The sequence below is a fragment of the Bradyrhizobium sp. WSM4874 genome (assembly GCF_055811835.1).
This window is the reverse complement of record NZ_JBVVPR010000051.1, coordinates 1-51,715: the sequence shown is the minus strand read 5'-3', so window position 1 is coordinate 51,715 and position 51,715 is coordinate 1. Positions and strand designations below refer to the sequence as shown.

The 51,715-nt window shown below is 62.6% G+C and carries 49 protein-coding genes and 1 pseudogene; 28 read left to right on the top strand and 22 right to left on the bottom strand.

Going from position 1 to position 51,715, the window contains the following annotated elements; all coding sequences use genetic code 11:
- Positions 1-128: 128 nt before the first annotated feature.
- The 6 genes from AC0L3P_RS33965 to AC0L3P_RS33940 form a co-directional block, all read right to left on the bottom strand.
- A complete protein-coding gene (locus tag AC0L3P_RS33965) occupies positions 129-1,247 on the bottom strand; it encodes a cobalamin-independent methionine synthase II family protein (RefSeq protein WP_275169917.1) in 1,119 nt (372 codons plus the stop codon).
- Positions 1,248-1,266: 19 nt separating this feature from the next.
- A complete protein-coding gene (locus tag AC0L3P_RS33960; RefSeq protein ID WP_354254809.1) occupies positions 1,267-1,983 on the bottom strand; it encodes an ABC transporter ATP-binding protein in 717 nt (238 codons plus the stop codon).
- Positions 1,976-2,731, bottom strand: a complete 756-nt coding sequence (locus AC0L3P_RS33955; RefSeq protein WP_473308632.1) for an ABC transporter ATP-binding protein — start codon at positions 2,729-2,731, stop codon at positions 1,976-1,978. Before AC0L3P_RS33955 ends, AC0L3P_RS33960 begins: the two co-directional genes overlap by 8 nt.
- Complete coding sequence (locus AC0L3P_RS33950; RefSeq protein ID WP_473308631.1) at positions 2,728-3,756, bottom strand: branched-chain amino acid ABC transporter permease; 1,029 nt, start codon at positions 3,754-3,756, stop codon at positions 2,728-2,730. The genes AC0L3P_RS33955 and AC0L3P_RS33950 overlap by 4 nt, the downstream gene beginning before the upstream one ends.
- Before the next feature lie 8 nt (positions 3,757-3,764).
- Complete coding sequence (locus tag AC0L3P_RS33945; RefSeq protein ID WP_007612509.1) at positions 3,765-4,634, bottom strand: branched-chain amino acid ABC transporter permease; 870 nt, start codon at positions 4,632-4,634, stop codon at positions 3,765-3,767.
- 155 nt (positions 4,635-4,789) lie between these two features.
- Positions 4,790-5,980, bottom strand: a complete 1,191-nt coding sequence (locus tag AC0L3P_RS33940) for an ABC transporter substrate-binding protein (protein WP_275169913.1) — start codon at positions 5,978-5,980, stop codon at positions 4,790-4,792.
- A gap of 522 nt (positions 5,981-6,502) precedes the next feature.
- Between AC0L3P_RS33940 and AC0L3P_RS33935 the strand changes: the two genes are divergently transcribed.
- The gene (locus AC0L3P_RS33935) at positions 6,503-6,787 is read left to right on the top strand and encodes a hypothetical protein (RefSeq protein WP_354057963.1); all 285 of its coding nucleotides are present in this window, start codon (positions 6,503-6,505) and stop codon (positions 6,785-6,787) included.
- Positions 6,788-6,827: 40 nt separating this feature from the next.
- Here AC0L3P_RS33935 and purU read toward each other — a convergent pair whose 3' ends face one another.
- Positions 6,828-7,691 carry a formyltetrahydrofolate deformylase gene (gene purU, locus AC0L3P_RS33930; RefSeq protein WP_473308630.1) on the bottom strand — a complete coding sequence of 288 codons (864 nt, stop codon included), beginning with the start codon at positions 7,689-7,691 and terminating at the stop codon, positions 6,828-6,830.
- Between the two features lie 141 nt (positions 7,692-7,832).
- Here purU and AC0L3P_RS33925 point away from each other — a divergent pair, with 141 nt between their 5' ends.
- Positions 7,833-8,672: a uroporphyrinogen-III synthase gene (locus tag AC0L3P_RS33925; protein ID WP_473308629.1), complete on the top strand. Its 840-nt coding sequence runs from the start codon at positions 7,833-7,835 to the stop codon at positions 8,670-8,672.
- 128 nt (positions 8,673-8,800) lie between these two features.
- Positions 8,801-10,063, top strand: coding sequence for an MFS transporter (locus AC0L3P_RS33920; protein WP_473308628.1), 1,263 nt, complete (start codon positions 8,801-8,803; stop codon positions 10,061-10,063).
- Here AC0L3P_RS33920 and AC0L3P_RS33915 read toward each other — a convergent pair.
- Positions 10,060-10,734, bottom strand: a complete 675-nt coding sequence (locus AC0L3P_RS33915) for a Crp/Fnr family transcriptional regulator (protein ID WP_106946375.1) — start codon at positions 10,732-10,734, stop codon at positions 10,060-10,062. The two genes, AC0L3P_RS33920 and AC0L3P_RS33915, sit on opposite strands and share 4 nt — an antisense overlap.
- 333 nt (positions 10,735-11,067) lie before the next feature.
- Between AC0L3P_RS33915 and AC0L3P_RS33910 the strand changes: the two genes are divergently transcribed.
- The 6 genes from AC0L3P_RS33910 (at position 11,068) to AC0L3P_RS33885 (ending at position 18,163) form a co-directional block, all read left to right on the top strand.
- Positions 11,068-11,889: an ABC transporter ATP-binding protein gene (locus AC0L3P_RS33910; protein WP_027519023.1), complete on the top strand. Its 822-nt coding sequence runs from the start codon at positions 11,068-11,070 to the stop codon at positions 11,887-11,889.
- Entirely contained in the window at positions 11,886-13,817 is a 1,932-nt protein-coding gene (locus tag AC0L3P_RS33905) for an AMP-binding protein (protein ID WP_473308627.1), read from the top strand. Before AC0L3P_RS33910 ends, AC0L3P_RS33905 begins: the two co-directional genes overlap by 4 nt.
- Before the next feature lie 81 nt (positions 13,818-13,898).
- Positions 13,899-14,792 (top strand): branched-chain amino acid ABC transporter permease, encoded by an 894-nt coding sequence (locus AC0L3P_RS33900; RefSeq protein ID WP_473308626.1) that lies wholly within the window; start codon positions 13,899-13,901, stop codon positions 14,790-14,792.
- 3 nt (positions 14,793-14,795) lie between these two features.
- Positions 14,796-15,869 carry a branched-chain amino acid ABC transporter permease gene (locus AC0L3P_RS33895; RefSeq protein ID WP_473308625.1) on the top strand — a complete coding sequence of 358 codons (1,074 nt, stop codon included), beginning with the start codon at positions 14,796-14,798 and terminating at the stop codon, positions 15,867-15,869.
- Between the two features lie 46 nt (positions 15,870-15,915).
- A complete protein-coding gene (locus tag AC0L3P_RS33890) occupies positions 15,916-17,199 on the top strand; it encodes an ABC transporter substrate-binding protein (RefSeq protein ID WP_473308624.1) in 1,284 nt (427 codons plus the stop codon).
- Positions 17,200-17,323: 124 nt separating this feature from the next.
- Positions 17,324-18,163 (top strand): ABC transporter ATP-binding protein, encoded by an 840-nt coding sequence (locus AC0L3P_RS33885; protein ID WP_473308623.1) that lies wholly within the window; start codon positions 17,324-17,326, stop codon positions 18,161-18,163.
- Here the strand turns inward: AC0L3P_RS33885 and AC0L3P_RS33880 are convergent.
- Positions 18,160-19,314, bottom strand: a complete 1,155-nt coding sequence (locus tag AC0L3P_RS33880) for an AGE family epimerase/isomerase (RefSeq protein WP_473308622.1) — start codon at positions 19,312-19,314, stop codon at positions 18,160-18,162. The two genes, AC0L3P_RS33885 and AC0L3P_RS33880, sit on opposite strands and share 4 nt — an antisense overlap.
- Before the next feature lie 86 nt (positions 19,315-19,400).
- Between AC0L3P_RS33880 and AC0L3P_RS33875 the strand changes: the two genes are divergently transcribed.
- From AC0L3P_RS33875 to AC0L3P_RS33855, 5 genes are all read left to right on the top strand, one after another.
- Positions 19,401-20,624, top strand: a complete 1,224-nt coding sequence (locus AC0L3P_RS33875; RefSeq protein ID WP_473308621.1) for a phenylacetate--CoA ligase family protein — start codon at positions 19,401-19,403, stop codon at positions 20,622-20,624.
- 1,034 nt (positions 20,625-21,658) lie between these two features.
- Positions 21,659-21,949, top strand: coding sequence for a ParB N-terminal domain-containing protein (locus tag AC0L3P_RS33870; RefSeq protein WP_473308620.1), 291 nt, complete (start codon positions 21,659-21,661; stop codon positions 21,947-21,949).
- Between the two features lie 299 nt (positions 21,950-22,248).
- Positions 22,249-22,578 (top strand): hypothetical protein, encoded by a 330-nt coding sequence (locus tag AC0L3P_RS33865; RefSeq protein WP_473308619.1) that lies wholly within the window; start codon positions 22,249-22,251, stop codon positions 22,576-22,578.
- Positions 22,579-22,767: 189 nt separating this feature from the next.
- Entirely contained in the window at positions 22,768-23,307 is a 540-nt protein-coding gene (locus AC0L3P_RS33860; RefSeq protein ID WP_473308618.1) for an ATP dependent DNA ligase, read from the top strand.
- A gap of 166 nt (positions 23,308-23,473) precedes the next feature.
- Positions 23,474-24,583, top strand: a complete 1,110-nt coding sequence (locus AC0L3P_RS33855; RefSeq protein WP_473308617.1) for an acyltransferase family protein — start codon at positions 23,474-23,476, stop codon at positions 24,581-24,583.
- Positions 24,584-24,645: 62 nt separating this feature from the next.
- Here the strand turns inward: AC0L3P_RS33855 and AC0L3P_RS33850 are convergent, their stop codons facing one another.
- The 6 genes from AC0L3P_RS33850 to AC0L3P_RS33825 all read right to left on the bottom strand — a co-directional run bounded on the left by AC0L3P_RS33850 (position 24,646) and on the right by AC0L3P_RS33825 (position 28,209).
- Entirely contained in the window at positions 24,646-24,783 is a 138-nt protein-coding gene (locus AC0L3P_RS33850; RefSeq protein ID WP_473308616.1) for a hypothetical protein, read from the bottom strand.
- A 295-nt stretch (positions 24,784-25,078) separates the two neighbouring features.
- Complete coding sequence (locus AC0L3P_RS33845; protein WP_473308615.1) at positions 25,079-25,261, bottom strand: hypothetical protein; 183 nt, start codon at positions 25,259-25,261, stop codon at positions 25,079-25,081.
- Positions 25,246-25,671 (bottom strand): hypothetical protein, encoded by a 426-nt coding sequence (locus AC0L3P_RS33840; protein WP_473308614.1) that lies wholly within the window; start codon positions 25,669-25,671, stop codon positions 25,246-25,248. The genes AC0L3P_RS33845 and AC0L3P_RS33840 overlap by 16 nt, the downstream gene beginning before the upstream one ends.
- A 247-nt stretch (positions 25,672-25,918) precedes the next feature.
- Positions 25,919-26,305 carry a hypothetical protein gene (locus AC0L3P_RS33835; protein WP_473308613.1) on the bottom strand — a complete coding sequence of 129 codons (387 nt, stop codon included), beginning with the start codon at positions 26,303-26,305 and terminating at the stop codon, positions 25,919-25,921.
- Between the two features lie 65 nt (positions 26,306-26,370).
- Positions 26,371-26,700, bottom strand: coding sequence for a hypothetical protein (locus AC0L3P_RS33830; protein ID WP_473308612.1), 330 nt, complete (start codon positions 26,698-26,700; stop codon positions 26,371-26,373).
- 1,179 nt (positions 26,701-27,879) lie between these two features.
- Complete coding sequence (locus AC0L3P_RS33825; RefSeq protein WP_473308611.1) at positions 27,880-28,209, bottom strand: HAD hydrolase-like protein; 330 nt, start codon at positions 28,207-28,209, stop codon at positions 27,880-27,882.
- Positions 28,210-28,411: 202 nt separating this feature from the next.
- On the opposite strand from AC0L3P_RS33825, the pseudogene AC0L3P_RS33820 reads away from it, so the two are divergent.
- The 9 genes and pseudogenes from AC0L3P_RS33820 to AC0L3P_RS33780 all read left to right on the top strand — a co-directional run.
- Positions 28,412-28,672, top strand: a pseudogene (locus tag AC0L3P_RS33820) (hypothetical protein); the annotation flags it as partial.
- A gap of 393 nt (positions 28,673-29,065) precedes the next feature.
- Positions 29,066-30,610: a GHMP family kinase ATP-binding protein gene (locus tag AC0L3P_RS33815; RefSeq protein WP_473308610.1), complete on the top strand. Its 1,545-nt coding sequence runs from the start codon at positions 29,066-29,068 to the stop codon at positions 30,608-30,610.
- Positions 30,611-30,631: 21 nt separating this feature from the next.
- Entirely contained in the window at positions 30,632-32,551 is a 1,920-nt protein-coding gene (locus tag AC0L3P_RS33810; RefSeq protein ID WP_473308609.1) for an N-acetylneuraminate synthase family protein, read from the top strand.
- A complete protein-coding gene (locus AC0L3P_RS33805) occupies positions 32,551-33,240 on the top strand; it encodes an acylneuraminate cytidylyltransferase family protein (protein ID WP_473308608.1) in 690 nt (229 codons plus the stop codon). The genes AC0L3P_RS33810 and AC0L3P_RS33805 overlap by 1 nt, the downstream gene beginning before the upstream one ends.
- Complete coding sequence (locus AC0L3P_RS33800) at positions 33,233-33,997, top strand: SDR family oxidoreductase (protein ID WP_473308607.1); 765 nt, start codon at positions 33,233-33,235, stop codon at positions 33,995-33,997. The genes AC0L3P_RS33805 and AC0L3P_RS33800 overlap by 8 nt, the downstream gene beginning before the upstream one ends.
- Positions 33,994-34,842, top strand: a complete 849-nt coding sequence (locus tag AC0L3P_RS33795) for a sugar phosphate isomerase/epimerase family protein (protein ID WP_473308606.1) — start codon at positions 33,994-33,996, stop codon at positions 34,840-34,842. The genes AC0L3P_RS33800 and AC0L3P_RS33795 overlap by 4 nt, the downstream gene beginning before the upstream one ends.
- Positions 34,839-35,600: an SDR family NAD(P)-dependent oxidoreductase gene (locus AC0L3P_RS33790; protein ID WP_473308605.1), complete on the top strand. Its 762-nt coding sequence runs from the start codon at positions 34,839-34,841 to the stop codon at positions 35,598-35,600. Before AC0L3P_RS33795 ends, AC0L3P_RS33790 begins: the two co-directional genes overlap by 4 nt.
- 13 nt (positions 35,601-35,613) lie before the next feature.
- Positions 35,614-36,453 carry an SDR family oxidoreductase gene (locus tag AC0L3P_RS33785; RefSeq protein WP_473308604.1) on the top strand — a complete coding sequence of 280 codons (840 nt, stop codon included), beginning with the start codon at positions 35,614-35,616 and terminating at the stop codon, positions 36,451-36,453.
- A 55-nt stretch (positions 36,454-36,508) separates the two neighbouring features.
- Positions 36,509-37,681 carry an acyltransferase family protein gene (locus tag AC0L3P_RS33780; RefSeq protein ID WP_473308603.1) on the top strand — a complete coding sequence of 391 codons (1,173 nt, stop codon included), beginning with the start codon at positions 36,509-36,511 and terminating at the stop codon, positions 37,679-37,681.
- On the opposite strand, the gene AC0L3P_RS33775 is transcribed toward AC0L3P_RS33780, so the two are convergent.
- Genes AC0L3P_RS33775 through rfbF form a run of 4 tightly spaced genes read right to left on the bottom strand, consistent with a single transcriptional unit; the run spans position 37,603 to position 41,645 of the window.
- A complete protein-coding gene (locus AC0L3P_RS33775) occupies positions 37,603-38,541 on the bottom strand; it encodes a Gfo/Idh/MocA family oxidoreductase (protein WP_473308602.1) in 939 nt (312 codons plus the stop codon). The two genes, AC0L3P_RS33780 and AC0L3P_RS33775, sit on opposite strands and share 79 nt — an antisense overlap.
- On the bottom strand, positions 38,534-39,775 hold the full coding sequence (locus AC0L3P_RS33770; protein WP_473308601.1) for a class I SAM-dependent methyltransferase: 1,242 nt from the start codon (positions 39,773-39,775) through the stop codon (positions 38,534-38,536). Before AC0L3P_RS33770 ends, AC0L3P_RS33775 begins: the two co-directional genes overlap by 8 nt.
- A gap of 41 nt (positions 39,776-39,816) precedes the next feature.
- Complete coding sequence (gene rfbG, locus AC0L3P_RS33765) at positions 39,817-40,878, bottom strand: CDP-glucose 4,6-dehydratase (protein ID WP_473308600.1); 1,062 nt, start codon at positions 40,876-40,878, stop codon at positions 39,817-39,819.
- Entirely contained in the window at positions 40,875-41,645 is a 771-nt protein-coding gene (gene rfbF / locus AC0L3P_RS33760) for a glucose-1-phosphate cytidylyltransferase (protein WP_473308599.1), read from the bottom strand. Before rfbF ends, rfbG begins: the two co-directional genes overlap by 4 nt.
- Before the next feature lie 238 nt (positions 41,646-41,883).
- Between rfbF and AC0L3P_RS33755 the strand changes: the two genes are divergently transcribed.
- On the top strand, positions 41,884-42,822 hold the full coding sequence (locus AC0L3P_RS33755; protein WP_473308598.1) for a glycosyltransferase family 2 protein: 939 nt from the start codon (positions 41,884-41,886) through the stop codon (positions 42,820-42,822).
- 70 nt (positions 42,823-42,892) lie between these two features.
- Here AC0L3P_RS33755 and AC0L3P_RS33750 read toward each other — a convergent pair whose 3' ends face one another.
- From AC0L3P_RS33750 to AC0L3P_RS33740, 3 genes are all read right to left on the bottom strand, one after another.
- Complete coding sequence (locus AC0L3P_RS33750; protein ID WP_473308597.1) at positions 42,893-44,035, bottom strand: hypothetical protein; 1,143 nt, start codon at positions 44,033-44,035, stop codon at positions 42,893-42,895.
- 83 nt (positions 44,036-44,118) lie between these two features.
- Entirely contained in the window at positions 44,119-44,961 is an 843-nt protein-coding gene (locus tag AC0L3P_RS33745) for a hypothetical protein (RefSeq protein WP_473308596.1), read from the bottom strand.
- 92 nt (positions 44,962-45,053) lie between these two features.
- Positions 45,054-45,794, bottom strand: a complete 741-nt coding sequence (locus tag AC0L3P_RS33740) for a hypothetical protein (RefSeq protein WP_473308595.1) — start codon at positions 45,792-45,794, stop codon at positions 45,054-45,056.
- 424 nt (positions 45,795-46,218) lie between these two features.
- Between AC0L3P_RS33740 and AC0L3P_RS33735 the strand changes: the two genes are divergently transcribed.
- The 4 genes from AC0L3P_RS33735 to AC0L3P_RS33720 form a co-directional block, all read left to right on the top strand.
- On the top strand, positions 46,219-47,094 hold the full coding sequence (locus tag AC0L3P_RS33735) for a class I SAM-dependent methyltransferase (RefSeq protein ID WP_473308594.1): 876 nt from the start codon (positions 46,219-46,221) through the stop codon (positions 47,092-47,094).
- Positions 47,095-47,144: 50 nt separating this feature from the next.
- Positions 47,145-49,652 (top strand): hypothetical protein, encoded by a 2,508-nt coding sequence (locus AC0L3P_RS33730; RefSeq protein WP_473308593.1) that lies wholly within the window; start codon positions 47,145-47,147, stop codon positions 49,650-49,652.
- 83 nt (positions 49,653-49,735) lie between these two features.
- Entirely contained in the window at positions 49,736-50,938 is a 1,203-nt protein-coding gene (locus AC0L3P_RS33725; RefSeq protein ID WP_473308592.1) for an HAD-IIIA family hydrolase, read from the top strand.
- A 132-nt stretch (positions 50,939-51,070) separates the two neighbouring features.
- Positions 51,071-51,715, top strand: a 645-nt coding sequence (locus AC0L3P_RS33720; protein ID WP_473308591.1) for an SDR family NAD(P)-dependent oxidoreductase, incomplete at its 3' end; no start/stop codon positions are given.

Sequence of the window (51,715 nt, the reverse complement as noted above, 5' to 3'; positions counted from 1 at the left end):
ACGCCAAGGCGGCAACTCCGAGTCTTCGCCAAACTACGTCCTGTGGTTATCGGTCCCGGCCTTCGCCGGGACGACACCGAGGGTGTTGCACCGGTTAACCGTCACTCACGAGACGGGCTGCGTAGAGCTCAATTGCCCCACACTTCCTTTGCGATCTCGACGGCGAGGCTGAGCTTGGCCCACTGCTCCTCTTCGGAGAGGACGTTGCCTTCCTCCGTCGACGCAAAACCGCACTGCGGGGAGAGGGCGAGCTGCTCCAGCGGGGCGAACTTGGCGGCTTCCTCGAGACGGCGCTTGATCGCGTCCTTGTTCTCGAGCTCACCGAACTTCGAGGTGATGACGCCGACCACGACGACCTTGTTGCCCTTGGGCAGGAAGCGCAGCGGCTCGAAGCCACCGGCACGGTCGCTGTCGTACTCGAGGAAATAGCCGTCGTAATTGGTGCCGGCGAGCATGGTCTCGGCAACCGGCTCGTAGCCGCCTGACGAAATCCAGGTCGAACGGAAATTGCCGCGGCAGACATGCGTCGTCACCACCATGTCGGCGGGCTTCTCGGCCAGCGCGTAGTTGATGACGCGCGCATAGATCTGCTGGAGGCCCTCGGGATTGTCGCCCCGCTCCCGCGCCTTCTGCAATTCGTCCGGCGAGCAGAGATAGGCCCACACGGTGTCGTCGAATTGGAGATAGCGGCAGCCGGCGTCGTAGAACGCCTTCACGGCCTTGCGGTAGGTCTTGCCGAGGTCCTCGTAGAAGGCGTCGAGATCGGGATAGACGTCCTTGGAGATCGCCTTGCGGCCACCGCGGAAGTGCAGCACCGCCGGCGAAGGGATCGTCATCTTGGCGGTGACGTGGGCCTGGTCGGCGACCTTCTTCAGGAAGCGGAAGTGATCCAGCATCGGGTGGTCATCGGGGAAATCGAGCTTGCCGATCACCCGCACCGCGTCATGCCGCGTCTCGACGCCCGCGAACTGGATGCCCGTGTCGGGGTGGAACATTTCGCAGCCGGTGAGCTTGGCCAGGAAGTCGAAATGCCACCAGGAGCGGCGGAATTCGCCGTCGGTCGCGAGCTTCAGGCCGAGCGAGGCCTGCTTATGCACGACCTTCTCGATCTCCATGTCCTCGATCTTGCGCAGATCGTCGGCCGAGATCTCGCCCTTCTCCAGCCTGGCGCGGGCTTCCTTGATCTTGGCGGGACGCAGGAGGCTGCCGACCTCGTCGGCGCGGAAGGGGGCTTTGGTTCGCTGCATTTCTTACTCCCAGTTATTTTTAATGGGCCGCCGCCCCTGCGACGCCGAGGTGGCGCTCGAGGACCGACGGGTCGGCCTTCAGCGCGGCGCTCGGAGCGTCGTGGACGATCGTTCCGCGCTCCAATATCACAACACGGTCGGCCAGCCCCAGAATCTTTTGGGCATTCTGCTCGACGATGATCGAGCAGATGCCGCCCGCCCGCGTGATGGTCCCGATCGCTTTCAAGAGCTCCTCGACGATGATGGGGGCGAGGCCCTCGGTCGGCTCGTCCAGGAGAAGCACTTTCGGATTGAGGGTCAGCGCGCGGCCGATCGCCAGCATCTGCTGCTCGCCGCCGGAGAGCTGGTTGCCGAAATTGCTACGCCGCTCCTTCAGCCGCGGGAACATCTCGTAAACCCTCTCGACGGTCCAGGGGCCGGGCTGGGCCACTGCGGACATGTTCTCCTCCACCGTGAGAGAGCGGAAGATGTTGCGCTCCTGCGGCACCCAGCCGATCCCGGCGCGCGCCCGCTGGTCCGGCCGCAAGGTCGTGACGTCGGTACCACCCAGCCCGACAGTGCCGGAGAAGCGACGGGTGACGCCGACGATGGAGTTGATCAGCGTGGTCTTGCCGGTGCCGTTGCGCCCCAACAGCGCCAGCACCTGACCTTCGGCTAGACGCAGCGACATGTTAGGCAGCACCACGGCCTCGCCGTAGCCGGCTCGAAGCGAGTCGATCGCGAGCAGGTCAGACATTAACCGCCTCCTCGCCGAGATAGACCGCCTTGACCTGCGGGTCGCGCGCAACCTGCTCGGGCGGGCCTTCGGTGAGCAGCGCGCCGGAGACCAGGACAGAGATGCGGTCGGCGAAGGAGAACACGAGGTCCATGTCGTGCTCGATCAGCAGCACGGTGACGTCGCGCGGCAGGCTGCCTACCACGGCGAGAATGTCGTGGCGCTCGCTCTCGGGCACGCCGGCGGCGGGCTCGTCCAGCAGCAGCACGCGCGGCTTGGCGGCGATCGCGACCGCGATCTCGAGCAGGCGCTGCTTGCCGTAAGGCAGCGTTACGGTCTGTTCGTTCATGACGTCGAGCAGGTGGAAGCGCGTCAGGAGGTCGGCGATCTCGCCGTTGACGTCGCTGCGCGTACCCATCCGCCGCCACCAGTCGCCGCCATGGCCGAGGCGCTCTGAGACAGCGAGACCGATGGTCTCGAGCGGGGTCAGGTCGGGATAGAGCTGGTTGATCTGGAAGGTGCGCGACAAGCCGCGCAACACGCGCTTGTGCACGGGCAGATCCGTGATGTCCTGGCCTTCGAGCAGGATGCGGCCCGAGTTCGGCTTGAGCACGCCGGTGAGCTGGTTGATGACCGTGGTCTTGCCGGCGCCGTTCGGGCCGATCAGCGCGTGACGGGCGCCTTGTTCGATTTTTAGCGACAAGTCGCGAGTGACACGCAGACCGCCAAACTGCTTTTCGAGACTTTGGGTTTCGAGCGCGATGGTCATGCGTCGCTCTCCGGCACGGCGACGACGGCCTTGCGCCCGGCTATCTGCCTGATGACCAGATTGGGCACATACAACATCCAGCGATGCAGTCGCTGCCGGCCGATAAGGACGATCACGACGAGCACGAGGCCGATCCAGAACTGCCAGTATTGCGGGGTGATGGTCGAGAACAATTCCTGCAGCATACGAAACAGCACTGCGCCGATCAGCCCGCCGTAGAGATAGCCGGTGCCGCCGATCACGAGCACCAGCATCAGGTCCGCCGAGCGCTCGAAGGAGAACACATCGAGCGAGGCGATCGCGGTGGTCTGGGTGAACAGCGCGCCTGCGATGCCGGCATAGAACGCTGCGAGCGTGTAGATCGCAATCAAGCGGCGGTTGACGGGGATGCCGATAGCGGCCGCGCGCAGCGGGTTGTTCTTGATCGCGCGCAATGACAGTCCGAACGGCGAATGCACGACGCGGCGGGCGAACAGGAACAACAAGAACAGAACGGCGAGCGAATAGAAGAAGCCGGTCTTGCCGAACATATCGAATGGGATCTCACCGAAGATCGGCTGCATCTCGATACCCTGCAGGCCGTCGGTGCCGCCGGTGATGTTGGAGAAGCGTTCGGCCAGCGCCTCGAGCAACAACGCGATGCCGAGCGTCACCATCAGCCGCGTCAGGTCGACGCCGCGGATCACGAGGAAGCTGGTGGCGAAGCCGAGCACCATCGCGACAAGGCCGGCGACGACAAGCGCAAGCACGGGTTCGTTGATGATTCCGTGCAGCGCAAGAAGCCCCGCCGCGTAGGCGCCGACGCCGAAGAAGGCGGCATGGCCGAGCGAGACGATGCCAGCGTAGCCGAGGATCAGATCGAGCGACATCGCAAACAGCGCGAGCCGCAGGATGTCCGTCATGATCAAATAACGCGTGGGAAATACGAAGCCGCAGGCCAGCACGATCAGCCAGAAAGCGGCCTCGCCATAATGCCAGCGGGCCTTGCGCTGGGCGTGATAGCCGACGTCGGAGGAGACGCTCATCGGCGAACTCAACGCGCGGCCGTGCGGCCGAACAGACCGTTCGGGCGCCAGATCAGGATCACGATCATCATGGTGTAGATCACGAAAGGCCCCATCTTCGGGACGTAATATTTGCCAGCGACGTCGCCGATGCCGAGCAGCAGCGAGGCCAGAAACGGGCCGGTGATCGAGGACGAGCCGCCCACGGTGACCACGATCAGGAAGTAGATCATGAATTTCAGCGGAAAGTACGGGTCGAGGCCGAGGATTTCGGCACTCAGCGCGCCGCCGAGACCGGCCAGGCCGCAACCAAAGGCAAATGTGAAAGCGAACACCTGCGGCACGTTGATGCCGAGGCCGCTCGCGGCGCGGGGATCGTCGACCGCGGCGCGCAGACGGCTGCCGAACCGCGTCTTGGCCAGCACCATCTGGAGACCAATGGTGAGCAGCCCGCAGATCACGATGATCATCAGGCGGTAGCGGCCGATGCCGACTCCGAACACGTCGAACTGGCCCTGGAGCGCTGCCGGCAAGTTGATGAAGACCCGCGAGGAGCCCTGGATGTAGTCGACGGCCGCGACCGACATGAACGTGAGGCCGATCGTGAACAGCACCTGATCGAGATGGCTGCGCGCATAGAGGTGTCGGTACAGCGTGCGCTCGAGCACGATGCCGATCGCAGCAGAGGAGACGAAGGCAAGCGGCAATGCAGCGAAGAATGGCCAGCCCATCCGGTTGACCAGCACCATGCAGACATAGCCGCCGGCCATCGCGAAGGCGCCATGGGCGAGGTTGACGAAGTTCATCAAGCCGAGCGTGACCGCGAGCCCGCAAGCCAGCACGAACAGCAGCATGCCGTAGGCAACGCCATCGAACAGGTTGGTGAGGATTGAGGTCATCGTCTCAGCTTGGAGTTATCGTCATGGCCGGGCTTGTCCCGGCCATCCACGTTCTTGGTTCGGCTCTCGCGTCGTTGCCCGGGTCAAGCCCGGTCATGACGAGAGTGGCGGGCGAGATCCCCGATGCGCGCTCGGGGATGACGCGCTTTCGCGCGTTACTTCTTAGTCTTGCCGAGATCCTTGACGGCCTCGAAGGTCGCGAACTCGACGTTATAGAGCTCGCCGTCGACCTTCTCGACCTTCCGGATGTAGATGTTCTGCACGATGTCGCGGGTCTCGGGGTCGATCGAGATCGGCCCGCGCGGGCTCTCCCACTTCTGGCCCTTCATGGCTTCGACCAGCTTGGTGCCGTCGGTGTCGCCATTGGTCTTCTTCAACGCTTCGTAGATCAGGTGAATGCCATCATAGCCGCTCACTGCCATGAAGCCCGGCCGGTTTCCGTACGCCTTCTTGTAGGCCGCGACGAAATCCTTGTTCATCTGCGAGGGATGCGCCGCCGAATAGAGGTGCGCGGTGACCGTGCCCAGCACGGCGTCGCCCATGTTGTTGAGGAGATCGTCGTCGGTCACGTCGCCCGGTCCGATCACCTTAATGCCGGCCTTGTCGAGCCCGCGCTCGGCATACTGCTTCATGAAGTTGCCGCCCTGGCCGGCCGGCACGAACACGAAGATCGCGTCAGGCTTGGCATCCTTCATACGCTGGAGGAACGGTGCGAAATCCGGATTGGCAAGCGGCGTCTTCACCTCTTCGACCACCTCGCCGCCACCGGCGGTGAAGTTCTGCTTGAAGAAGTTGAGCGCGTCATTGCCCGGCGCGTAGTCCGAGGTCAGCGTCGCCACCTTCTTGATGCCGTTTTTCACCGCCCAGTCGGCGATGATGGTGGAGGATTGCGCCAGGGTGAAGCTGGTGCGCACAATATAGGGCGAGCGCTCGGTGATGATGGAGGTGCCGGCCGCCATCACGACTTCCGGGATCTTGGCTTGCGTGGCCAGCGGCGCCGCCGCGAGCGCGGCCGGCGTCACGCCGAAGCCGGCGATGAAATGGACCTTGTCGTTGACGATCAGCTCCTGCGCGGCGGTCTTGGTTTTGTCCGGAATCGCAGCATCGTCCTTGAGGATGATCTCGATTTTCTTGCCGGCGACGGTGTCGCCCTTCTGCTGCATGTAGAGCTTGATCGCGTTCTCGATCTGCTTGCCGGTCGAGGCCTGGCCGCCGGTCATCGGCAGGATCAGGCCGACCTTGACGCTGTCCTCAGCCCTGGCCGGAGCGATGGCCGCAAGGCCCGCGATGGCGGTAGCTGCAGCGGCCCAAATAGTCGTACGAGACAGTTGTTTGCGTTCGAACATCAGATGTCCCTCCCCTTCATTCCTGATCTCTTGTGCGCCGGACCGAGTGCCCGGTCCTTAGGTTTAGCTCACGCACGCGTGATGTCGCGCGCCACATGGCGTCTTTCGCGCCCTTATTGTCAATCGGACGTTTGGCGACCATTCGGCGCAAGCCGAGCGTTCCGATTGTCGACGGCAGAAGCGATATCGGGTCACGTCCGGGTAACCTCGGCATCGTGACTACGATCACCTTCATTTGTACGATTGTACAAACAAAATGGACCTGTCAACGAAAAAGCTTCATCTCCAATCAAGCCACTTTGTCGCGAGCTCTTGCAGCAGTCTAGAAACGCAGCCAGCCGAGGGGATGGAGGATTTCGTCTTTTGTTTGCAGAATTTGCACATCGGCCAAGGCTCGGGGCCGACATACTCCGGTAGCACGTTACCTACCTCGAATAAGTCTATTTTACCTGTTGAAGGCTACTCTCCCGGTGCCAGCCTGACTTGGCGTCCAACACGATTGATCGCGCGCGCCCCCGTACAATGCCCAGATTCTTCCGTTCCCTCCTGATCCTCCTCGCGCTCTCCGCGGGCCTGTCCGGCTGCGGCACCGTCAACGAAAAGCTCTCGTCCGGCATGGGCGACTACGTCCCGCAATGGGCCGGCGGCTTGCCGGCGGACGCCCCGCCGCGGGCGGGCACGCCACAATACGATGCCTACATGAAGGAGCGCGAGCGCAAGCGGCTGATGCCGGCAGCGGATCGCGAAAAGGAAGAGCAGGCGCAGAAGGGCGCAACGGGCTCGGCCTCCGGCACCGCGGTGCGTTAAGTCGTGCCCTCTCGCCGCTTGCGGCGAGAGGTGGGCCAAATCAATCCACGAACACCACGGTCTTGCGGCCATTGAGGATGACGCGGTCGTTGAGATGGTAGCGAATCGCGCGCGCCAGCACGCGGCGCTCGATATCGCGGCCCTTTCGGACGAGATCCTCGGGGGTATCGCGGTGGCTGATGCGCTCGACGTCCTGGTCGATGATCGGGCCCTCGTCGAGGTCGCGCGTGACGTAATGCGCGGTGGCGCCGATCAGCTTGACGCCACGCTCATGGGCCTGGTGATAGGGTTTTGCGCCCTTGAAACCCGGCAGGAATGAGTGGTGGATGTTGATGCAGCGTCCCGACAGATTTGCCGAGAGATCGTCCGACAATATCTGCATATAGCGGGCAAGCACGACGAGATCCGTCCCGGTCTTGGCGACGAGGTCGAGGATCTGCGCCTCCTGATCGCGCTTGGTCTCTTTCGTAACAGGCAGATAGTGGAATGGAACCCCGCCGAAATCGAGCCCGTCATAGACCTCGCGCGGATGATTGGAGACGATTGAGGCCAAAGTCATCGGCAGCTCGCCGGTGCGCCAGCGATAGAGGATGTCGACCAGGCAGTGGTCGGACTTCGATACCAGCAGCATCACCTTGCGAAGCGCGGCGCGATCTCGCATCTGCCATTCCATGCCGAAACGCTCGGCGATCGCGGCAAAGCCGGTCTGGAGCGCCGACAGCTCCACGGCGAGATCGGCGGCGGTGAACACCACCCGCATGAAGAACTTGTTGGTCTCGATGTCGTCGAACTGCTGGGCGTCGAGAATGTTCTGTCCGTTATGGGCCAGGAAAGTCGACACCGCCGAGACGATGCCGGGACGATCCGGACAGGACAGGGTCAGGACATATTGATGATCTGGCATGGGCCTTGATGAAGGTTTGGGCAACGGCTGCGGAACGATCCGCGATCGCGCCCTGCTCTATCACCGACCCCACCCTTGCGCCAATCCCGACGGTGGAGTCAGGATGAACGCACCATTGCTTTGACTGACCGGAGTAGGCTCATGGCCGACCGTTTGAACGGCACCCGCATCCTGATCCTCGAAACGCGCGAGGAGGCGCAGTTTTCGAAGCTGCTGGCCGAGCAAGGCGCCGAGGTCGTGCAATGCCCGATGTTCACCATACAGGATGCACCGGACCCCGCCCCGGTCGAGGTCTGGATCCGCCGTGCCATCGACAAGCCCTTCGACGATCTCGTGCTGATGACCGGCGAAGGACTGCGGCGGATCATGAAGCTCGCCGTCGCGCGAGGGCTCGATCAGGCCCTCGTGGCGGCGCTTGCCGGATCGCGGAAATTCACCCGTGGCCCGAAGCCCGGCAAGGCACTGCGCGAAGTCGGGCTCGAGGCGCAGCAGACCACGGAGAAGCCGACCACCGAGGGCGTGATCGAGATGTTGGGCAATCTCGACCTGAAGGGGCATCGCCTCGGCCTCCAGCTCTATCCCGACAAGGATCACAGCGCGCTGACCGATGCGCTGTCGGCGCAAGGGGCCGAGGTCGATAGCGTGCTGCCCTATGCCTACGATTCCAAGGCGGCGGATGCCAACATCGTCACCGCCATCGACGACATGGCCGAAGGGCGGATCGATTCCATCGCGCTGACCAATCTCGGGCAGGTCCGCCGGCTGATCGAAGCCGCGAAAGCCCACGGCAGCGAGGCGAAGCTGCGCGCAGGTCTCGAGCGGACGCTGATCGCGTCGGTAGGACCGGCGGTCTCGGGCGAGCTCACCGCGCATGGTTTGCGCACGGACGTCTCGCCGGCCGACGAAGCCTATTTCATGCGGCCCCTGATCTCGGCCATGGCGACGGCGCTCGCGGAGCGGAAGCAAGCTCCTGCGCGTTGATCGCGCGTCATCGGCGAGCATGGCACTATGCGGCAGCGCCGATTGACACCGGGATCGCCGGGGTTACCCTGCGAGAAGAAAACGAATAACAAAGGGCAGAGAATCGCCGTGAAACCAGTAGTCGGGTCTTGAGCACGACCATACGTCTTTCCGCGCTCGCGCCATTCCGCATCCGCAACTATCGCTTTCAATGGCCGTCCGATCTGCTCACCTCCTGGGCATTCGAGATCGAGACGCTGGTGCTCGGCTGGTACATCATGGTCGAGACCGGCTCGGTGCTGCTACTCACCGTGCTTGCGTCGCTCCAGTTCGTCGGGACGTTGGTGGCGCCGGTGTTCGGCATGGTCGGCGACCGCATGGGTCATCGCGATCTCCTGGTCGCGATGCGTCTTGCCTATATGGTGCTCGCGTCGACCATCATGATTCTGGCGCTGACCGGTCACCTGACGCCGCTAAGCGTCATGATCATCGTCGCAATCATGGGCCTGATTCGACCCTCGGACCTCGGCGTTCGCGGCGCGCTGCTTGCCGAGATCATGCCGACCGAGCAACTGGTGGGCGCCATCAGCGTTGCGCGCACGACCCAGGACAGCGCGCGCATCGCCGGCGCGTTGACGGGCGCCGGGCTGTTTGCCGTCCTCGGCATTGGCCTCGTTTACGTGGTGATCGTCTGCCTCTATCTCGCGGCCGCGCTGCTCATGCTCTGCCTGACCCGGCCGGAAAGGACCATTGCCACAACTCATCTTCCGGCGGACAGTCGCGCCGTTTCGAGATTGCTGGTCGATTTGAAGGAAGGGATCGTCTACGCCTGGAATGGCGCGGGAATGCGCGCGGCGCTGTGCGTCGCCTTCCTCGCCAACCTGACCGCATTTCCTTTCACCGGCGGATTGCTGCCCTACATCGCGCGGGATATCTTTCATACCGACCAAACCGGCCTCGGTTATCTCTCGGCGAGCTTCGCCGTCGGCTCCCTGATCGGCTCCATCACGCTCAGCCTCGTCAGCGGATTGCGCATTGCCCGGCTCCTGATCGGCGCGACGCTGGCCTGGTACGCCATGCTGCTGGTGTTCGTCGAGATCAGGACGATGCCGGTGGCGATGGCCTGCCTCGTGCTCGCCGGCATCGCCCAGAGCATGTCGATGATATCAGCTGCCGTCATCCTGATGCGGACGGCCAGCGCACACCTTCGCGGCCGCGTCATGGGCGTGCGCATGATGGTGATCTACGGCCTGCCGCTCGGATTGCTCGCGGCCGGCAGCCTGATCGACATCATCGGCTATTCCGCGACGGGGTCGCTCTATGCTGTATCGGGGTTCATCGCAATGATGGCGATCGCGGTGCGCTGGCGCGCTGACCTCTGGCCGGTGCACGCCCCCGCCAATGGACGCTAATCCCCGTACCCGCGCAATCGCTCGATATCGAGGATGGTGACGCCGCCATATTCCAGCCGGAGCAAGCCTTCTTTCTCCAGCCGGTTCAGCGCGCGGTTGGCATTCTGGCGGGACATGCCGGAAAGCGCGCCGATCTCTTCCTGGGTGATCTCCAGATGCGCGGTCGATTCCGGATAGAGGATCGGATTGAACAGCGAGGCGATGCTGCGGGCAAGCCGCGCGGTGGCATCCAGCGTACGGTTGACTTCGAGCATGCCGATGAACTGGCCGAGCCGCTCGTTGAGCTGGCGCACCAGGAAGCGGTTGAAGCCGACGCTGTTCTCGAACAGCCACATGAAGGCGCTACGTTCCATCAGTGCGACACGGCTGTTGCGCAGCGCGACCACATCATAGCGGCGCGGCTCGTTCTTGAGCACGCTGCCTTCGCCGAACCAGGCGCCTGCCGTCAGCCCGGCAAGACTCGTCTCCTTGCCGTCGCGCGAGACCCCGCCCATCCGGGCAAGGCCGAAGACCATGCCGGCCCAATAGTCGAACGTGTCGCCGCGCATGAAGACGGTCTCGCCGGTGCCGTAGGACCGCTCCGTTATCCCGGCGCGAGCGACCTCGATCTCCGCTTGCGTGAGCTCGCGCGACCAGGCAGCGACGCGCTTCAGTTGATCTTCTGAAATCATGATCCCGAAGCCAGCCGCACCGTGCGTCACTCCTTATTCTGCTGCAATGCAGCATGATCTTTCCGACCACCATCCGACGAAAGATGGAGGATGCTCCCATCCAAAAACTTTGTCGCAGAATTGTCAGCCGGGAGACATTTCAAAATAGCGCTTTCCCCTATTGAGGACCACCTCGGGCGATGCGGCTTTTGATCCCAAACGGGAACGAGAGCGGCGCGGCTCCGGTCGAGACCATCTGCTGCATGGCCTCACCGGCACGGCCGTACTAGGATCGCCCTATAGAACGGACGAAGAGCGCCACTGAATGCGCCATCACCGGGAGGGTTCTGTTTGGTGGCTACCAGTCTTGAAGTGCGCGGCGTGTCCTTGCGATTCGGCGGCGTTCGTGCGCTGACTGATGTCGGCTTCGCCATCAGGGAAGGCGAGCTGTTCTCGATCATCGGCCCCAACGGCGCGGGCAAGACGTCGATCGTGAACTGTATTTCCGGCCGCTACAAGCCGACCGAAGGCCAGCTGTTCTACCAGGGCCGCGACATCACTGGCCTGACGCCCAACGCGCGGGCGTCGCTCGGCATCGGCCGCACCTTCCAGAACCTGGCGCTGTTCCACCACATGAGCGTGCTCGACAACATCATGGTCGGCCGCCATCACCTCCTGAAGAACAATTTCCTCACGGGCTCGCTGTACTGGCTCACCGGCGCGCGCAAGGAAGAGCTCGAGCATCGCCGCAAGGTCGAGGAAATCATCGACTTCCTCGATCTCCAGTCGGTGCGAAAGGCGCAAGCCGGCACCCTCTCCTATGGCCTGCGCAAGCGCGTGGAGCTCGCGCGCGCCATGGCGCTGGAGCCGCGCCTCATACTCCTCGACGAGCCGATGGCCGGCATGAATTTCGAGGAGAAGGAGGATATGGCCCGCTACATCGTCGATCTCAACGAGGAGTTCGGCATGACCGTGGTGATGATCGAGCACGATATGGGCGTGGTGATGGACATCTCCCACCGCGTCATGGTGCTGGATTTCGGCCGCAAGATCGCCGAGGGCGACCCGGCCGCCGTGCTCGCCGATCCCCACGTCAGGCGCGCCTATCTCGGCGAAGAGGACGAGGTGCTGGTCGATCCTGACGATGCTCCGCCGGCGCAGGAGAGCGCGGCATGATGGATTACGCAGGCCGCGTCGCGCAGGCCGACACCTATCCGAAGATGCTCCGGCTCAATGCGAAGGAGTACGGCAACGAGATTGCGCTGCGCGAGAAGGACCTTGGGCTGTGGCGCCCGTTCACCTGGAACGCCTACCAGAGGCGGGTGCGCGATTTCGCGCTCGGCCTCGTCGAACTGGGCCTTGGGCGCCAAGACGTCATAGGCATCATCGGCGACAACCGGCCGGACTGGGTCGCGGCGGAAATCGCCACTCATGCGGTTGGAGGCTTGAGCCTCGGGCTCTATCGCGACGTGCTCGACGAAGAAGCCTCGTATCTCCTCAATTATGGCGAGGCGCAGCTCGTTTTCGCCGAGGACGAGGAGCAGGTCGACAAGCTGCTCACGCTCGCCGACCGCGTCCCAAAGCTGAAGCACATCATCTATTCCGATCCACGCGGCATGCGGAAATACGATGATCCGCGTTTGATGTCGGCGGAGACGTTTGCCGAACTCGGGCGGGCGCGGGCGACGCGCGAACCGGAGCTTTACGACCGGCTGGTGGACGCGACCAAGGGCGAGGACGTCGCGATCCTCTGCACGACGTCTGGCACCACCTCGCATCCAAAGCTCGCGATGCTCGCCGCCGGCCGCGTGCTCGGCCATTGCGCGACGTATCTGGCTTTCGACCCGAAGGGGCCGGACGACGAATACGTCTCGGTGCTGCCGCTGCCCTGGATCATGGAACAGGTCTATGTACTTGGCAAAGGCCTCTTGTGCCGGATGAAGATCAACTTTGTCGAAGAGCCCGAGACCATGATGAGCGATCTGCGCGAGATCGCACCGACGTTTGTCCTGTTTGCACCGCGCGTGTGGGAATCGATCGCCGCCGACGTCCGCGCCAGGGTGATGGACGCAACGCCTTTCAAGCAAAGCCTGTTCGACATCGGCATGAGGAGCGGGCTTGCCGCGCTCGAACAGGGCCAGCGTTCCGGCTTTGCCGACGCGATCCTGTTCCGCGCGTTGCGCGACCGCCTCGGCTTCACCCGCCTGCGTTCAGCTGCAACCGGCGGCGCGGCACTCGGGCCCGAGACATTCAAGTTCTTCCAGGCGATGGGCGTGCCGCTGCGCACGCTCTACGGCCAGACCGAGCTGCTGGGGGCCTACACGCTGCATCCCGCGGGCAAGGTCGATCCCGACACCACCGGCGTGCCGATGGCCGACAGCGTCGAAATCCGCATCGACAATGCCGATGTTCACGGTGTCGGCGAGATCGTGGTGCGGCATCCCCACATGTTCCTCGGCTATTACAAGAACCCGGAGGCGAGCGTCGCCGACGTCAGGGACGGCTGGATGCTGTCCGGCGACGCTGGCTATTTCAACGCGAACCGCCAGCTCGTGGTCATCGACCGCATCAAGGATCTCGCCGAGACCTCGCGCGGCGAGCGCTTTTCGCCGCAGTTCATCGAGAACAAGCTGAAGTTCTCGCCCTATATCGCGGAAGCCGTGGTGCTTGGCGCAGGCCGCGACGCGCTCGCGGCGATGATCTGCATCCGCTACTCGATCATCTCCAAATGGGCGGAGAAGAACCGGCTCTCGTTCACGACCTACAGCGATCTCGCCTCGCGGCCCGAGGTCTATGCGCTGCTCAAGAAGGAAGTCGAGACCGTCAACGCCACTCTGCCGCAGGCACAGCGCATCTCGCGCTTCCTGCTGCTCTACAAGGAGCTCGACGCCGACGACGGCGAGCTTACCCGCACGCGGAAAGTGCGCCGCAGCGTCATCAACGAAAAATACGAAGGCATCATCGACGCGATCTACCGCGGCCAGGCCGACATCCCCGTGGACACTGTGATCCGGTTCCAGGACGGCACCACACAGCGCGTACGAACAATGCTGAGGGTCGTGGATCTGGGTGGACCGGGCCAGCTCGCGGAGGCCGCGGAGTGAGCACGCTTTCAAACGGGCGTACGCTGCCAGTCGATACACCCTTCTCCCCGCAAGCGGGGAGAAGGTGAAGGATAGCATAACATGAACACCGCCTTTCTCATTCAGCTCCTGGTCAACGGCCTCGTGGTCGGCACGCTCTATGGCGTGGTCGCGATGTCGTTCGTGCTGATCTACAAGGCCACGCAGGTCGTCAATTTCGCGCAGGGCGAACTCTTGCTGGTCGGCGCCTGGGTGTGCTGGACCCTGCTCGCGAAATATCAGGTGCCGTTCTGGATCGGCATGCCGATGACGCTGATGTTCATGTTCGTGTTCGGCATCGCGGTGCAGGTTCTGATCCTGCGGCCGATGATCGGCGAACCCATCATCTCCGTCATCATGGTGACCATCGGCCTGTCCACCGTGCTGCAGGCGACGCTGAAATGGATGTTCGGCGTCAATCCGCAGCCGTTCCCGCGCGTGTTCGAGAGCCAGTCCGTCAGCCTGTTCGGGCTTCAGATCCAAACCGTCTATGTCATGAGCCTCGTGGTCTCGATCGCGATGATGATCGGCATGGCTTGGTTCTTCCGCGCCTCAAAGTACGGGCTTGCGATGCGCGCCACCGCGTTCAACCAGCAGGTCGCGCAATCTCTCGGCATTTCCGTGAAGAGCGTGTTCGCGATGGCTTGGGCGATCTCCGCAACGGTGTCGGCGGTGGCAGGCGTCGTTGTTGCCGTCGTGAACGGCGTATCCTCGGGCCTCGCCGCTTACGGCATTAAGGTGTTTCCGGCGGCGATCCTCGGCGGGCTCGATTCCGTCGGGGGCGCCGTGCTCGGCGGCATCATCATCGGGTTACTCGAGAACATCGCGCAATATGTCGACAGCGAATACCTTCACTGGGGCAATCTCTACGAGATCGCGCCGTTCTACGTCCTCATCATCGTGCTGATGATCAAGCCCTACGGCCTGTTCGGCACCCACGACATCGAACGGATCTGATACATGGCCGGCCCCGCGCTCATCCCTGCTGGTGATTTCCGCACCTCTTACGCGGCCGACACCACGATCTTTCCGACCACGACCAGCCGCAATTTTGCGATCGCCGGCGTAGTACTGCTCTGCCTCGTGCCGCAATTCCTTGGCGGGTACTGGCTCAGCATCCTGATTCAGATCGGCATCTTTTCCATCGCGGCCCTCGGGCTGAACATCCTGGTTGGCTTCACCGGCCAGATTTCAATTGGCCATGCCGCGTTCTTCCTGCTCGGCGCGTTCACGTCTGCCTACATCTCTAACGGCACATCGATCCCGGTGTTCTTCGCGATCCCCCTCGCGGGCGTCGTCACTGCGCTGGTCGGGCTGATCTTCGGCATCCCGGCGGCGCGGCTGAAGGGGCTCTACCTCGTGATCGCCACGCTCGCCGCGCAATATATCCTGCTCGACTTCTTCTCCCGCGCGGAGTGGTTCACCGGCGGCTCGGTGCCGGCCAGCGCCAATCCGTTCTCGATCTTCGGCTACACGCTGCGCGGCGACAGGCAATATTTCTACGTCGTACTCGCCTACGTAGTTGCAAGCTACGTCCTCGTCACCAATCTGATGCGCACCCGCGACGGCCGCGCGCTGGTGGCGATCCGCGACCATTATCTCTCCGCGGAGATCATGGGCATCAATCTCACCAAGTACCGCACGCTGTCATTTGGGCTCGCGGCGTTCTTCGCCGGCATCGCCGGCGCGCTCTACGCGCACTACCAGCTCGTGGTGTCGCAAGAGGGTTTCGGCATCGAACGCTCGATCCTGTTCCTCGCCATGATCATTATCGGCGGCACCGGTTCGATCATGGGCACGCTGATGGGCACCGCGTTCGTGGTGCTGCTGCCCGAGACGATGGAGTTCCTCAGCGTGACGCTGAAGGGCGGCGCGATCGACAAGGCGCTGTCGCTCAACAACAACATCACCTTCCTGCGCGAGATCGCGATCGGGGTGATCATCATCGCGTTCCTGATGTTCGAGCCGGACGGGCTCGCCCATCGCTGGCGACAGATCAAGGCGTATTGGAAACTCTACCCGTTCTCCCATTGAGCGCGGGCAACTCTCTAACCAACAAATAAACAGGAGGAGGCAACCAATGAAGACAAAATCCCTTTTGAGCACCGCATCGCTTGCACTGGCGATCGCCGCATTCTCGTCAGGCGCGCAGGCGCAGATCGCAATCGGGCATCTCGCCGATTATTCCGGCGGCACGTCCGACGTCGGCACGCCCTACGGCCAGGCCGTCGCCGACACCTTCGCCTGGGTCAACAAGAACGGCGGCGTTGGCGGCAAGCAGATCAACGTCGACACCAACGACTATGGCTACCAGGTGCCGCGCGCCATCGCGCTCTACAAGAAGTGGTCGGCGCCGGACTCCAAAGTCGCGGCGATCATGGGCTGGGGCACGGCAGACACCGAGGCGCTGACCGGCTTCCTCGCACAAGATAAAATCCCCGACCTCTCCGGCTCCTACGCCGCCGCCCTCACCGATCCCGAAGGCGTCAGCGGCAAGGCCAAGCCCGCGCCGTATAATTTCTTCTACGGTCCGAGCTATTCGGACTCGCTGCGCGCGATGCTGATGTGGGCAGCCGAAGACTGGAAGGCCAAAAGCAAGTCCGGCAAGCCGAAGTTCGTCCACATGGGGGCCAACCACCCCTATCCGAACGCGCCGAAGGCCGCCGGCGAAGCGATGGCGCAGGAGCTCGGCTTCGAGGTGCTGCCGCCGCTGGTCTTCGCGCTCGCGCCGGGTGACTACAGCGCGCAGTGCCTGAGCCTGAAATCCTCAGGCGCCAACTACGCCTATCTCGGCAACACCGCCGCGTCCAACATCTCGGTGATGAAGGCCTGCAAGACCGCCGGCGTCGACATCCAGTTCATGGGCAATGTCTGGGGCATGGACGAGAATGCCGCCAAGACCGCGGGCGACGCCGCCGACGGCGTGATCTTCCCGCTGCGCACCGCTGTAAGCTGGGGCGGCGATGCGCCCGGCATGAAGACGGTGATGGAGATCTCGAAGATGTCCGATCCTACCGGCAAGGTCTATCGCCCGGTGCACTACATCGCGGCCGTCTGCTCGGCGCTTTACATGAAGGAAGCGATCGATTGGGCCGCCAAGAACGGCGGCGCCACCGGCGAGAACGTCGCCAAGGGCTTCTACCAGAAGAAGGACTGGGTGCCATCAGGCATGGAAGGCGTCTGCAATGCCTCGACCTGGACCGACAAGGACCACCGCGGCACGCTGAAGGTCGATCTCTACCGCACCAAGATTGCGGGCGCGACCGACGGCGACCTCAACGACCTCATGGCTAAGGGCGCGATCAAGCTCGAGAAGGTCAAGACTGTCGAGCTTCCGCGCAAGCCGGAATTGCTGGGCTGGTAACCACAACATCGGACGTCATGGCCGGGCTTGTCCCGGCCATCCGCGCCTGACCACTCGGACGAAGTACGTGGATGCCCGGGCCAAGCCCGGGCACGACGAGCACAGCAAATTGGCGGCAACTGATATGACCGACACCCTCGAAGCAGCTCGCCCCTCCCCCGGCGTCGTACCCGCACCGCCTCTCCTCGGCGTGCGCAACATCGAGGTCGTCTACGACGACGTCATCTTGGTGCTGCGCGGTCTCAGCCTCGACGTGCCCAAGGGCGCGATCGTGGCGCTGCTCGGCGCCAACGGCGCCGGCAAGTCGACGACGCTGAAGGCGATCTCCGGGCTGCTCAAGACCGAGGACGGCGAAGTCACGCGCGGCGAGATCCTGTTCGAGGGCGAGCGCATCAACGGCATCGATCCCGACAAGATCGTCCGTCGCGGCATCTTCCAGGTGATGGAGGGCCGGCGCATCGTTGCCGACATGACCTCGCTGGAAAACCTCAAGCTCGGCGCCTTCACCCGCAGGGACCGCGAGATCGGCGCCGATCTCGACATGGTCTTCAACTACTTCCCGCGCCTCAAGGAGCGCACCGGGTTGGCGGGTTATCTCTCCGGCGGCGAGCAGCAGATGCTCGCGATCGGTCGCGCGCTGATGGCGCGCCCGAAGATGATCCTGATGGACGAGCCCTCGATGGGCCTGTCGCCGCTGCTGGTGAAAGAGGTGTTCTCGATCATCCAGAAGATCAACCGTGACCTCGGCGTCACCATTCTCCTCGTCGAGCAGAACGCCCGCGCCGCGCTGTCGGTGGCAAGCCACGGCTACATCATGGAGCAGGGCAAGGTCGTGCTCGACGGCACCGCGGACGAATTGCGCGACAACGAGGACGTCAAGGAATTCTACCTCGGCGGCGCCGGCGACCAGCGCAAAAGCTTCAAGAACCTCAAGAGCTTCAAGCGGCGCAAGCGCTGGCTTTAACCTTCCAGCACCTGCTCCGCTTCCGTGACTGCGCAGAGAACATGATAGAACGACGACGCAGGAATGGTGTCGATCAGCGATTTGCCGTCGCGGTCGAACTGGTCGTACCAGCCGCCCCGCACGGGATGGCTGAGATAATGGCGTTCGAGCCGCGCCAGCGCCATGCGCGCCTCGTCCGCCGCGCCCTCCTCGCCGGATTCGGCCTGCGCGATCCGCGCCTTCGCGATCTCGGTCTGCGGCCACAGCCGGCGCGTGTTGCGGCGAATGTTGCCGGCGTCGTCACCCTCGTCGACCAGACAGCCGGTGGCTTCATCGCGATAGCGCAGCGCGGTTTCCAGCAGCTCGGCGCGCCGCTGTCCGGTCGGGCAGCCCGTGATGCGTTCGAATCCCTTCAGCAGCCAGACCCATTCCGCCTGATGGCCGGGCTCGACGCTGACCGGCGCGATCTTCGACCAGTCCTCTTCGAAATATTCGCCGAGCGCGCGCGTCCGCTTGTCGTAGAGATTGGCGAGGAACAGCGCGAAGAACTCGCCGGCACGGTTCTGGAACGACAAATCGTGGGTCGCGTCGAAGCACGCGATCATCGCCTCGAACAGATGCATGTGCGGGTTCTGCCGGCGCGGCAGCGAGACCGGAAGGCTCTCGTGGACGCCGCCGTGCGGCGAGCGCAGATGGCCGTCGAGGAAGGCGAGCAGCGCGTCGATCTCGGCGCGAATTTGTGCGTCCTGGTCGAGCGCATAGACGGTCGCGAGCGCAAACAGGATGAAGGCGTGGTCGTAGGCATCGCGCCGGCCGTCCAGCACCGCGCCCTCCGGCGTCAGCCGGTGCACGTAGCCGGGCCGGCCGTCGGGGGCCTTTGCCTTGGCGAGCAGATGCTCCAGCCCCTTGAGCGCGATGGCGCGCCCCTCAGGGTACCAGCCCATCTGCGCGGCCTTGGCATAGCACCAGATCTGGCGGGCCTGCACGAACACGCGTCGCGGCGCGATCACGTCCGCCGTGCCGTCGCGGTGCAGCCGATCGATGAAACCACCCGCGCCATGGTCCCAACCGACCGTCGACCACAGCGGCAGCGCCTCGTCGATCATGCGGCGCTTCAGGCGCGCGACGACGTCCGCCGCCTCGTCCGCCGCACTGATTCCCTCGTCCGCCATCGCGTCCCCTTCAAACCTCGCCCATGGCCGTCTGATACCCATGCCGGCGGCGGCACGCAACGGATGCCAACCCGGAAAGATCAGCCATGACCGCCCATTACGACGCCCTCGAGACGCGCGAACAAGCCGCGCGCGAGGCCGATCTGTTCGCCCGCCTGCCCGGCGTGCTGCGCTGTGCGATGACCGCGCCCGTCTATGCAGATCGCCTGAAAGGCGTGGATCCGGCGACCGTGACCTCCAGGGCGGCCCTGGCGGGCCTGCCGGTGCTGCGCAAGTCGGAACTGCCGGCCCTGCACAAGGCCTCGACGCCCTTCGGAGGGTTGGTCGCGGCGGCGCCCGGTTCGTTCGCCCGTCTCTTCACCTCCCCAGGGCCGATTTTCGAGCCGGAGGGGCGGCAAGCCGACCCCTGGCGCGGCGCACGGGCGCTGTTCGCGGCCGGGTTCCGACCTGATGACATCGTGCTCAACACCTTCAGCTACCATCTCACCCCCGGCGGCTTCATCTTCGATGCGTCGGCGCGCGCGCTCGGTTGCGCCGTGATCCCCGCAGGTCCAGGAAATACCGAGCAGCAATTCGAGCTGATCGAGGCCTACCGTCCTGTCGGCTACAGCGGCACGCCGGACTTCCTCAAGATCTTGCTCGATGCTGCCGCAAGCTCCGGCCGCGACGTCTCGTCGATCAAGCGCGCGCTGGTCTCGGGCGCAGCATTCCCACCCTCGCTCCAGGCGGAGATCAAGGCGCGCGGCATCGAGGCCTACCAGGCCTTCGGCACCGCCGATCTCGGCCTCATCGCCTTCGAGACCGTGGCGCGCGACGGCATGGTCGTGAATGAGGATCTGATCATGGAGATCGTCAAGCCCGGTACCGGCGATCCCGTGGCGCCCGGCGACGTCGGCGAGATCGTCGTGACCTCGCTCGACCCGCACCATCCCTGGATCCGGCTCGCGCTCGGCGATCTCACCGCGGCACTGCCGGGCACCAGCCCCTGTGGGCGCACCAACATGCGCATCAAGGGCTGGATGGGCCGCGCCGACCAGACCACCAAGATCAAGGGGATGTTCGTCCGCCCCGAGCAGGTCGCCGAGATCGGCAAGCGCCATTCCGCGCTCGGAAGATTGCGCCTCGTCGTCGCGCGCCAGGGCGAGGCCGATGCCATGACGCTGAAAGCGGAAACGGCTGCCGCGAACGACACGTTGCGCGAGGAGATTGCGGGCACCTTGCGCGCCGTGACGAAGCTCGGAGGCGAGGTTGAACTGGTGAGGCCCGGTGCGCTGCCGAACGACGGCAAGGTGATCGCGGACGAGCGGTGACACTGACCTCGTTCTGGTAACAGCGAATATTTCGCAACGCTGCGCCCTGTTCAAACGCTGCGCCCTGTTCAGGTGTAAATCAGCGCAAAAATCCCGGATATCCGAGGCTTACGCGCTTCTGGCGAGCAACGGGTGGAAAATAACAGGCAATTCCAGACCGCTATCAGGGAATGGCCTGGCAAAGAACAGCGAATTTGCCGAGCCGAAGCAGGGAAGCCGATCAGTGGTCCCAGCAAGTGCACGAGAACCATCTGATCTCCTGATCCGCCAGACCGTATGGACAGAGTGACACCAAGCTCGCCTGCATCGCTTCTTCGGGCACGCCAGCCAGCATCTTGTCACGCCCTTGTGATGAAATTCGAACACGCGATAGGAGGCCTCTACATTCGCCAATTGGACTCCCCCGCTACCCCCATAGCCCTATGAATCCGCAATATCGGATTTTGGGCGTTACCAACGCGGTGAGCCGCTCTCTGCTGAAGCACCCTCCTGGGCTAGCGTTTCTCCGGACCAGCGAACCTAAGGAGAAACGAACATGGGCGTCCGGTTTGATCAGCAGCGGCTTCAGGACGATCCGCCATGGCACGTCCGCCGCGCCCTCCCATCCACAAGCGCCGCGGTCGCCCACCTAACCATCCGGCACAGCAGGACTTTACGCTCGAGCAGATTGATAGGATCTATCCGTGGCTGTGCAGGCGGCTTAAGGCTGATCGGGCGGCGCAGGAGCGCACGGTCGAGCGAATCGCGCTCAGCGAGCGCGCTTACCGCCTGTTGGCATTTTGGGCGCGGAAGCGCTTGAAAAATGTAGATTGGACGACCCTCCGCAATAGCCACAGCTTTGGAAGGGCGGGCACCGTCACCCCGGAGAACGCTGCAGGGATTCGGAGGACTTCGAAGCGGAGATCGAGCGCCAGTATCCGCGGCCTTCCGATCCTGCACTGTAACCGCCAATTTCCGTGAGCGAATCCGAGGCCTGATCTGCAAAACCTCTCCGGAGCAATTCGCCCTAGGCCAACTCAATCAGGAGAAAAGTTTTGCAGATCGAGCACCTGTCAATTGACGCGTCGAAGCCCTACGCCGGCAATGTCCGCACCCATTCGCCGAAGCAGATCAAGCAGATCGCGCAGAGCATCAAGCGGTTCAGCTTCACCAATCCAATTCTGATCGATGATGAAGGTCGGGTCATTGCGGGTCACGGAGACTTGCAGCCGCAAGCATGCTCAGTCGACGCCCCGATCAGCTTCTCATCGCGCGTCACCAACGCTGCGCAGCACTTAATCCAACGCCTTTGGCCCACGCCCCTTTTCCCCAACAGCAAAACCTGAGGACCCTGAAGCCCCGTTGAATGCTGGCTTGCTCTCCTGCTGCGAGTCACTTTCGATGAGTAAAGCTTTCGGTAACCAAACAGTTCGTTTCGAGGCAGTCAGCGAACTGCACACACGCTGCTCATACACCTTTGCATCCCTTGTCGCCCACCATCCATATCCCTTAAAACATAGAGCTTTTTGCTTTCGATCGTTTCGAGCGATCGGCAGTTATGGGCACCTGAGTGCAGAAAAGTAGCAACACGCGGGGAAAATCCGGGGATTTCGTTCCTGCGCTGTTCATGGGTAAAATTCCCAGCATGACCGACGACCTCACCATGCGTCGGACCGTGATCGGCGGCGAAACCGCATCCGGCCATTACGAGGTGATCTGGGACGAGCTGTCGATCGGGCGGATCTTCCGTGGCGTCGGCGGCATCGACGGCTGGTCGTGGGCGGTCATCCTGCCGAACGTCCCCCAGCGCAACGAGCACCGCGGCGGCGCCCGCAGCCTCACCGAAGCTAAAGCCCGGTTCCGAACCGCCTGGGAGGATCTGCACGGGCAAATCGGCTACGACCAGATCCAGATGGCGCGCGAGATCCAGGGCCGGCGCCGGCCGTGGCACAAGGCCGGAACGAATCGTCCCTGAAGGACTCGAATCCACGTCTGTGTTGCGTGGAGTTGGTCGGTGGCGTTGCGGCGCGGAAAGCGGACCGAGATCGGGACCAAGGCGCCCTTCCCGGGCTTCATCGAGCCGGTGCTTGCAGGTCGACCGGGTCCCGCGCGGCGACTTCGCAGATCTGCAGAAGAGTCTCGCCGGCAACGCCACAAATATCGGATGATCGCCTTCGACCTGCTCTATCTTGAAGGCCGGGACCTGCGCTGCCTGCCGCTGCTGGAGCGCAAGGCGGCACTGAAAGCGCTGATATCAGGAACGCCGATTGCCTACAGCGAGCATTTCGACATTGGCGGAGACGAGCTTCTTCGGCGCGTCTGCAAAGGCGAGCTCGAGGGCGTCGTCTCCAAGATCACCGACTCGCCCTATGGCGGCGTGCGCGGCAATTACTGGGTCAAGACGACGTGCGCGCATCGCGAGACGCTGGCGATCGCCGGCTTCAAGATCAAGGACAACCGCTTCGACGTCATCTATGTCGGCCGGCAGGACGGCGACGAGTTGCTCTATGCCGGCAAGGTCGAGCACGGCTTCGAGGACGCGGCCGTGAGGGAGCTGCAGCGCCGGCTGCAGAAGCTGGTGCGCAAGACGCAGCCGTTCGCCAGGCGCATCCCCAATACGGGCATCTGGGTCGAGCCACGCCTTGCTGCGGAGTCGAGTATCGCGCCAAATCGGCCAACGGCCGCCTGCGGCATCCGACGTTAAAGGGCCTGCGCGAGGATCTGTAACCATGGCGCAGCTGACACCCGCAGAGCAGATCGAGCAGAGCTACGACCTCGCCATGATGGCGCTGGCCGACTACCTCACGCGCGAGAGCGATGCCAAGGCCACCATTGGCGGTTGACACAACCAGGGCCCGCTGTTTTAACTCGTGGCCTTGGGGGAAAACCATTTGAAATCCGAAAGATCAGTTGGAATCGATTGCCTCCGCGCAATCGCCATCATCTGGGTGCTGCTTTATCATTTCGTCCCGTTGCAGGTCTTTAACCGCGGCACTTTCGGCGTCCTGCTGTTCTTCATCATCAGTGGCTATTGCATCGCGTTCAGTGTCGAAACGTCAGAAACAGCCTGGCACTTCTACGCGAAGCGGCTCGGCCGCCTGGTGCCGGGCCTGGTCTTCTGCGGGTTGCTGACGACGCTGTTCAAATATTTTGCACCTGACCTCGTCGAGGCCGGGCGCGGGATGAACTGGCTGTCTTACTTCTACATGCCATTCGGGCTTGCGACGCTTAACATTCTCCAAAAGAACTACGTGCTGCCGGACGGCGCCTACTGGTCCCTGGTGGTGGAGTTCCAGTTTTACGTCTTCTGCTTCCTGATGATGGCAATCGGCCTGCGGCAGCGATTGATCGCGCTCCTCTGCGCGTTCGTCGCCTTTCGCACGGTCACCACCAGCACCGACTATTATACCAATAACGATTTCTTCCCTTTCTTCATTGCCGGCATGAGCGTGGCGGCGCTCATCAGAGGGCGCACCGTGGAAGGCATCGCGGGGATCGTGGTGGCGTTTTCAGTTGAGCTTTATCATCTGAAATTCCACGTCAAACAGCCTTCAGTTCCGATCGAGATGTATCGATCGCTGTTACTGTGGACGGGCACGGCGCTGGTCTACCTCACCGCGCGGTATGACTACCTCTTGCCGCGCGCCTTCCGCGCGCTCGCTTTCATCGGCGTTATCAGCTATCCGCTTTACCTAATCCATCAGGATGTCGGGATGATGATCCTGCAATGGGCGCATGTCGGCCGTGAGTCCACGACCGACCTGCTCATTCGGGCTTTCGTGCTGCCGGCGTTCCTCGCCGGCATCGCCTGGCTGGTCTACGTCGTCGTCGAGAAGCCAACGATGAAGCCGCTGACAGCCTTCCTGACCAATCCGCTCGGTTTCTTACCGTACCGGACCGACGTCGGCTCGGCATCGACCGCTTCGCCGGCAGCTAGCAGCGTCTGCTCGGAACCTCGAATGTCCGAGCATGCACCATGAAAATCATTCTCGATTAGAACGTTTTTGCTTGCAGATCCGGTCGGGCGAACTGAAACTGTTCCTCACCTATGGTGTGCAAACCCCGCCGACGGCGCACAGGCCACGTGCCGGGACAGGTCGACCACGACCTTGACCTCGATGGCGACGAACACAAGACCGATCGCCGCCAGACACACGGCAAACCCCGTCCGCCAGTTCATGTCACGCTCTCCTCATTTGCAGTAGCGCTTAGCCAGCATGATCGAGAGCCGGCTGTGGCCGCGATCGCGCGCCAGCCTCTCCGCCGCGACTCTGCTGCCGCCGGCTTCCGCGACCAGCGCATGCGCGCCCGCGCAGAACGCCGGCAAGACGGCACACTGAAACCCCTCGGCCATCGCGATGTAGCGGGCCGCGAAGAAACAGGCATAGGGTCGACATGGCGCTGCGCGCCGGCGCGGCGACGCCGGCGGCGAGGATCGCCGCGAGCAGGAGAATCCGACGCATGGTTGGTCTGCCCTATTGCCCGCCGTTCCAGCGGCTATCGGTGAGCCGGTTGAGCGCGTTGAGAATGCCGCGATTCAACTCGACCAGCTGGTCTAGGTCACGGACGATGTCGAACGAATTGCCGTCGAGATGGCCGAGCTGCTTGTAGGCCTCCCAGCGCCAGCGCTTCTCCTGGTCGCTCATCTCGATGGGCACAGTGCGCGCGCCCTCGCCTTCGTCGCGCGTGCGCTGGTTGTCCTGCAGGTCCTTGCGGATTGCCCAGAAGCGCTGGCAGCCACCACCAGGCCGATGACGATGCCCTGCACCAATGGCCAGGGCCCCAGTGCCTTAAGAAGCTCTTCCACCACCCGATAAGCCGCGTCGAGCTCGCCCACCACCAACATCGTCCAGAACGGCACCCCGGGCGACATGAAGCCCTGCTCGATCGACATCTTGACCCCCGCCAGCTCGAACTGCACCCACATCACCGCGCAGGCCGCGGCCGTCACGGCGCGGATCATCGGGCCGACGCGGCGGCCGCGAACTTGGCGGCCGTTCAGCAGCAGCCCGGCCAGGCGCGCCCAGCCGATCGCGAACAGGCAGCACGCCGTGAACCAGGTCGTCATCACCAGCGTGATCCACTCGAACGCCCGAGGCGCGCAGGATCTGCGGCGAGACGAACATCGCCACCGCCAGCCACAGCATGGCGATGGTGATGAGCCATTCGAAACGGCGGCCCTCGAGGTAGTAGTTGAGCAGACGCATGGTCGCGCCCTCACGGCCGATAGATGCGGAAGTCGACGTCCCATAGCGGCGACGACACGCCGAAATTACCATGTCCGCCGCGATGGTGGCCCTGGTGCAGGCGCCGCATCATCGCGCCATAACGACCGAAGCGGTGGGCGGCGAAGTGGTGCATGCTAGATGGATCGTGCAGTAGACGAGATAGCCGAGCATCAGCCCGGCCGTCGTCGCACAGGCGATCGCGATGCCGGCCGTCGCGGCGCATGCGAGCCACGCGGCAGCGAACCGCCCGGCCGTGCCCCAGCTCGCCACTCCGATGAACGGCCTCGGCCGGCGATGATGCTCGTCATGCAGCGCGGTGGCGGACCGTGAAACAGGCCGCGGGTGAGTCCAGTATTCGGTGAAGGTCCAGGCGCCGGCGCCGGCCAGCAGCGTGCCCCGATCGCCACCCCGTCGAGCTCGAGCTGCAGCGCCAGCCAGATCTGTTTCGGGTAGCTTGATCCGCACATGGGTCATTCACGGCGGGCTCCGCCGGGCTAAGGACGTTAGCGGCCTCAGCGTCAACTGGCGTGTCCAGCAGATCAGCGCTTCGCCGCGTTACCAGCCAATTCCATCGCTAGGTCCAGAGCTGCAACTCCAATTTGATCTGAAGAATTAGATTTGCAGCGCCGGTCCATCCAAGCAACGATCGCGGAGAAATCGCCGCCCCCGACAATGTCCCTCTCGGCACTCACGTTTAGTCCGCTGACGAAGCCCACGACCGAGGATTGAAAGGCTGCCTTCACGACCAAGTTCTTCTTCCTATTCAGCCAAGCGGTACAAGATTGCGGGCCAGCACCCACGATCGTTGATCCGGCGTTCAGCGGCGTGGGCAAGAGTAGCATCATCACAATGGCAAGCGCTCGTTTCATCTCTCCCTCGATCAAACTTCCATGGAGGCTTTATCTGTTCAGTTTCTTATGCCAGCTTATCCGTTCCGTTTGCGCACTTTCCAGGACGAGAACTCACCGCAACGTCGCGAGAAACGCCGGAGTGGTCGCTCAGTTGCACCCTTTTGGTTTCCGGGGCTGCGAGAGTGCGGCACAGTCATGCGCCCTAAGCCGCAATTGCTCTCCGGCTGGTCAACTGCAGCTGATAGCGACACGCCCCCGCTTCCCAGCCACGCCAGCGCCGCGGAGCAAACGGCTGAAAGCAACGCGCTCCAGAACAAGAACCGTCCACGGGCGGCGCTGATCGAACGCAGATGCAAGAAAGCTCCGAGAAGCTTCCCGTAGTTCCTTCGGAATTCTCCATTAAGCTTGGCTATTTCCGGCAGATCGGACAAAGCATTGCATTCTTCGGACATTTGGCTGGACTCCATTTGCGATTGGACCAGCACCCCAAAAACCACTGTTTTGCCCGACGACGCAAGCTCTGATTCGGTTTTTCGATGTACCTGCGTATGGCGATGGGCACTCTACGCCGATCGACTATCTCAGGCTTGAATCCGGCCAGTGAGGAACCTCATCGGCTGGACGAGATCGACGCAAGCTCTGCCGCACCATTGCGTAGATTACAAACAGACAGATAGTGACCGCGACAGCCAGCAGCGGGAAAATGTAGTTCATGCAGCCTCCAAGACTTTGAAATACTAGCAGCCCGTCCAATCGGCGCGACGTTCTCCGGCCTGAGACCCCCGCCGTTGCCGCGAGAGGGCAGCCTTCTCATACCGTTCCAAGCTCGACAAATATCTCATTTGCTTTGGTTCCGCGCCCTCAATCACCGCCAAGATCAGAACTAACCTAAGAGCTCGCAGGCGATCCTGGCAACTCCTAGCTTGAGCCAGATCTTGAATTCGATTTCCATGCCCGTACCTTTGAAGTCTTCCGCAAGGACTGCATCGAAGCCAGAACCGGCGGGTTCGTCCCAACGAGATAAGCCATGCCTATAGGCGTTGCGGCTCGATGCTGCTTTGCCAGCGCTTGTTTGCGGCCCGGTGCTCCTCGCTGCGTTTGCGCGATTGGCTTCGATTTGTCGCTTTGACGCCAACTTGCCTCCTTGATTTCTCTACTTAGCAATCGAGCAATGCGTTTGTCGCGAAGACCACGGCCTCAATCCTCGGTTCCGGCTCCTCCGCGATGCGACGGATCCGGAGGATACGAGCGATCCGTCAACAACGGGGCAATGAACGTATGGAGGTTTGATCCATCAAACAGATAGGCTGCTATTCCGGCCGCTTGAGCCGCAGCAAGATCGCTCTGCTTGTCGCCGATCATGAAGCTAGCATCGATATCCGCCGAGTACCGCTCAAGGAGGGCTCTGATCATCCCCGGCTGCGGCTTACGACAGTAGCAGAGGACACGAAAACGCTCAACCAGACCATCGGGGTGCTGTGGGCAATTCGAACGCATCGATACGGGCACCAGCGATGGCAAGTTCACGCGACATCCATTCGTGCAGATTGCGCACATGCCGCTCCTCATAAAGCCCGCTCGCAATTCCTGATTGGTTGGTCGCTACAAATGCAAAACATCCTTGCGTCATTCACTGCTTTGACGGCCTCTTGGGCTCCTTCTACCACCGGATCTCCCGGGATCGAAAGCATAGCCGTCGTCCTCGTTGAGGACGCCATCACGATCGAGAGGCGAGACGCCTCTGCTCTTCAACATCGAAACGCCGCGACCAAGGCTGGAGGCCGTTAAGGTCGTCGATATGTCATCGTCGAATGCTTGGGGCGAGTTCGCTGCAACCTATCTCCGCACCAAGGATGCCCACGGGAAGCACGAGCTCTCTAAGGCTAAGTTGAAGAAGCTCGTGCCCGAGGATGCCAAGGAGGCAAGCGGGCACGGGATCAACGCCAAGGCTGGCTTTGGCCCAGGCCACAAGGTCGTCGCTATCCCCTAGGGTCGCCAGTTGGGCCAGGAGCCGCTCCGCGGAGATCGACGTCAGCGCTGTCACCGAATTGCACTGGGCGTCTGCGCAATCCATAAGCCCGGTACGGCTGAGACCCACCATAGTACCGCGGCCCACCGTATTGAGCCGGATAGTATCGCTGCCCGCCTCCTGGTCCTGGGGAGGCAGGTAGCCGTTCGGATAGCAAAAACCGTCTCGAGCACTCAGGTCCCAACCGTTTGCGCAAGGCGGCGGATTCCTCGGCACGCGGTACTGTACTTCGAGAGCGCGGCGGAGCCCACGGCTGGCGACGTCTGGCCTCCATAAAGAGCAAGTACTGCCGCAATCGTAGTAACCAACATCGTATTTTCTCCTGCGCAGCCAAAAGACAGCTGGGGGCGCTGAATGCAACATGAAAGTGGAAGACGTCGGCGGGCGGACTCCGTCAAATTCGTCGGAATTGGCGCCACCGGAACCTTGCATCGCCCGATCGGCTCCCGTATTAGCAGACGATCAGCGAACCGGGCATGCGCCTTTGTGGCCGAGAAAATTCGGCCCTCCCTGGACCCAAACGTGCTTGAACGATCCCTCGTCACCATCGCCGAGACCGAAACCATTGAGGAAGCCTTCCGGCGCCTCAATGCGAACATGCTCGGGATCCTGTTCGCGCAGGACGCGGGCGGACGGATCGTCGGCGCGGTGACTGACGGCGACATCCGCAGGCGCATGCTGACCGGCACTACGATTCAGGACAGGGTGGCTACCTGCATCAATCGCAACTTCGTCTGGGCGCGCAGCGGCGGGCCGCGCGAGCAAATCCTCAAGCTGCTCGACCAGCGCGTGCACGTGGTGCCCATCCTCGATAGCGAAGGACGGCTGGTCGACGTGTTCAGCCGCGAGCTGTTCAACTTGTCGGAAGAGAGCGAAGTCTTCGCGCGCGCGCGCTCGCCCGTGCGGATCAGCTTCTCCGGCGGCGGCACCGACCTGACGCATTATTTCGTGGCAAATGACGGCGGCGCGGTTATCAATGCCACGATCAAGATGTACGCTCACGCGACGCTGCGGCGGCGAAACGATCCCAGCATCCGGATCTATTCGCACGATTTCCGCCGCACGATCGAGGCCGACGATCTTGCAGACCTTGGCTCGGGCGGCGATCTCGCCCTGATTAAATCGGTCGTGCGCCTGATCAAGCCGACTTACGGTTTCGAGCTCGAAGTCTCCGCCGACTTCCCGGTCGGCTCCGGCCTCGGCGGCTCGGCAGTTGTCTCGTCTGCCATCATCGGCTGCTTCAACGAATTTCGCAGCGACCAGTGGGACCGCCACGAGATCGCGGAGATGGCGTTCCAGGCCGAGCGGCTGATGTTGAACATCCCCGGCGGCTGGCAGGATCAATACGCCACCGTGTTCGGCGGCTTCAATCACATGGAGTTCTTTTCCGACCAGAACACCATCGTGCCGCTTCGTCTGGATCCTAACATCATCGCCGAGCTCGAGGAGAGCTTGGTGCTCTGCTACACCGGCTCGGGCCGCGATTCCGGCGCCATCCACCGCGATCAGAAAGCCCAGCACGAGACCAGCGACGCCGTCGCTGCGGCCGCCAAGCAGAAGGAAGTGACGCGCGACATCCGGCGACATCTGCTGCGCGGCCAATTGCTGGAGTGCGGCCGGCTGATCGACGAAGCCTGGCACGCCAAGCGGAAGCTGAGCTCGAAGATCTCGTCGGACTCGATCGATGCGATCTACGATTTCGCGAAGCAGCACGGTGCGGTCGGCGGCAAGCTGCTGGGCGCCGGTGGCGGCGGCTATTTCATGTTCTTTGTGCGTCCGTTCGAACGCTACCAGCTCATTGCTGCACTGGAACAGCAGGGGCACAGCTGTTCGCGCATCATGTTCGAAGAAAACGGGCTGCGGACGTGGAAGTCGCGCTTTCCCGCGCGATTCGCCTGACGATATGAGATGAGAATGTTGATGACATCGCCCCAACAGCCCGCCCCGGTCCGCATCGGCGACCGTCTTCTGGGAGACGGCCAACCCTGCTACGTCATCGCCGAGATCGGCAACAACCACAATGGCGACTTCGATCGCGCCATCGCGCTGGTCGATGCCGCGGTCGCGGCCGGTGCCGATTGCGCCAAATTCCAGATGCGCAAGCTCGATGAGGTCTATCGCGCTTCGAGCCTGTCCGGGAAGGACGACGACCTCGCCGTCGAATATACGCTCGATCTACTGCGCCGCTTCGAACTCCCGACCGAGCAGCAGAAGAAGATCGCCGAGTACTGCGCGGCAAAGGGTATCCAGTATCTCTGCACGCCCTGGGACGCGAAGAGCGTCGCCGTGCTCGAAGGGTTCGGCGTCAAGGCCTACAAAGTCGCTTCCGCCGATCTCACCAATCTGCCGCTGCTCGCGTGCCTTGCCGCCACCGGCAAGACGCTGATCGTCTCGACCGGCATGAGCACGACGGACGAAATCAAGACCGCGGCGAAATTCCTCGACGACCGCGATGCGAGCTACGTGCTACTGCACTGCCAGAGCACGTATCCGGCCGCGCTCCACAACATCCATCTGCGTTTCATGGAAACGCTGCGCGAGATCCATCCGATCGTCGGCTATTCGGGCCACGAGCGCGGCGTTGCCGTTTCTACGGCCGCGGTGGCGCTTGGCGCCGTCGTGATCGAACGCCACATCACGCTCGACCGCGGGATGGAAGGCCCGGACCACGCCGCGAGCCTCGAGCCGGAGGAATTCAAGACGCTGGTCTCGGGCATCCGCGAGGTGGAGGCGGCGCGCGGCGAGAAGCTGGCTGAGCGCGCGCTGAGCCAGGGTGAGCTGATCAACCGTGAAAATCTTGCCAAGAGCCTGGTGGCCGCGCGCGACCTTCCGGCAGGCACCGTGATCTCCGACAGCGACATCGCCGTGAAGAGTCCGGGTCAAGGGCTGTCGCCGCTGAAGATGCCGGCCCTGCTCGGCCGCAAGCTGACGCGGACGATGGCGGCCGATGACTATTTCTTCCAGAGCGACCTCGATGAAGGCATCGCAAAAGCGCGGCGTTACCGCTTCGACCGGCCCTGGGGCGTGCCGGTGCGCTATCATGACACCGAGCGCTTCCTGGAGATCTGCGAGCCCGATATCATCGAGTTCCATCTCAGCTACAGCGACATGGAACGCGATCCCGCGACGTATCTCTCCGGCACCTATGATCTCGGCTTCGTCGTGCATGCGCCGGAGCTGTTTGCCGGCTCCAAGCTGATGGACCTCGCAACTCCCGACGAGTCGCTGCGGCGATATTCGCTGGAGCAGACCCAGGCCGTGATCGACATCACCCGCGGCCTGAAGAAATTCTTTCCCAAGACGAAGCGCCCGCCCATCGTCGCCAATATCGGCGGTTTCACCATGGACGAGCCATTGCCGCCGGAGGCGAAGGCCGAGCGCTACCGCATCTTCGCCCAGAGCCTCAAGGAGCTCGACATGGACGGCGTCGAGCTGACGCCGCAGACCATGGCGCCGTTCCCATGGCATTTCGGCGGCCAGCGCCACCAGAACATCTTTATCTTCCCAGAGGAATCCGCCGCGTTTTGCGCCAAGCATGATCTGCGGATGTGCGTCGACATCTCCCACACCAAGCTCGCCGCCAATCATTTCGGCTTCGACTTCGCACAAGGCTTGGCGCAGCTCGGGCCGCACACCGCGCATCTGCATTTCGGGGACGCCAAGGGGCTCGACGGCGAAGGGCTCCAGGTCGGCGAAGGCGAGATCGATTTCGACGAGATCGGACGGGTGCTGCGCAAGCATGCGCCGACCGCGTCCTTCATTCCCGAAATCTGGCAGGGCCACAAGAACATGGGTGAAGGCTTCTGGGTCGCGCTCGAGCGTCTCGAGGGGCATATCTGATGGCGCGCAAGACGCTGGCCGTGATCGCCGCGCGCGGCGGCTCCAAGGGCATTCCGCACAAGAACCTGCTCGATCTCTGCGGCAAGCCGTTGATCGCGTGGACGGTCGAGCAGGCACGCGCGGCGCGCGGCGTCGACGTCGTGGCAGTCTCTTCCGACAGCGACAATATCCTTGCCGCGGCCGAAGCCGCCGGCGCCATCGGCGTGCGGCGCCCCGCAGACATTTCGGGTGACCTCGCCTCCTCCGAATCCGCCTGGCTACACGCACTCAATGCGATCGACGAGCGAATGGGACGGTGCGAGCGGATCGTCGCCCTCCAGGCGACGTCACCGATCCGCGAGTCCAGCGACATCGAGGACGCGCTTGCGACCTTCGATCGCGACCATCTCGACAGCCTGCTCTCGGTTTGCGAGGTCGAGGATTATTTCAACTGGCGTATCGGCGCGAGCGGGCCGGAGCCGATCAACTACGACTATCACAATCGGCGCATGCGGCAGCAGATCGAGAAGCGCTACCTGGAGAACGGCTCGTTCTACGTCCTGATCCCATCACTCCTGCGCGAGCAGAACAATCGTCTCGGCGGCAAGATCGGCTTTCACGTGATGGATCGTCACAAGATGTTCCAGATCGATCGTCCCGAGGACGTCAAGCTTTGCGCCGCCATCATGCATAGTTACGGCTATGCCTGACCTCAGCCCCTTCTCTCTCGCCGGCAAGATCGCGGTCGTCACCGGCGCCTCCCGCGGCATTGGCGCTGCGATCGCGACCGGCCTGCAGGATGCGGGCGCTACGGTGTTCGGCCTCAGCCGTTCCGGGACTGCACCACAGGGCGTGAGCCCGATTGCCTGCGACCTCTCCGATGACGAGGCCATCGAGAGCGCATTCCGCATCGTGGCCGCACAAGGCGGACGCATCGACGCGCTGGTCAACGCCGCCGGTATCAGCCTGCCGGCCCAAAGCGCCGGGAGCGAGCTCGCGCGCTTCCGTGCCACGATCGCAACCGACCTCACCGGCGTCTACGCCACCATCCTTGCCGCCCATCCACTTTTGAAGAACGCGGGTTCCGCTGCGATCATCAACGTCACCAGCATCAATTCGGTCCGCGGCTTTCCCGGAAATCCCGGCTACGTGGCGGCGAAGGCCGGTCTTGCCGGACTGACGCGTGCGCTCGCCGCCGACTATGCGCCCGACGGCATCCGCGTCAACGCACTCGCGCCCGGCTATGTCGCGACCGAGATGACCGCGAAGAGTTTTGTCGATCCCGACATGCACGAGGCGCGGCGTCGCCACACGATGCTCGGCCGTTGGGGACAGCCCGCCGACATGGTGGGAGCCGCAATCTTCCTGGCGTCGGAAGCCTCCGCCTATGTGACCGGACAGGAGCTCTTCATCGACGGCGGTTGGACCACAAAGGGCCTCGCCATCAACTCGGACAAGCAACCGTGACCGCAACGCTCGAACGCATCGGCTTCATGCAAGGCAGGCTTTCGGCTCTCGTCGACGGGAAGATCCAGGCATTCCCCTGGGACGAGTGGGGCGAGGAATTCTCGCGTGCGAAAGAGCTCGGCCTGACGCGGATGGAATGGACCATCGATCAGGAACGGCTGCGCGAGAACCCGCTGACGACCGAGCCGGGCCAACAGGACATTCTGGCGCTGTCACGCGAGAACGGCGTGCGGATTCCGAGCCTGACCGGCGACTGCTTCATGCAGGCGCCGTTCTGGAAGGTCGATGCCGTCGTGCGCGACGCGCTCGTCGCCGACCTCGATCTGCTGATCGCCTCCTGTAGCCGCATCGGCATCGAATTCATCGTGATCCCGCTGGTCGACAACGGCAAGATCGAGCGCGAGAGCGATAGCGATACGTTGAAGCGCGTGCTGCTCGCTCGCTCCGAGCAGCTTGCAAGACGGAGCGTCAAGATCGTCTTCGAATCCGATCTGCCGCCGCGCGAGCTCGCCCGGTTCATGGAGGCCTATCCAGCCGACGTCTTCGGCATCAACTACGACAGCGGCAACAGCGCCTCGCTCGGTTATGACAGCGACGACGAGATCGGCGCCTACGCGCCGCGCATCCTCAATGTGCACGTGAAAGACCGCGTCCGCGGCGGCACGACCGTGCCGCTCGGCACCGGCAACGCAGACCTTGCCAAGACGATCCGGCTGATCGAGCGATCCGGCTACAAGGGCCAATACATCCTGCAAACCGCGCGTGCCGCCGACGGCGACCACGCCGGCGCGCTGGCAAAATACCGCGACATGACGGTTCGCTGGATCGAGGACGCGGCGCGATGAAGCTCGAGCTGGACGATCGCGTCGCACTCGTCACCGGCGCCAGTCGCGGGATCGGGCTTGCAATCGCGACAACGCTCGCGGCAGAAGGCGCCAAGGTGGCAGTTGCGGCGCGCGGCGCCGATGCGCTGAACACCGCGCGCCCGACGGTCGGCGGACGGAGCTCGATTCACATCGCCGACGTCACCGATCCCGCCGCCGCGGCGAACCTTGTTCAGGAGGTCGAAAAGCAGTGGGGCCGGCTTGACATCCTCGTCTGCAATGTCGGCAGCGGCGCGTCCGTGCCCCCGGGGCAGGAAACTGCGGCGGAGTGGTCGCGGGTGATGGACCTCAATCTGTTCGCCACCACCAACATGATCGAGGCCGCCAGACCGCTAATGGGCCGTGGCAGCGGCGACCGCGCCATCGTCTGCATCTCCTCGATCGCTGGCATGGCCGCACTCGGCGCGCCGGTCACGTACTACGCCGCCAAAGCGGCGCTGAATGCGACCGTGCGCGGTCTGGCGCGGCCGCTGGCGCTGGAAGGCATCCGCATCAATGCAGTCGCGCCCGGAAACATCTTGAGCCCGGACGGTACCTGGGCGCGCAAGATCGCCGAAAACAAGCAAGCGGTCGACGACATGCTCCAGCGCGAAGTGGCGCTACGCCGGCTCGGCACTCCCGAGGAGATCGCCGACGTCGTCGCCTTCCTTGCTTCGCCCCGCGCCGCCTTCATCACCGGCAGCGTGCTGGTGGCCGACGGCGGCCAGCTCAGAAGTTGAACAGGAGCCATCGATGGCAAATCCCTCCTCCCGCTACGACCTGACCGGACGGACCGCGCTCGTGACCGGCGCCGGCGGCCTGTTGGGCAAGCAGCATGTTGCGGCGCTCAGCGAAGCCGGCGCGCGCGTAGTCGTCACCGATGTCGGCTTGGCGCAGGCCGAAGCCGCCGTCGCCGCGTTGAAGCAGATCGCCGCTTCAGCCGATCTGATCGCGCTTGCGATCGACGTCACCTCGCTCGACTCGGTGCGTGCTGCGAACGAGCAACTCGCAGGCCGCGGCATCACCGTCGACATCCTCGTCAACAACGCCGCCATCGACCCCAAGGTGACGTCGAGTCCGGGCGTCATGCACTCCTCGCGCTTCGAGGCGTTCCCGGTGCCGCAATGGCAGACCGAGATCGCCGTCGGCCTGACTGGCGCGATGTTGTGCGCGCAGGTGTTCGGCGGCGACATGGCCAAACACGGGCGCGGCGTGATCCTCAACATCGCCTCCGATCTCGGCGTGATCGCGCCGGATCAGCGGCTTTACCGTCAGCCGCATGTGACACGCGAAGAGGAACAGCCGGTGAAGCCGGTGACCTACTCGGTGATCAAGCACGGCTTGATCGGGCTGACGAAATATCTGGCGACCTACTGGGCCGATCACGGCGTGCGCGTCAACGCGATCTCGCCGGGCGGTGTCTTCAACAACCAGGATCCCGCCTTCGTCGAGCGGCTGACGCGCCTGATCCCGATGGGCCGGATGGCCGAAGTCGAGGAGTACCGCGCCGCCGTGCAATTTCTCTGCTCCAACGCATCGAGCTACATGACGGGACAGAACCTGGTCATGGATGGCGGGCGGAGCGTGTGGTGACAACGATGACAAAATTGGCTCCGGCTGCAACGCCCGAGGCGGCTGGTAGGCGGCGATGTTCGACCTGAGCCGCTCGAAGAATGCCACGTCACCTGCGCTCGACCTGCTGCGCGCACTGGCCGCGCAAATGGTCTGCGTTGGCCACGCCGTAGCCTTCTTCGTGGCGGATTGGCGGCCTACGCATTTTGCTCTGATTCAGAACGTCGGCGTATTGATTTTTTTTCTAATTTCCGGGTTCTTGATAACGCATACGCTCGTGCAAAGATCAAAGGACCCGGCATACGGATTCCTGCAATTCTGCATCGAGCGATTTGCGCGCATTTACACCGGCTTGATCCCCGCACTGGTGTTCGTCATCGTTGTCGACGGCATTGCGGTCTATTACACGGGCGATCCGAGCATCCTGCGCTACTATACGTTTGGAACGCTGATCGCCAATCTCTTCATGCTTGAAGGATATCGAGGCGTCCTTCCGGATTACTTGCAATGGTCGGCGTTCGGATCGGCAGCCCCGCTCTGGACGCTGGGGATTGAGTGGCACATCTACATTTTCGTTGGCGCCCTCTTCTTCATTGCCCATCGACCGCGATCGGGGTTGCCCCTCATTCCGATCGCGATCTTCTTTGGTCAGACCCCCATGCATTTTCTGTTCGGGTCTTTCCAGGCCCATGGTCTGGGCTTCGCGCTGTTCACTCTCTGGCTCCTTGGTGGCCTGATCTACTTTACCGACCGTCTTTCAATTGCTAAACTTATACCCTCAGCCATGATCGGCATCGTGAGCATTGGCGCGTTCGTCGCGGTGACGCGCACGGGAGCGGAATACAATCTTCTTTCATATGTCCTGCTTGCCGCAGCCTTCTTCGGACTGGTGGCAGCGACGCAATCGATGCACGCCGTCACCTCGCCCGCTGTTTCCACATCGATCTCCTTTGCGGCCGACTACTCCTTCTCGCTCTACCTCGTCCATCATACCATCATGTACGCGACGTGGATGAGCTTCCCGGCAAAGGGGCATCGGCATGTTCGTCATAACCGTCGCGGCCTCCAATCTGGTCGCGATAGGGGTCGCTGCGATCGGGGAGAAGCACCACCGCGCATTCGCGCGTTGGCTGACTCGCCTATTGAGCCGCGGCGCGAAGCAAGATCGTATCACGGCAAGCTAGATCTGCTCCGAACAGCCTCGGCCCGCGCCCACAGCGCGATAACGGCTTGCTGGTGCCGTAGGTGATCGTGGTCCTCGTCCCGGAGCGCACGGCATAGACGGCGCAACACATCGACCCGCGGATCGCGAACGTTCGCGCCGGCTTGCTTCGTCGTCGAGAACGGGTCCAACTGGTCCACGACGACACGTCCGCCCTCGCCTTGCCGGCCAAAAACGCGGAAGTAGGTTTCGGCTGACCGGCTGTCGACCCGCAGGACAACCGGCGGCAAATTTTTGCCGACCAGAGTTGCCTCCCATGCAGCCGTCTCGTTCTCCGCAGGTCCTACGACCGTCGATTTCGACACATCTTCATAGCCGCACTCGGCCAGCAACGCGATCAGGTGGATGCCGTAGAAGCGGAGCGCGCCGCCTCCGCTCTCATCGAACCTCTTCCAGTTCACCAGATCGGCACGGTAGTGATGCGCTAGAAAACTCCACTGCACAGAGATAACGTCGAAACCTTCGCTGAGAGCTGTGCGGAGCTGCTCTGCCCACGGCAGGAAGCGGAAAGAGTAACCGACTCGGTACCGCTTGCCGGCCCGATCAAGCTGCTGGAGGAGTTGCGCCGCAAGCTGCGGGGTCGGCGCGAGCGGCTTTTCCAGGCCAAGATCGTGGATGCCGGGCATCTGGGTGAGCCGCGGAATCCAAGCGGCCTGGTCGGCCGGACGAAGCGCAACCACCGCGCCATTCGATCGCGCCAGCGCTTCGTCGGTGCCGGCGCACCAGATCACCTCGGGCACGTATTGTGCGAGCTCGCTCCGTCCGCCGACGACCGCCCGGTAGCGCTCCGGTAGCGCCACCTTGATCCCGCACTCGATCAGCGCGGGCAAATATCCGTACATCCCGAAACCCGATCCAAGGATCGTGAAGAGGGGTGCCTCAGGCATGGAAATCGTCCGCGCCGAGCACGTCGACCACCGGGCCCTTGTAGCCGTTGTCGGAGAGATATTGGCGGATCTCGCGCGAAATGTGCCAGGCCAAATTGAGCACCGGCTTGCTCTGGTCGCCATGCGCGAACAATTCGTCGTCAGACGCGATCGGAATGCGAGTGCCCGGCACGTAATGTCCGATCTTGATCGAGCCCGGCTTTTCGTGAACCGCGACGATCTCCTTTTCCGTCAGGCCGAGCAGCTTGACCAGAATGGCGGCGCGGCCGGGAAAGGCCTTGGCGCGAATGGGTCCGTGGGCCGCGATGATCTTCTTGAGCTCTTCGCCCTTACGCGCCCTCCAGAGCAGGACGTCGCGCGCGAGTTGGGCAAACTCGACCTGGAAATTGTTCTCGCGGGCAACGACATCGGCCGCGACGGCATCGCTCTTCGCCGCGCGCCCGAGGACGACGCGGATGTTGCCGCCATAACGCGCCGGAAATTCGACATTGACGATGTCGAGCCCGAGCGACTTCGCGATGAAGCTGAACGACTTGTACGAATAGGTGCGAGGATGTTCGTGATAGAAAGTATCGAATTGGTGTCGGTCCAGCACCGCGCCGAGATAGTGGTTCTCGATCACGATCACCGTGTCCGGCCCAAGCAGCACCTTCAGCGCCGCGAGCACGCCCTTGAGATCCTCGATGTGGGCGAACACGTTGGTGAAAGTGATTATGTCGGGCGTACCGACGTCGCGATGAATTTCGGACGCGGTCTCGGCGCTGAGATAGTTCTGCACCACGAAATGGCCCTTGGCCGCGGCATCCTGGGCCGCGCCGGTTGGCTCGATGCCGGCCGTCCTGGCGCCGGCCTCGCGAAAGAAGTCGAGCAGGCTGCCGTCATTGCAGCCGATGTCGAGCGCGATCTTGCCGGTCAAGGGCCCCATCCGCTCCGCGCACGTCGCGACGAGACTCTTCATCCCGGAGAGCACGTCGGCCGTGAAGCGCGAGCGATAGTGATAATCCCCGGGAAACAAATCCTCCTTCGGGACCTGGAAACGCTGATGGCCGGTGGCGCACGTCGGACAAAAATCGATCTTGATCGGGTATTCACGGCACTGACGCGAATCGCCGACCGTCACCAGATCGTCGCACAGCGGGTGCAGGCCGAGATCGAGCACCGGCACGAGCTTGTCGCTGCCGCAGACTTCGCAGCTCTTGATCTCGGTGAGCGATCGCGTCGACGTGGTGGTCATCAGATTGAATCCAGTTGGCGGCCCAACAGGCCGAGGAGAGCCTAGTCCCGCTTGGTGTTCATGAAAGCGTCGATCTGGTCAACCATTACCGGCCTGATCGCAACGCCCTGCTCGAACGCCCTGTACCATTCCACCACGGCGGATGCGGCACGATCGAGGCCCCAGCGCGGCGCCCACCCCAGATGAGCCCGGGCCTTGGAACTGTCCAGCGACAGCAGTCGTGCTTCATGCGGATGCTGTCCTTGCTGCGGCATCTGCTGCGGCGGAACACCCCAGAGCACGGCCAGGCGGTCGACCAGCCAGCGAACGGTGCGGACGCTGTCGGGATCGGGACCAAAATTCCATTCGCTGGAGAACGCAGCAGGGTCCCGCCACAGGTGCTCGGCGAGCAAAAGATAGCCCGACAGCGGCTCGAGCACATGCTGCCACGGCCGCACCGCTTCGGGATTCCTGACCGGCACCGGCTGGCGGCTACGGATCGCCGCGATCACGTCGGGGATCAGACGGTCCTGCGCCCAGTCGCCGCCTCCGATCACGTTGCCGGCGCGCGCGCTGGCAAACCCGATCCGGCTGGTTCCACTGAAGAATGACGATCGATACGCCTGTGTCACCAGTTCCGCGCAGGCCTTGCTGTTTGAATAGGGATCCTTGCCGCCGAGCGGATCGATCTCGCGGTAGCCCCACACCCATTCCTTATTGTCGTAGCATTTGTCGCTGGTGACGTTGACCAGTACACGCACGCCCGAATTCCGCACCGCCTCAAACACGTGCACGGTGCCCATCACGTTGGTGGCGTAGGTGCCGACCGGGTCCTCATAAGACGCTCGCACGATCGCCTGCGCCGCCATGTGGAAGACGATCTCGGGCTGGAACCGGTCGAACGCCGCCTTGACGGCGGCGGGATCGCGGATGTCGGCAAAGACCGACACGATGTCCCGCCCGGTCTGCGCTAGATCGAACAGATTCGGCGTCGTCGCGGGCGGCAGCGCGAGACCTGCGACCTCGGCGCCGAGATGGCGCAGCCACGCAACCAGCCACCCCCCCTTGAAACCGGTATGCCCGGTGACGAGAACGCGCTTGCCCGTCCAGAAACCGGCGTTCATGGCCAGCTCTTCCAAGGCGCCTGCCCGCTGTCCCAGAGCTGTTCGAGGTGCAGCTTGTCCCGCAGCGTGTCCATCGCCTCCCAGAAGCCGGCGTGACGGTAGGCAGCAAGCTGCCCGTCCTGCGACAGGCGCTTGAGCGGCTCCTGCTCCCAGATGGTGGCATCGTCGCCGAGGTAGTCGAAGATCGCGGGCTCCAGCACGAAGAAGCCGCCATTGATCCAGCGCCCATCGCCCCGCGGCTTTTCCTCGAAATGCCGGACCACGTCGTCGCCGATATCGAGCGCACCAAACCGGGCTGGCGGCTGGATCGCGGTAACCGTCGCGTGCCGGCCATGGGCACGATGAAAATCGCGCAATGCACCGATATCGACGTCCGCGAGGCCGTCGCCATAGGTCATGCAAAACGTTTCGTTGCCGACGTAGTCCTTGACGCGCCTGAGCCGTCCGCCGGTCATGGTGTTGAGGCCGGTGTCGACCAGCGTCACCTTCCAGTGCTCGGCGAACTTGTTGTGCACTTCCATCGAATTGTTGGCGAGATCGAACGTCACATCGGCCATGTGCAGGAAGTAGTTCGCAAAGTACTCCTTGATGACGTAGGATTTGTAGCCGCAGCAGATGATGAACTCGTCGATGCCGTGCGACGAGAACATCTTCATGATGTGCCACAGGATCGGCTTGCCGCCGATCTCGATCATGGGTTTCGGCTTGACGTGGCTCTCTTCGGTGATGCGTGTCCCGAATCCGCCCGCCAGAATCACGGCCTTCATGCTCATACCCGTCCAGCAGAAAAGATCACATCAGACCGGTTAAGCCAGTCCTGTCAACAAGATCCGGGCTCCGTCGCCCCCCATCGGGAACGCTTGAAGTTGCCAGCTTACCTGCTAAAGAAACGATAGAAAGATGGCAACCCCACCACCGGCGCGCCAACCGCCTCGGGCGGCCGCCATCCGCCTGATTCAAACCCACGGGTGACTGGTCTCCCTCGATGGAGGTCCTGGAGGATTGATGCCGAAGAAGATCACCCTTGTGACCCCATGCTACAACGAGGAGATGGGGATCCGTGAGTGCTACGCAGCGGTCAAGGACATCTTCGATCGGGAGCTTCCAGGCTACGAGCGCGAGCACATCTTCTGCGACAACGCCTCGACCGACCGGACGGTGGAGATTCTGAAGGAAATCGCCGCCCAGGACCCCTCGGTCAAGGTCATCGTGAACGCCCGGAATTTCGGCGTGCTCAGGAACACCTACAACGGGGTGCTGGCCTCCACCGGCGACGCCACGGTGCTGTTCATGCCGGCCGATTTGCAGGACCCGCCAGCACTGATCCCGACCTTCGTGAAGCATTGGGAGGACGGCTACGAGATCGTGTTCGGCATCCGGGCGCGACGCGAGGAGCCGTTCCTGAGCCGCACGGCGCGGCACCTGTACTACAAGATGATCAGCCGCATGTCCTATGTCGACTATCCTGCCGACGTCGGCGACTACCAGCTGGTCGACCGCAAGGTGCTCGACGCCATGAAGCAGTTCGAGGACGTCCAGCCTTTCATGCGGATGATGCCGTTCGAATGCGGCTTCCGCTCGATCGGCGTTCCCTACACCTGGCTCGCACGAAAACACGGCATATCCCGCAACCGGCTGTCGAGCCTGATCGACCAAGGGCTGCTCGGCGCGATCAGCTTTTCCACCGTGCCGCTACGCTCGGCATTCTTCTTCGGGCTGATCATCTCGTCGCTGAGCTTCGCTTACGCGTTCGTCGTGTTCCTGCTCAAGGTCGCAGGCTTCGACATCGGCCCGCGCGGCATTCCCACAATCGTCATCGGCCTGTTCTTCTTCGGCGGCGTGCAGCTCTTCTTCCTTGGCGTGCTCGGCGAGTACATCGTCGCGATCTTCAACCAGGTCCGGCGACGGCCGATCGTCGTCGAGCGCGAACGGGTCAATTTCTGATCCTGCCTCGGATCTCGGTCGATCGACGATCGACCGAGTCGCAAGGAGCCGCCTGGCCTTAGGAGGCTTCCTAAGCAGACCCCTCGCTCCGCTGGGTATCGCCCGTTTCCAGCAGCTTTCCAAGTGCTTCGCTGGCCACGAAGGCAAGCGCACCCATCGCAGGCACGATCAGTCGCGTCTCGGAAAAGTCGGCAATCACAAAGACGATCCCGACATGAACCAGCGCGGCCGGAACAACGACGGCGATCGTCCGGGTCAGCGCAAATGTCCGTACGATCGCGATTGCGAGGACGGGACTGGCAATCGCCACCGCGAGCTTCATCGTGAGAAGATTGACGACGAGCTTGGAGAAGTACTCGCCATGCGTGATCAGGAATGATCTGAAGTCCGCCTGCGGATGCATCAAGATCAGCAACTTGGGAATCAGCACGGACATGCCCACCAACGCGGCGAACACTCCCCACTCCTTCACGCTGGGCCAACGCCTCGCGAACGCCGCCAGGCTCAACAGCGCGAAGGCAGATGCGAACACGACATCGGTGCGCGCGAAACAGATGATCAGCCCGGAGAGGATCGCGGCCGGATAGCGCCGAGACGCGATCAGAAACAGCTGCCAGAACAACCCGCCCGCGATGAACACCGGGCCCATGCGGCCCGGGTAGATCGCCGTCTGCGTATAGAAGGCGAACAGGAGCAGGCAGATCCACGCCGAAGTCCGCGACAGCAGCAGGGTTGCAAGGGCGAACACCGCGAGAAACGACAGCGAATCGAACATGTAGTTGATCGCGATATGCGTACGGACCGTGGACCCTCGCATGTGGTCGTCACCAAGGACCTGAACGTAGACTTCAACGATCTTCGAGATCAGGGGCCGGATGATGCCCTCGACCAATTCCATGTGAGCGAACTCGCGTTCGTGATCGAGACTGAACTGCATCTGTTCGCGCAGCAGATTGGCCTCATGCGCGGTGATCGACAGCGCGAGACAGCAGCAGACGAGCAATCCCAGGACGACCGGATTGAAGAAGCTCTGCCGGATGAGGAAGAGAAGCGCGAGCGGAGCCAGCGCAACGAGCACGTAAACTGCAATTCCGAAATAGCGCCAGGCGCCGGGGAGCCACCTGTCGGAAATCTCGACGCGCCACCATACCATCACCAGGATGTTGGTGACGATCCAGAATCCAAGCACGAGCCCGAGCGACGGCGTGGTCATGTCGGCGTCGAGCTTGATGAAACGACTCGACAGGCTGGGTGGCGACGTCTGGGGTTCGCTCTGTGACAATTGGTATGCCCGATCTAGTGCTGCAAAATGCCGGCGAGATTCATGTGCGCCGGGCGCGAGTGCTCGATACCCAGCAGCGTCCGCCGGTTGTCGTTCGTGCGCTGCAAATGCAGGCTCGCGAGCGTGACCCCGGTGCAGATGGTGACCGTCGTCCCGCGGCCGCCGAACGGCTTGAGGAAATCGAACACGCCGCTGCCGAACATGTCGACAACCGACATCTCGCGGGCACCCAGCGGCGGAATGTCGCCGAACTCGCCGGTGAGCTCCTCGCCGTCCTCGCGGATCAGCCTCGATGTGGGCCGCGCCGTATGGGCATATTCGGGATCGGAGGAGTGATTGACCAGCATCAGGCTGCTGACGATGTCGCTGGTCGCAATGATCTTCGGATTGATCCCGGTGAAGCCGACATGCGCCTTGAGCCTGCCCTCGTTCAAGGGCCGGGCAAACGCGCCGGTGCGGTAGATCGCCACATTGTCCTGATCGACATACGTCATCGAGTAGCTGGCAGGCGAGGAACGAAAGCCGTCCATACGGCCGCGCGACATCACGGCGATGACGACATAGTCGTCCTGCGGCAGCTTGAGCGTCGCGAAGAGACGCGACAGCTCAACCTCGACGGTGGCGCCCGGAGCATAGTTTTCCGGAAACTCGTAGGTCGCCCGATAGTCCCCCTGACGCGACAGGATGTGCAGCTTGAACCTGAGCCTCTTGCTGAACCCCGAGGCGACCAGGCTGGCAAGCTCGGGCACGAGATCCTTGACCGTCTCGCGAAAGTTCTTGCGCAGGCTGCCGGCGATGAGGCTGCGCAGATACCTGATGTCTACCGGACGATACCAGGCAGGAATCGAGAAACCCATGCGCGACTCGACACCCGCAAAAGTCGGAAACATGAACCTGGGCTCGTAAGGCTTCCAAGGACTGGACGAGAAACGTGTCACGGATGCGGCCCTTAAAAATGGTGCAAGCTGAACTTGCCGTTGGCAAATTCATAATAGCTGAACGGACTTGCGATGTTCGTGCCCTTGAACTCCAGGGCAAAACCTTCGCTCGCGCCGACCAGTTGTTCGGCCTCGGGGAAAAGGTCCAGCGTGCTGATGCGGACCGCGCCCATGGGCGCGATTTCCGGAAGCGCGCGCTCGCCCAATGCGGTGCCATCCAGAGCCATGAGTCTGGCCGTCCCCACCGAGGCGCCTTCGGACGCCATGCAGGAGTTCACGAGCACCACGCCAGACTCCTTCAGGAAGCGCGTGAGATAGGACTGCATCCAGGCAGAGGTCGGGAACGGCCCCGCCGCGACGGGCTCGCGCTCATGCGACAATGTTACCGCACCATGCTGCGAAAAATATTGTGCGTAATAGCCGGTGGTCACCTTCCGTCCGGGACGGAGCTTGGTCTCGTGTTTCGGTACCAGCGACATCGCCACCGTTCCCGACACGCGCGGGCATAGCTCCGACGTCTGCAATTGCAACTGTCCGTTGACGCCGAGTTCCCTGTGGAAATATCCAGCCGGCTTTCCCGCCCCATCGAAGAACCAGACATGGGCATCCACCTCCGGATTAGCCTTCAGGAAAACCGAAAAATAATTGAATGCGCAGACTTCCGTCGTGACGGTCTCGTCGTTACGCAAGTAGAGCACCGCGGGCGGATAGCCCCTTGCGACGGCCTCGCTAATCTGCAATTCACCGGGCATGCGGCGAAACTCGGCGGGAGGGCAAGGGATCGGCACGGAGCGAACCGGCCGGCGGCATTCTACAAACCATACGCAATGTTCTTGCCCGCATGCTGAAACGTCGACGGAGTTTGAGTATCTGTTTACGCGCAGCAGACAGGGGAATCAACCGGGAACGGCGCCGCCACGAGCCGTTGCTGAGATCGGATTTGCCGCGGACAAGGTCCTCAAGCCTGAAGCGCCCGTCGCGCTCCGCTCTCTCCCAGACCGCCCTCAAATCCTTGCATTGCCCGTGCGGCTCCCTTATGACCGAAAACGGCTACGTGACCTGGTATCCGCCGAAATGGCCGGAACGTCAGCCTATTCTGGACCTACATCGTGCTTCAAGCACCGCTCGTCAGCATGACTACAAACGTACCGTCGGTTTCGCCGAGGAACCGCTGACGTGCGCTGGCAAACGAAAGCGCGGGCGTTCTCGATGCTGTCGAATATCCCCTTAGGCGATTACGCCCTGCAGCGCTACGTCACGCGACGGCTGCCGCGACCCGAAAAGCAGGTCAAATCCATCTACACTCTTGCGCAACGTCTGCTGCGCACTCATCAGAAGCACAGCCTCCGTCCGCTGCAGGATTCGATTTGCTTCGAATTCGGAGCCGGGCGCGATCTGATTGTTCCGCTGGCCTTCAGCGCGCATGGAGCCCGGCGCTACATCACCGTGGACATCGAGCGCCTTGCCAAGCTGGAGTTGGTCCGCTCCAACGCGGCCATCGTTTCGCGATTGAGCGGCACCGACCAGCCCGTCATGAATTCCATGGAGGACCTCGAGCGTTTTTGGAGGATCGAATATCGTGCACCGGCCGATGCCCGAACGACGGGCCTGTCCGCCGGTTCGATCGACTGCGCGGTCTCCGTCGAAACGCTTGAGCACATTCCCAAAAACGACATCGTGGGAATCCTGAGAGAGCTGCGACGCATCATGCGTCCTGACGGACTGGTCCTTATGCAAATCGACTACGGCGACCACTTCAAGGGCTTCGATCCGTCCATCAGCTCATTCAATTTCCTGACTTATTCGGAGCAGGAATGGGCGCCTTTCCAGTCGCGCTTCCAATACGTCAATCGCCTACGACACAGCGAATATCTGCAGCTCTTCAGAGAGGCCGGGTTTGAGCTGCTGAGCGATCAACCAGACCGCCGAGCACCGGAGCAGGACATCCTGCAACGACTGGCCCCATGCTTCAGAGGCTTCTCCGAAGAAGACCTGTTTACGCTAGGGTCCCTGATCGTCGTCCGCCCGGCCGAGCGGTCAGAAGGCAACTGAAAACAGCCGATCCCGGTTGTTTGGCCGGCGCCCACCATAGAGATTTCGTGATGTGGACGACCACATTTGTCCTGACGCTTTTATTCTTCCTGATACAGCTCGGTACCGGGTTTTCGATTCTGGCCATTGCGCCGACGAAGCTCGTCGAGGCGTGCCGGCTCACGAAGGCTCAGCTCGTCGTTTTTGCGTTCACCGTCGGCGCCTCTGCAACGGGTATCTTGCTCGGACCAATATCGCTGTTCGTGGGGGATATGTGGCTTCAGTTCGCGGCTATGGTCGCCGTGGCCTGTTTCGGATTGGCATGGTGGTGGCCGCATTGGCGCCCGGACAGAGGCGAGACGCGCGCGGCGGCCGCTTGGTGCATTCTGTCGCTTCCCATTGCACTCATGACCTGGTGGTGGTTCTTCGGCGCATTTTCCAACTTTCCCTACGCGGACATCGGCGCGGATGTTCACTGGATGAAGACGGCGCAGGAATACGCCGACAAAGGCGTCATCAACCCTTACGCGGCCCAATCTTACATCGACCTCCGCTCGGCAGTTGCAGGTGCGCTCGCTGGAACGCTCGGCCTGGATCTCCTGAAGTTCAACTGGACCTATCGATTCTTCTCAGCCCTCTTCTTCTTGTTGGCGTCCTATGCCTTCGTCCAGGGCATCTATTCCACTTCGCGACGAAAATGGATCGCCTTCTTCTTTGCCGCCACCGGCAGCATTGTCGTCTTGATCACAAACGGCAGCCTGGCCGTCGCCAGCAGTGTTGTGTTTCTCGGCGTGCTGATGCGCAATGCGAACCGGAAAGCGGGCGGCCTGTCGACGCGATCTGCTGTGTTTCTGGCCGTCAGCGTCGGCGCGACGCTGCTGCTCGCTTTCGTGGTCAACAACAACACGCTTATGTTTGTGCTACTTGTGGCCGGGCTGCTCCTGTTCAGGATTCCGATCGATACCGGCGCATATACGGGGCTGCTCTTTCTTGGTTGCATCTGGCCGGCGACGCTGCTGCTTGCACACCGCGGTTCCTATCTCTTCGTTCCAACCGTCCTGGTCAGCTGGCTTCTGTATCTTGCCATCGCGCGAATGATCTCCGCACGGCCGTCACCTTGGATCGCATTCCTGCGCTCATTATCCTTCATACTACCCCTGATCATTGTCGGAATCGTCGTGTGCGTTGCCGGAATGCGCTTCGGCTACATTCCCCCAATGAGCGCCAATGAGACATTCTCCTCGATTACAGGACTGATCCTGGGCAAGAGGATCGAAGGCGGCGAAGAGCTCGCCCTGGGCGCCGGGCCGCAGGTCGCCACGATCGAACTCGGGCGGGCGATCGGACCGCTTTTCTCCATATGCATCGCGCTGGGCATTGCATGGTGGTTGATGATCCGGCCAGCCCCTCGTGATTCCTCGGGTGCGACAGCGCCTCCAACCGGAGACTTCCTAACACTCGCGTGGTCCTGGATTGCTGGTTGCGGCCTGAGCCTTGCCGTACTCTCGGGATTCCCGTTCCTGTACCGAACCAACGCAATTATTCTGTCGCTTTTCACGATCTCAGCCACTGAGATTTTCTGTCAGTTGCTGGCTGCCCCCCTTCTTTCCTCTCGATATCGACGGGCGTTGGTTGCGGCGGTGGTCACCCTGCTTGCAACCGTTCTTGTGGCTGGGGTCTACGCGTATGACTGGCGGACCAACTTGCCTCTTGCCGGCTACCCATCGTTCCTGCGCGCGACAGAAATCGCACTGGTCCTGCTGCTTATCGCGCTGGCGCCATTATCGTTGGCCCGATCGCGAGTCATCTATACTTGCAGTCTTGCGGGTATCGTGGGGCTGGGCGTGGCTGTCGATAGGGCCGGTCTGTCCGGTCTCATCAAGAGCTACAGTTACGGCGCGCTTCCGCACCGGACCCCTGTTGTTTCCCACTACAACGCGGAAGATCTTGAAGTCGCTCATTGGCTCCGCAACAACTTGCGAAAGGGGATCGTTCTCTCCGACCCGTACACGTTGGGCATAATCCAGGCACTCACGGGCGCTCCGGGCGCCTATCTGTTCTCCAATCTGGACACTGTGAACGAAGCGATCGCGAAGCAGGCAAAATTGGTGGTGCGCGCAATCCTGACGCCTGCTGAAGCAGACCGTCGGCTCAATGAGGTTTGCAGCTTGATCGCGCCTCTGGTCCTTAACAATTCGGAGACCTTCTTCCAGATGGGACGGATCGATGGCTTGGGCGGAATCATGCGTGCCGTCCGCGGGGGACAGCCACCGCTTCAGGAATCAGCCCAACCGGCTTCCGATGTCCCCGCATCTCCAAGCCCTGAAGCGATCAAAGAGGAAGCCAAATCCACGTTGGTCGGCATTCTGAAGACGGGCGAGAATGCCTGGAATCTTGTCGCGATCATCACGCCCCGCACGATACGGTGGACACACCTAGCGGCCGACCAGCGTCTGAGCTATTTTCCTCCCGCCGCCCCCATGGACCCGACGGTCGCAGATGAGCTTCGTGCGAGCCCGTTCACGGTTCTGTTTGCCAACAGGCAGACGGTCGTCATTCGCATTCCCTGTTCGCGCTGATATGGAATTGGACAGAAACTGACACTCCCATCGGTTCGGATTGGCAGTACACTTCGCCATCTATGCTGTCGGAAGGGCACCGTATGTTGAGACAGGCTGTCATCCTCGTCGGCGGGCTGGGCACACGGCTCGGCGATCGCACCAAACTGGTGCCGAAGCCGATGCTCGATATCGGTGGACGCCCGTTTCTCGATACGCTGATCGACGAGATCGCACGCTATGGCGTGTTCGATGAAATTCTCCTGCTTGCGGGCCACAAGGCGGAGATCGTCGAAACGCACTACGCTGCGGCTTCGAGGCGACAGGCGCGAATCGTCGTGTCGCGCGAGACCGAGCCGCTCGGCACCGGCGGCGCGCTCGTGCATGCGCGCGATCTGCTGCACGAACGGTTCCTGCTGCTCAACGGCGACTCGCTGTTCGACTTCAATTTGCTCGATCTGATCGCGCGCTCGCAGCGTGGGCGCGTTCACATGGCGCTGCGCGACGGCGTCGTCGGAGATCGCTACGGGCGCGTCGTGCTCGACGGTGACGTGGTGCGTGACTTCATCGCCCCGGGTGCGGGCGCGACGGGGCCGGTCAACGCCGGGATCTACGTCGTGGACAAGTCCATTCTCGCCGACATCGCGACGCTTCCCGCCTCGCTCGAGCAGGACGTATTCCCCGGCCTCGTCAAGTCCGGCGCACTGCGCGGCACGGCCTATCGCGGCTACTTCATCGACATCGGCGTTCCCGATGATTTCGCACGCGCCAATCGGGAATTGAGGGAGAAGCTGCGCCGGCCAGCAGTGTTCTTCGACCGCGACGGCGTGCTCAACCACGATTCAGGATACACTTTCGAGACGCACAAACTCGAATGGACCGAGGGCGCACGCGAGGCCGTGAAGGCCGTCAACGACGCCGGCTACTTCGCCTTCGTCATCACCAATCAATCCGGCGTCGCACGCGGCTACTACGAGGAGCATCACGTCTTCGCCCTGCACCGCTGGATGGCGGACCAGATGGCGCTGGTCGGCGCACACATCGATGCGTTCGAATATTGCCCCGATCACCCCGACGGCACCGTCGCAAACTATTGCCGCACGAGCGACCGGCGCAAGCCGGCGCCCGGCATGATCAATGACCTCGCACAGCGTTTCCCAATCGACATGACGCGCAGCATGGTCATCGGAGACAAGGACAGCGACATGGGGGCGGCGCAGGCCGCGGGCCTTGCCGGTCATCTGTTCGAGGGCGGAAATCTGGAGGCGTTCGTGAAGCAACGCCTGATCCCCACTGGGAACGCCTAGACGGGCGCCCAAAAGCGCTGCATCCCCGGGCATTTGACCGATATCGAACGGTGCTCTGTTGCACGCGACGGCCAGTGTGCTATAGCGCCATCTTGTTGCGAACACTGGCTTAATCGCCCTTTGGGGTCCGGCATGGCAGATCTGAGGGACGCCCGCGTCCTCGTTACCGGCAGCGACGGCTTCATCGGTTCGCATGTCGTCGAGGAACTGGTGAAAGCCGGTGCCCGCGTCAAGGCGATCGTCTACTACAACTCCTTCAATTCCTGGGGCTGGCTCGACACGGTGCCGGCCGACATCATGACGTCGGTGGAGGTCGTTGCAGGCGACATCCGCGACCCGCACTTCATGATCGCGGCCGCGAGCGGCTGCACCGACGTGTTGCATCTGGCGGCGCTGATCGCGATCCCGTTCTCCTATGTCGCGCCCGACTCCTATGTCGAAACCAACGTGCGCGGCACCGTAAATGTGCTCCAGGCCGCGCGCATGGCCGGCGTGCGCCGCTTCGTGCAGACCTCGACCAGCGAGGTCTACGGCACGGCGCAGATCGTTCCGATCAAGGAGAGCCATCCGCTGGTCGGACAGTCGCCCTACTCCGCCTCGAAGATCGCCTCCGACCAGATGGCGTTGTCGTTCCAGGCCTCGTTCGATATGCCCGTCGTGGTAATCCGCCCGTTCAACACCTTTGGCCCGCGACAGTCGGCGCGCGCGGTGATCCCGACGATCATCAGCCAGATTGCGACCGGCAAGCGGAACATCCGCCTCGGTGCCGTCAGCCCG

Excerpts from the sequence above, each read along its gene's own strand:
- AC0L3P_RS33885 (WP_473308623.1), top strand. The coding sequence starts at position 17,324 with ATGACCGACACCCTCGAAGCAGCTCGCCCCTCCCCCGGCGTCGTACCC.
- AC0L3P_RS33815 (WP_473308610.1), top strand. The coding sequence starts at position 29,066 with ATGCAACATGAAAGTGGAAGACGTCGGCGGGCGGACTCCGTCAAATTC.
- AC0L3P_RS33835 (WP_473308613.1), bottom strand. The coding sequence starts at position 26,305 with ATGACCCATGTGCGGATCAAGCTACCCGAAACAGATCTGGCTGGCGCT.
- AC0L3P_RS33890 (WP_473308624.1), top strand. The coding sequence starts at position 15,916 with ATGAAGACAAAATCCCTTTTGAGCACCGCATCGCTTGCACTGGCGATC.
- AC0L3P_RS33745 (WP_473308596.1), bottom strand. The coding sequence starts at position 44,961 with ATGGGTTTCTCGATTCCTGCCTGGTATCGTCCGGTAGACATCAGGTAT.
- AC0L3P_RS33965 (WP_275169917.1), bottom strand. The coding sequence starts at position 1,247 with ATGCAGCGAACCAAAGCCCCCTTCCGCGCCGACGAGGTCGGCAGCCTC.
- rfbF (WP_473308599.1), bottom strand. The coding sequence starts at position 41,645 with ATGAAGGCCGTGATTCTGGCGGGCGGATTCGGGACACGCATCACCGAA.
- AC0L3P_RS33935 (WP_354057963.1), top strand. The coding sequence starts at position 6,503 with ATGCCCAGATTCTTCCGTTCCCTCCTGATCCTCCTCGCGCTCTCCGCG.
- AC0L3P_RS33875 (WP_473308621.1), top strand. The coding sequence starts at position 19,401 with ATGACCGCCCATTACGACGCCCTCGAGACGCGCGAACAAGCCGCGCGC.
- AC0L3P_RS33925 (WP_473308629.1), top strand. The coding sequence starts at position 7,833 with ATGGCCGACCGTTTGAACGGCACCCGCATCCTGATCCTCGAAACGCGC.
- AC0L3P_RS33880 (WP_473308622.1), bottom strand. The coding sequence starts at position 19,314 with ATGGCGGACGAGGGAATCAGTGCGGCGGACGAGGCGGCGGACGTCGTC.
- AC0L3P_RS33755 (WP_473308598.1), top strand. The coding sequence starts at position 41,884 with ATGCCGAAGAAGATCACCCTTGTGACCCCATGCTACAACGAGGAGATG.
- AC0L3P_RS33830 (WP_473308612.1), bottom strand. The coding sequence starts at position 26,700 with ATGAAACGAGCGCTTGCCATTGTGATGATGCTACTCTTGCCCACGCCG.
- AC0L3P_RS33955 (WP_473308632.1), bottom strand. The coding sequence starts at position 2,731 with ATGACCATCGCGCTCGAAACCCAAAGTCTCGAAAAGCAGTTTGGCGGT.
- AC0L3P_RS33945 (WP_007612509.1), bottom strand. The coding sequence starts at position 4,634 with ATGACCTCAATCCTCACCAACCTGTTCGATGGCGTTGCCTACGGCATG.
- rfbG (WP_473308600.1), bottom strand. The coding sequence starts at position 40,878 with ATGAACGCCGGTTTCTGGACGGGCAAGCGCGTTCTCGTCACCGGGCAT.
- AC0L3P_RS33725 (WP_473308592.1), top strand. The coding sequence starts at position 49,736 with ATGTTGAGACAGGCTGTCATCCTCGTCGGCGGGCTGGGCACACGGCTC.
- AC0L3P_RS33860 (WP_473308618.1), top strand. The coding sequence starts at position 22,768 with ATGATCGCCTTCGACCTGCTCTATCTTGAAGGCCGGGACCTGCGCTGC.
- AC0L3P_RS33805 (WP_473308608.1), top strand. The coding sequence starts at position 32,551 with ATGGCGCGCAAGACGCTGGCCGTGATCGCCGCGCGCGGCGGCTCCAAG.
- AC0L3P_RS33770 (WP_473308601.1), bottom strand. The coding sequence starts at position 39,775 with ATGACCACCACGTCGACGCGATCGCTCACCGAGATCAAGAGCTGCGAA.
- AC0L3P_RS33960 (WP_354254809.1), bottom strand. The coding sequence starts at position 1,983 with ATGTCTGACCTGCTCGCGATCGACTCGCTTCGAGCCGGCTACGGCGAG.
- AC0L3P_RS33900 (WP_473308626.1), top strand. The coding sequence starts at position 13,899 with ATGAACACCGCCTTTCTCATTCAGCTCCTGGTCAACGGCCTCGTGGTC.
- AC0L3P_RS33775 (WP_473308602.1), bottom strand. The coding sequence starts at position 38,541 with ATGCCTGAGGCACCCCTCTTCACGATCCTTGGATCGGGTTTCGGGATG.
- AC0L3P_RS33915 (WP_106946375.1), bottom strand. The coding sequence starts at position 10,734 with ATGATTTCAGAAGATCAACTGAAGCGCGTCGCTGCCTGGTCGCGCGAG.
- AC0L3P_RS33800 (WP_473308607.1), top strand. The coding sequence starts at position 33,233 with ATGCCTGACCTCAGCCCCTTCTCTCTCGCCGGCAAGATCGCGGTCGTC.
- AC0L3P_RS33950 (WP_473308631.1), bottom strand. The coding sequence starts at position 3,756 with ATGAGCGTCTCCTCCGACGTCGGCTATCACGCCCAGCGCAAGGCCCGC.
- AC0L3P_RS33750 (WP_473308597.1), bottom strand. The coding sequence starts at position 44,035 with ATGACCACGCCGTCGCTCGGGCTCGTGCTTGGATTCTGGATCGTCACC.
- AC0L3P_RS33850 (WP_473308616.1), bottom strand. The coding sequence starts at position 24,783 with ATGAACTGGCGGACGGGGTTTGCCGTGTGTCTGGCGGCGATCGGTCTT.
- AC0L3P_RS33895 (WP_473308625.1), top strand. The coding sequence starts at position 14,796 with ATGGCCGGCCCCGCGCTCATCCCTGCTGGTGATTTCCGCACCTCTTAC.
- AC0L3P_RS33810 (WP_473308609.1), top strand. The coding sequence starts at position 30,632 with ATGACATCGCCCCAACAGCCCGCCCCGGTCCGCATCGGCGACCGTCTT.
- AC0L3P_RS33905 (WP_473308627.1), top strand. The coding sequence starts at position 11,886 with ATGATGGATTACGCAGGCCGCGTCGCGCAGGCCGACACCTATCCGAAG.
- AC0L3P_RS33940 (WP_275169913.1), bottom strand. The coding sequence starts at position 5,980 with ATGTTCGAACGCAAACAACTGTCTCGTACGACTATTTGGGCCGCTGCA.
- AC0L3P_RS33730 (WP_473308593.1), top strand. The coding sequence starts at position 47,145 with ATGTGGACGACCACATTTGTCCTGACGCTTTTATTCTTCCTGATACAG.
- AC0L3P_RS33790 (WP_473308605.1), top strand. The coding sequence starts at position 34,839 with ATGAAGCTCGAGCTGGACGATCGCGTCGCACTCGTCACCGGCGCCAGT.
- AC0L3P_RS33785 (WP_473308604.1), top strand. The coding sequence starts at position 35,614 with ATGGCAAATCCCTCCTCCCGCTACGACCTGACCGGACGGACCGCGCTC.
- AC0L3P_RS33740 (WP_473308595.1), bottom strand. The coding sequence starts at position 45,794 with ATGCCCGGTGAATTGCAGATTAGCGAGGCCGTCGCAAGGGGCTATCCG.
- AC0L3P_RS33780 (WP_473308603.1), top strand. The coding sequence starts at position 36,509 with ATGTTCGACCTGAGCCGCTCGAAGAATGCCACGTCACCTGCGCTCGAC.
- AC0L3P_RS33840 (WP_473308614.1), bottom strand. The coding sequence starts at position 25,671 with ATGACGACCTGGTTCACGGCGTGCTGCCTGTTCGCGATCGGCTGGGCG.
- AC0L3P_RS33865 (WP_473308619.1), top strand. The coding sequence starts at position 22,249 with ATGACCGACGACCTCACCATGCGTCGGACCGTGATCGGCGGCGAAACC.
- purU (WP_473308630.1), bottom strand. The coding sequence starts at position 7,691 with ATGCCAGATCATCAATATGTCCTGACCCTGTCCTGTCCGGATCGTCCC.